This window comes from Robertmurraya beringensis (assembly GCF_042433785.1).
GTDB classification, from domain to species: domain Bacteria; phylum Bacillota; class Bacilli; order Bacillales; family Cytobacillaceae; genus Robertmurraya_A; species Robertmurraya_A beringensis.
On the sequence record NZ_JBHLUU010000005.1, the window covers coordinates 57,672 to 99,397 of the forward strand.

Below are 41,726 nucleotides of genomic sequence, written 5' to 3' on the forward strand. Positions count from 1 at the left end.
GGTCATCGGTTGGATTGGACGATTAGATAAAAGGAAGAATTGGCCGATGCTGGTGGAAATCGCTAAAAGAGTTAAACAGGAACGCGATAATATTGAATTCTGGGTCATTGGTGGAGCACAAAGTGTGCAGAGAGAAGAGTTTGCTACAGTGCAGAAAGAAGAAGGATTAACTGACATCATTAAGTGGTTTCCGGTCATTCCTTATCAGCAAATGCCACATGTGTATGCAAAGATTCGTCAATCTGGTGGCTGTACAATCGCGACTACAAAGACAGAGTCATTTGGAAATACTTTTGTGGAATCCATGATTTGTGGAGTTCCAGTGGTAGCCTCTCGAATGATGCCCGTCACAGAAATTGTGAAAGATGGAGAAACAGGGAAACTATTTCACGGAATGAATGTGAATGAGGCAATTAAGAAGCTATATTTCATTATCGACCAGCCTGAAGTACAGAAAGAGATGTCTGAGGCGGCAATCATGCACACACTTGAAAACTTCCATATTCACCGAGTGGCCGAGAAATATGTTCAATTTTTACTAGAAATCATGCAAAAAGAAACAGGTAGAGATGGTGTGGTGAAGGTGGATGATTAAGCCAGTTTCATATGTAAAGAGGTTAGAAGGAAAATCAAACACTCACTTAATCAAGTTTGACGATGGACATGAATATGCTGTGAAGTATTTCATACCTGGGTTCGAAAAATCATTGCCAAATGAATGGGTAGCATACTGCCTAGCCAGATACTTACAACTGCCCATTCCACATGCTCAAATTATAGAAATGCCATCTGAATTCTCCACTGAAATTCCTGATTTTATCGAAAGTACCAGTCGCTATCAGTTTGCTTCGCGATATATTCCTGATTGTTACAACGGACACGAAGTCTCTCAAATTAACAAAATCGTAAACGAGCAACAGCTAGCTTCAATTATTTTATTTGATTATTGGTTAACAAACCGCGATCGAACGAAGAAAAATATTTTACTAAAAGAAGTGGGCGATGAGGCGTATCACCTATGGATCATTGACCATGCAGAATGCTTTGGTTCTTATAACTGGACAGGAGAACAAGTTGAAGATCTTCCTGTGAATATATTAAGAAGTGCAACTCACCGGTTAATGGCCCAATTTGTGGGGAGAGAATCGGACTTTTATGAAGCGTTAAAAGTGATTCAAACTATCCCTAACTTTCTTATTGAGGAAATTGTCAGCATCATTCCAGATGATTGGCAAGTGAGTACGGAAGAGAAAAAAATACTCTCTCAGTATTTAATTAGGCGCCGTAAGAAGATGCTTCCTCGAAGTTTGAAGAAATTCATGGTAAGAGATTACTTCCCGTTTCTTTCAGCAGAAAGCAATAGAGGGGAGGGAGAAGGATGAAGGTACGAAAGGCAATTATCCCCGCTGCAGGATTGGGAACAAGGTTCTTGCCAGCAACAAAGGCACAGCCGAAAGAAATGCTGCCCATCGTTGATAAACCAACGATTCAATATATTGTCGAAGAGGCCGTAGCAGCTGGAATTAAGGAAATTGTGATTATTATCGGACGAGGCAAACGATCGATTGAAGATCATTTTGATAAATCCTATGAGCTCGAAGACACCTTAATACGAAAGAACCAGATAGAGGTATTAGAAGAAATTCGCAAGTTATCAAGTTTAGTAACCATCTATTATGTGCGGCAAAAGGAACCACTTGGATTAGGGCACGCGATTCTAAGTGCGAAAAGCTTTATCGGGAATGAGCCGTTTGCCGTCATGCTGGGTGACGACATTGTGGAATCAGAAGTACCCTGCTTAAAACAGCTCATGAATGTTTTCGAATACTGTAACAGCTCGGTTGTAGCTGTTCAAACGGTGAGCGACGATGAGGTGAGCAAATACGGAATTGTAAAACCAAAAGGAGCCATCGGAATTCCTAATCTATTTTCACTTGATTCATTAGTCGAAAAGCCAAGGAGAGAGGATGCTCCCTCAAACTATGCGATTATCGGAAGATACGTTTTTAGGCCAGAAATTTTTGAAAAGCTTGAGTCATTACCGGTCGTTCCTAACGCCGAACTGCAGTTAACTGATGCAATTAATGAACTGAATAAAGAGCAAGCCGTATTTGCTTATTCCTTTGAGGGTACACGTTACGATATTGGAGACAAACTCGGGTTTGTGAAAGCAACACTCGATTTTGCGCTAAGAAGGGAAGATATGAGGGAAGTGGTTTTAGAGTATATCAAAGGCATCTATGAGAATATGGATTTTCGACAACGAGAGAATGATGGAGTATGAGAATAGCTGTAATTGGAACAGGTTATGTAGGATTATCTACAGGCGTTTGTTTAGCGGAAATCGGCCACCACGTAATTTGTATTGATACAAGTGAGGAAAAAATAACCCTTCTTCGTGGAGGGAAATCTCCCATTTATGAACCAGGAATGGAGGAATTGCTTACTAAAAATATGGAGGCCAAACGGTTGCAGTTTACCACGTCGCATCGAGAAGGTTTGGAGAAGTCAGAGGTGATCATCGTTGCAGTTGGTACTCCTCAGCAAGATAGCGGGGAAGCGGACTTAACGTATCTATTTCAGGCGATCCAAGATGCTGCTCCCTACATCGAAAAAGGCTCAATTATTGTGATAAAGAGTACCGTTCCCGTTGGCACAAATGAAAAGGTGAAAAGATTACTGGAGGCCTTTGGTCAAAACAAAGTCTCACCCTTCGTTGTATCCAATCCGGAATTTTTGCGACAAGGCTCAGCTGTGCTAGATACACTAAATCCTGACCGCATTGTAATTGGGTGTGAGAACAAGGAGCCAGCTGCAGTAATCGAAAAGATGTACGCTCCTCTCAACGCAAAGGTTGTCAAGACAGATGCAAGAAGTGCAGAAATGATTAAGTATGCATCAAATGCCTTTTTAGCAACGAAAATCAGTTTTATTAATAACATAGGAAACCTGTGTGAGGCAGTAGGTGCAAACGTAGAAGATGTATCTAAGGGAATGGGGCTAGATCAACGGATAGGAGCAGCCTTTTTACAAAGTGGAATTGGTTATGGTGGGTCCTGTTTCCCTAAGGATGTTAGCGCCCTCTTAGCCGCCGCAAAAGAGTATCATGTTCCTTTTTCAATGATTGAAGAAACGATGATGATTAACAACCGACAGAAACTGCTTCTTGTAAAAAAGGCCTTGAATCGTTTTGGAGATCTAAAGCATAAGAAAATAGCTGTGCTTGGCTTTGCTTTTAAACCGGAGACAGATGATATGAGAGAAGCGCCCTCGATTACCATCATTCATTCTTTATTGAACGAAGGAGCCTCTGTAATCGGATACGACCCGGTGGCAACGCGTAATGCTAAAGGAATTTTTGGAGAAAAAATTGCGTATGCTACCTCGGTGGGAGAGGCGATAAAAGAATCTGATGCGGTCTTTATTGTTACGGAGTGGAAGGAAATCAAGCAGCTCGTATTATCTGAAGTCATTTCCCAAATGAAACAGCCAATCGTTTTTGATGGAAGAAACAGTTTTTCGGAAGAAGCTGTTCGAGACTGTGAGGAAATTGAATATTATCCGATCGGTAAGCCAGCCATCATTATTAGAAAAAGCTGAAGAAAGTCCTTCAGCTTTTTTACTGTTTCGGCTCGTAATTTAGATCTTTAAACAGTACCCTTTTTTCTTCCTTGGTTAAATCTCTCCACTGACCAACAGGGAGGTTGCCTAGATGGATGTTCATAATTCTTGTACGCTGAAGGCGAACAACTCCGTACCCTAAGCTTGAACACATACGGCGAATTTGTCGGTTTAAGCCTTGTGTTAAAATAATTTTAAACACGTACTTTGATTGTTGCTCCACTATACAAGGAAGAGTTTTTGTATCAAGAATCTCCACACCCGATGACATTTGTGCAACAAACTCTTTGGTGATAGGTCTGTCTACAGTGACAATATACTCTTTCTCATGTTTGTTTTCTGCCCGAAGGATTTCATTAACGATGTCCCCGTCATTTGTTAGCAAAATTAAACCATCAGAGTCCTTGTCAAGCCTTCCAATATGGAAAATCCGTAGTGGATGGTTCACAAGATCAATAATATTTCCTTTAATATGACGCTCCGTTGTACTTGTAATTCCAACTGGTTTATTCAGTGCAATATATACATAGTTTCTAGCTACCACGATGGATTTGCCGTTCACCCTCACATCGTCTCCCGCTTCCACCTGACTGCCAAGCTCCGCGACACGTCCGTTAATCGTCACTTTCCCTTCGCTAATGAGCTTGTCTGCTCCGCGTCTAGAAGTAAAGCCCGATTCGCTAATAAATTTATTTAATCTCATTATTTTTACATCCTTTAGGTGTTTTGTCCTTTAAAGGATACAGCAATTGTTTGCCTGTTTTCAAGCGGATGGTGGGATGTAGGGTTTCATTCACTTTAATTTCTCTCCTTTTCTAGAAGAACCGATTGAATCTATCAAATGATAGGAGTACGATAAAACAATAAGATTACTAGTTCATTAGGAGAAGTTGCCCAATGCGAAGCTACCTTATTTTAGCGATGTGTGGCCTGTATTTGATTCAATATTTTGTAGAGCTTAACTGGCTTCGGTATGTGGTGGTGGCTCTAGCTTTAATTGCGTTTGTCGGAAGTGCTCCGAAAGCAGATCCTCTACCAAGGCTTCTTGGCTTTTTTATGATGGGATTTGGAATTGCCCTTGAAATAGGGAAGGGGACAGGTGTCGAAGGAATAAGTGATGGTCTGTTTCTGATTTTACCTCTTCTTTGTTTAATTACATTAGCCCCATTATTGTCCATACCCTTACGGTTTGGAGGCTACTTTGAGGCAGTAGCTCTGCTTCTAAAAAAGCTGATGCAGCAGCCAAGGAAACTTTATGCCGGAATTACGGGTACTTTGTTTTTATTAAGCCCGGTCTTAAATCTTGGTTCGGTTCGGATTATCAATGAATTTTTAGATGAGTTAAAGCTTCCATCGATGATGTCAGCGTAAAGCTATCTCGTGGGCTTTACGACCGCTATTTTTTGGTCGCCGTATTTTGCATCGGTTTCTTTAGTGCTTCATTATTTACATGTTCCGTTCACCCAGTACATCGGATATGGAATGGTTCTGTCCTCTTTGCATTAGCAGTTATTGTGATCGTACTTGTCCTCACCTATATGGGAATTCACCAGATTGCTGTTGTGGGTGCACTGGCTATGCAGCTACAGCCGGCTGAGCTTGGAATAACGAGTATTTCTCTAGCCTTATTATTGTTACTCACATGGGCGATGTCCACGTCGCTTAGTCCGTTCTCTGGCTTAAATTTAATGGTTAGCCGATTTGCAGGGATTTCTGGTGTTCAGGTTGGGTTGCGAGCAAATGGAATGCATATGTCCATCGTAGCGATCGTAGGAGTTATGATTATTTCATTTGTTAGTTAACAAGTCATCAAATTTTACCTCCTATTAACTAAAATGTTCACCAAACCTCTTAGATTCTAAGGGGTTCTTTTTTTACAATGAAGGAGCTGTACCGTTATACTTGTATACAAAGATAAGATAAGATGAGTTGAACTCTTAAACCAATAGGCAAGGAAGGGAGTCTTAATAATGGGTTATCATGAGCAGTATTTTCTAAAAACAAACCGTCACAAAGAGCTTTATCACATGGTGAGTAAGCTAGCAGATTCCTTTCAAGAACGCTCAGAACAACACGACCGGGAAGGGAGCTTTCCCTATGAAAATATCGAGGAGCTAAAGAAAAGTGGCTACTCGAAGCTTTCTGTTCCAGAAGAATTGGGAGGTAAAGGAATTTCACTTTATGAGCTCGTTCTTCTACAGGAAAGACTAGCCCAAGGAGATGGTTCTACCGCTCTTTCTATCGGCTGGCATTTAGGAATTGTTATGGATACCGCTGAAAAGAAGGTATGGAAAAATGGTGCCTTTGAGAAGATTGCCAAAGACATCGTCCATCAGGGAGCGTTATTAAACAGTGCGGTTTCTGAGGCAGCAACAGGGAGTCCAACAAGAGGAGGAAGACCGCAAACTCTTGCCGTACAAGAAGGGGAGCAGTGGGTATTGAACGGACGCAAAACGTTTACGACCATGTCTCCTGTACTCGATTATTTTATTGTCGTTGCAGCAGTGGAGAAAAATGACGAAATTGCTCAGTTTATTGTTCCACGTGAAACAAAAGGGTTGGAAATCGTCGAAACATGGGACACCATGGCGATGCGTGGAACAGGAAGTCATGACATTCTTTTACAAAATGCGAGAGTTCCTTACGATGCACTTGTACAAGTTCTTGATCAGGAATCAAAGAAAAAGGCGAATGGATGGCTTTTGCATATACCAGCCTGTTATATGGGAATCGCCTTGGCAGCAAGAAATTATGCCGTGAATTATGCCAACAATTACAAACCTAACTCTATCAAAGGTCCTATTAGTGAGCTTCCTAATATTCGTCAGCATATCGGGGAAATGGAACTGAAGTTAATGAGTGCAAGAACCTTTCTTTATTCCGTGGCGGAAAGATGGGATCAAGATGTTGAACATCGCTATGAGCTACATGCGGAGCTTGCAGCTGTGAAACATGTGGTCACCAATACAGCCATGGAGGTTGTTGACAAAGCCATGCGCATTGTAGGAGCGCAAAGTCTTTATCATAAAAATCCCCTTCAAAGATATTACCGAGATGTACGAGCGGGCCTCCATAATCCGCCAATGGATGATGCGGTTGTGTCGATGCTCGCACAAAGAGCGAGTAAGGAGAAATAGATCTGTCAAAAAATAGCCTTTCTTTCATGTGAAAGGTTATTTTTTTTCGAACCATTTAATGCTATCCTAGTATAAAGCAAACGTTTGCACAAACCCCTTGTGCATATGAGAGGAGATATACATATGGACCAATCATGGTGGAAAGAAAGTGTTGTTTATCAAATCTATCCGCGAAGCTTTAAGGATAGCAATGGTGATGGAGTAGGTGACCTTCAAGGGATTGTTGAAAAACTTGATTATTTAAAGGAGCTCGGTGTTGATATCATTTGGTTGTCTCCTGTATATAAGTCACCAAACGATGATAATGGATATGATGTGAGCGATTATCAAGATATTATGGATGAGTTTGGAACAATGGCAGATTGGGAACATTTGATTCAGGAGATGCATGATCGGGAAATGAAGCTCATGATGGACCTAGTAGTAAACCATTCATCAGATGAGCACCACTGGTTTCTGGAAGCGAAAAAGTCAAAGGACAACCCATACCGAAATTATTATATTTGGCGTAAGGGAAAGGATGGCAAAGAGCCTACGAACTGGGAATCATTCTTTAGCGGTTCGGCATGGGAATATGATGAAACGACCGATGAATACTTTCTCCATCTTTTTAGCAAGAAACAACCTGATTTGAATTGGGAAAACGCAAAGCTCCGTAAAGAAGTATACGATATGATGAATTGGTGGATTGACAAGGGTGTGGATGGCTTCCGAATGGATGTAATCAATCTAATTTCTAAGGCAGGATACCAGGATGCGCGGAATATGGAAGGGAAAAAGTATGCGTCAGGTGCAGAGTATTTCTTTAATGGCCCTAAAATACATGAGTACTTACAAGAAATGAATAAAGAGGTGCTTTCAAGAGGGGTCGTTACGGTAGGTGAGACGCCAGGTGTAGATGTGGAGCAGGCAAAGCTTTATACCGGTTCCGATCGAAACGAGCTGAATATGGTATTCCAATTTGAGCATATGGATCTTGATTCAGGCCCCGGTGGGAAATGGGATTTGCGTCCGCTGAAGCTAAAAGACTTGAGAGACAATTTTACCAAATGGCAAAAGGGGCTTGAAGGCGAAGGTTGGAATAGCTTGTACTTAAACAATCATGACCAGCCTCGTATGGTTTCGCGATTTGGGAATGACGGGAAGTATCGTGTAGAATCAGCAAAAATGCTTGCGACTTTCCTTCACACGTTACAAGGAACGCCATATATTTATCAAGGTGAGGAAATTGGCATGACGAATGTCAAATTTGCCTCCATTGAGGAGTATAAAGATATTGAAACATTGAATATGTACAAGGAAAAGGTCAATGAAAACAACGAAGATGAAGCAAAAGTGATGGAATCAATCTATGTAAAAGGGCGGGACAATGCACGAACTCCGGTACAGTGGAACGCTAGTGAGCATGCTGGTTTTACAACTGGAACGCCATGGATTGCGGTAAACCCAAATTACAAAGAAGTGAATGTCGAACAAGCAGTGGCAGATCCAGATTCGATTTTCCATTACTATAAAAAACTAATCAAGTTAAGAAAAGAGAATGAGGTCATCGTGTATGGGGCATATGATGTCCTTCTTGATGATCATGAACAAATCTATGCCTATACGAGAACGCTTAAGAAAGAAAAGCTACTGGTTATCCTGAATTTCACTGATCATCGGCCGGAGTTTAAGCTTCCAGAAGATATGATTTGCCGTGATGTAGAAGTGTTAATTAGCAATTACGAGCAACCAGAGGAGCCGGATGTGACTTCGATCAAGCTTCGTCCGTACGAGGCAGTGGTGTATAAATATAGATAAGAAAGGCGAGGGGGGAACCCTCGCCTATTTTAGTACTTTTTCTATCACTCGTTTGGTTAGCGTAGGAACAACTTCTAAGGAGTAGGTCATCTCAAGTCTTTCTAATCGTTTATGCGCATCCATTCCGTATGGTCCAATATTGACGACAGGAACATTGATATCTCGTATATCTTGGAAATTGATAAAATGCTTCCGTCCCCAACTTGGATTGTTATTTGTGACTGCTTGAAGTCCTGCATCATCATCGCTTAATGCAACAAAGCTCATATCAGAGATATACGGGAAAAAGTTCCGCGTGACGATCGGATATGGGTAATCTGACTGTACTTCAGCAACCGCTTCATCAAGTGCAGAAATAAGGGTTGATTCATCAGGTGTTTTCCCGGTTAGTTCAATTCTTGGTGAATACAATGATGAATAAAATAAAATCATAGCAGGGCTCTTGTCCTTCATCCATTTCCATGCTTCCTCTACCACACGCGCAGCGTACATCCGGCTATCCAATGTTTTGTCTTGTTGCAGCTGACCTTTAAATTGGTTCATATGTTCTTTATACATGTCCCCGTGTTCAGCAAGCAGATTTTCTTCCATCTGTTCATAAGTAAAGACTCTTGTTTTCCAAGGAATTGGTCGGTAGGCTTCTCCACTAATTTTACAATACTTTTCATAGCGCTCTTCATAGGTTCGTAAGGCACGATCGAAAGCGATTGTCGCTTGTTCGGTAAGTTTGTCGATGACATCTTTTGGCGTCCACGAATGAATAAAGAAATTATAATACACATAAGCAGATAAGGCCGTTTGTACGTCATACGAAGGCTTCATATCCATTTGTTTTAGTGATACAGGAGGGACGGTCGTTTCCCCTAATGCCTCGTTGCAAAGTTCCGGATTATAATTAATTTGCTGTGTTAACTCAGCTGCTAAAAAATTCGGATCTAATCCTTCAAAGCAAGCTCCGACATGTGTTTCCGAACCGGTGATGAAAAAGGAAGGCAGGAGCTTGCCGACGGTTCCTTTGTATATGTATCGATTTTGATCCCCTTTGAATCGTGGAGCTACGAAATCAGCGTTGATCGCTGCAACATAGTCGAAGTGATGCTCCGTCTTCCATCTTTTTAATGTTTTTAACGATGATAGAATTCCGTTTGAACTATCCTCCTCGTCACATTCTGCCAAGAAGACAAGATTTCCATCAAGCTCTTCAGGATGTTCGGAGTAATATTTTAGTAGATAAAGGTGGCTAGCAAGTCCGCTCTTCATATCTAAGGTTCCTCTACCGAAGAGCCAGTTGCCAGATTCAAGCTGTTCCTTTACCTCTTCAGCTAGGTCTTCTTTCTTTAAAGCTTCAGCTAACTCATCAGGATAACAAGCAAGGCTTTTTAATTGATTGAAATCATCAATCCCAACGGTATCCACATGGCCCATCAGAATGACCGTGCGGTTACTTGAGCTTTTTGTTCCTTTTACAAAGGCAAGAACATTATATCTTTCGTAATCGTCATCAATGGTTGGTTCGATGACGAGGTGTGTTTGGTTTTCTTGAAAATATGGAAAAGAAGTCAGGAGTGTATGCAATGAATGAGAGATGACTTTTTCTCCATCTGTATTGACGACACTTTCAATTTGAACGAGCTGTTTGGTGAAAGCTAACACATCAGTAAGACAAGGTAATAGCATGGGTTTTCTCCTTTTCTCCTTTTTTCCTTGAAATAATCATCTACCTTCACTATACGACAATGAATTCTTATTAGAAAGTAGCAAGTGTAAGAGGATTGTAACAATATGGCTGATTCAATGAGGTGGTTACCTCCTATAATGAGAACATTGAAAAATTTAAAGATGGTTAGGTGATACGATGCATGGGAAACATGTTCCTGTTGATTACAGCCAAAATCCGTTTATTGTCATCTGGGAAGTAACGAGAGCTTGTCAGCTTAAGTGTGTGCACTGTCGAGCGGACGCACAGTTGGTGCCAGATCCAAATGAGTTAACCCATGAGGAAGGGATCGCTTTAATTGACGAAATTTATGAAATGAACAACCCGATGCTTGTTTTTAGTGGTGGGGATTGCATGATGCGTGGCGATCTACTGGAGCTAGCAGATTATGCGGTTAAAAAAGGAATGCGTGTTTCTATGACTCCTAGTGCAACGGCCAATGTAACAAAGGAGAAGATGAGACTAGCAAAGCAAGTCGGCTTATCAAGATGGGGATTTAGCTTGGATGGACCTACAGCAGATATTCATGATCAATTCCGTGGTATTCCCGGTTCGTTTGACTTAACGCTTGAGAAAGTGGCGTACTTGCGTGAGCTAAACATGCCGCTACAAATCAACACAGTGATTTCACGGTACAATTACGACCATCTCGAGCAAATGGCCAAACTAATGGAAGAACTCGATGTGGTGATGTGGTATATCTTTTTACTGGTACCTACCGGAAGAGGCCAAGTCGATGATTGTTTAACGCCCCTTGAACACGAAAAGGTATTTAGGTGGCTGTACGACTTAAGTAAAAACGTTCCTTATGATATTAAAACAACGGCAGCACAGCATTATCGGCGAGTGGTAATTCAGCAAAAAATGAAAGAGCATTTAGTAGAAACTAGTCATATTCGCTACGAAGATACGATGACGATGGATCAGGACAGAATCCGAGACGGTCTAAAGCGTGCGCCAAAGGGTGTAAATGATGGAAATGGGTTTATATTTGTTTCTCATACGGGTGATGTGTTTCCAAGTGGATTGCTCCCAATAAAAGTCGGGAATATCCGTGAGAATCGGTTAGAGCATATTTATCGAACATCTCCAGTCTTAAAGGAACTTCGTAATCCAGACCTCTACAAAGGAAAATGTGGGATGTGTGAATATCGTCATATATGTGGAGGTTCCCGTTCTCGAGCATATGCTATGACAGGGGACTACTTAGCGAGTGAACCGTTTTGCGTGTATGTTCCACAAAGCTTACGATAGCTGCTTGTACAGAGTAATAAAAAGAGGTAAGCCTGCTGATTTCATGACAGCAGGCTTTTGGAGTCAACTATTTTGAACGTTTCGAAGAATTTCATATGCTTTATCACCGGCTTCACTTGTTAGACTCTCCCAGATTTCGTCTCGAAGTAAATCTAGTTCAATAATCATCCTGGCTAAGGTAATCGCATCTTCATTTTTCATCATCATTCTTCCTTTCCTTTTCCTTTCTTGATGCTACCCATTTTCTATAGACCTCTTCCATTTCGGTAAGAGTGAAATCAGCTGAGTCTTTACGAACTGTGAGGGCACCGGCTTTTGTTAGGAGACTCTCATACTCTTTTCGCCTTTTCTCAACCATTTCTCTTAGAAGCGCCATGGGGAGTTCATCCTTTCTTTTTGGTATTAACGTAATTGTAAGTGGGTTGGGAGTAATTATCACTTCAACTGTTAGTTTAATTAACATCATTTTTAAAACTTGTCAGAATTTCTTACAAGTTAGACGTCTATTGTGTAAGGTAATGGTATAATCTAGAAGCAAACGGTGTGGGAAACGGAGGAATAAACCATGGGGGAAGATACATCATATAAAAGTAGAAAAGTCATAACGATTGGTGTAGTAAGTGAATTAACAGGCCTTTCCGAGAGGCAAATCCGTTATTACGAGGAAAGAAAGCTCATATTCCCTGAGCGGTCTGAACGAGGAAACCGAAAGTATTCATTCTCTGATGTAGAAACGCTAATAGAAATCGCAAATAAGCGCGAAGAAGGTGTTCGAACGTACGAAATTAGACAGGATATGATTAAGAAAAATAATTTAGCCAAAGATGAGAAACTCCGTAACAAAATGCTTCGTGGACAAATTAACGCTAGGTTTGGAATTCAAAAAAATCAATAGCCTTTGTATGAAGCCTGCATAAGGCTTTTTTGTTTGTGTAAAAGATGATTGAATATTTTGTACACTCTATTAATATGTTACAATTATAATATTAAGGGTGACTAAATAATTTGTAATATTTTTTCGGTAATGGAAATGGAGGGATCCACCATGAAGAAGCTTTTTAAGTACATATTTCCCTATAAATATGCCACGATAATGGCGTTATCACTTACCGGCTTTGAGTTGGTGGTTGAGCTGATACAGCCTGTCCTCATGGCTAAAATCATCGATGAGGGCATTACAAACGGAGACATGTTTCCCGTCTACCTTTGGGGCGGTATACTTTTACTTCTTTCTTTTATTGCCTTTGTTGCAGGAATAGTAAACTCCTTTTACTCCTCCCATGTAGGTCAAGCGGTCGGTTACGATCTTAGGAGAGACCTGTTTGATAAAATCCAACAATTTGCCTTTAAGGACTTTCAGGAAATTCCGACTTCGTCCTTAATTACGAGGCTGACAAACGATGTAACTCAAATACAGAACTTCCTCTTTATGAGTCTACGTATTGCGCTCCGAGCACCTTTGTTTATTCTGGGTGGAATGATTATGGCGTTCACGGTCAACGTGAAGCTTGCTACTATTCTGCTGATTTCCGTGCCTCTTTTAATGGTGATTGTTTTAACTCTAATTCGAAAGGGAGTCACTCTGTTTCAGCTTGTTCAAAAAAAGCTTGATAGAGTGAACAGTATCATTCAGGAAAATTTAGTAGGCATCCGTCTCATTAAAGCGTTTACAAGGGGACCCCATGAGCAGGGACGGTTTGAAAAAGTAAACAAGCTACTAAGAGAAGACAATAAAAAAGCCCTTCAAATTATGGAGATGACGATGCCCATTCTCATGTTTGGAATGAATGTTGCGATGGTGATCATTCTTTGGTTTGGTTCTCTTCAGCTGGATATCGGTGGGGCACAAGCAGGGGAAATCGTCGCTGTGCTTAATTATGGAACGAAAATTATGTTTGCTTTTACCGTTTTTTCATTTGTTATGATGAATTACTCTAGGGCACAAGCTTCATCGGGAAGGCTTGTTGAAATCCTTGAGCAAGAAACGGATGCTGAACAGCTGAACACTCCTTCAACAGGGGAAAAAATAGATGGACGGGTGGAGTTTCATCACGTGAGTTTTCAATATCCACAAGCGCTTAAACGAACACTTGATGATATTAGCTTTACGGCCGAGGTAGGTCAAAGAATTGGAATCTTAGGGGAAACAGGATCAGGAAAAACATCTTTGTTTCAGTTAATTCCTCGTTTGTTTGAAGTAACTGAAGGACATATTACGATTGATGATGAGGACATCACAAAGTATGAAAAGGAAGAACTGCGAAAGCAAATCGGAATGGTCCCGCAGGAAGCGCATTTATTTACGGGGACGGTAAAAGAAAATATTGGCTGGGGGAAGGAGAATGCCACTTTTGATGAGATTATAGAAGCTGCGAAAAAGGCAGAAATTCATGAGTTCATCATGACTCTTCCACACCAATATGAAACCATGGTTGGACAGCGTGGGGTGAATTTATCAGGTGGTCAAAAGCAACGGCTCTCCATTGCTCGGGCCATCGTAAGACAGCCAAGGATCTTGTTATTAGATGATAGTACGAGTGCGCTTGATTCCAAAACGGAGGCTAACATTCTAACCTCAATAAAGGACCAAGCCTGCACCACTTTTATCATAGCTCAAAAAATTAGCTCCGTAATAAAATCCGATCAAATCCTTCTCCTCGAAGAAGGTATGTTGGTCGCAAAAGGAACGCATGAACAATTGCTAAAAGAAAGCGACAGTTACCGTAGAATATACAAGTCCCAAATGCAAAAGGAGATGGAGCAGCTTGCATAAACCTGACACAAAGCCAAAAGCAAAGAATATAAAAGGAACGCTGCTTAGGGTTCTTGGCTACGCAAACAAGGAAAAGGTACTGCTCTCTTGGGTTTTATTTATGGTGATTGCAAGTTCTGTTTTTTCCCTGATTGGACCCTATTTATTAGGAGTGGCGGTTGACGATGTGATCGCAGGAACCAATAAAGAACGCTTTTTGTTATTGTTATTTGGAATCATCATCGTCTTTCTATTGCAATCAGCGGCTCTTTTTTTTCAGAACAATTGGATGATTGGTATTGCCCAAGAAATTGTCTTCCGAATGAGAAACCAGCTTTTCAAGAAGCTACATATGCTCCCCATCTCCTTTTTCCAGAAGCGTCAGCATGGTGAGCTTATGAGTCGCTTAACGAATGATATGGAAAATGTCAGTCGAACATTAAATTCAGCCATTATTCAAGTGGTGACAAGTACGTTAACGATAGTAGGAACCATTGCCATGATGTTATGGCTGAGTCCTTTGTTAACGGTATTAACATTAACGATTGTCCCTGTCATGTTTGCCGGACTGAAATGGATTACGAACCGCACAGGGAAGTTTTTTAAGGAGCAGCAAAAAACGCTCGGCGATATGAATGGTTTCATTGAAGAAACACTGTCCGGGCAAAAAATAGTAAAAATGTACTCGCAGGAACGGAAAGTCATCGATCAGTTTGCGGAGAAAAACGATGCGTTGAAAGAATCAAACTATTGGGCTCAAACATACTCAGGTTTTATTCCAAAACTGATGAATATGCTAAACAATGTAAGCTTTGCAATCATTGTTGGAATTGGTGGAATTCTTGCGATTAAGGGCTCCGTGTCAATTGGTGTCATTGTTACCTTCACTACATACTCTAGGCAGTTCACGAGACCATTAAATGATCTCGCTAACCAGTTCAACATGATTTTGTCGGCTGTAGCTGGTGCGGAGCGTGTGTTTCAAATTGTGGATGAAAAAGAGGAACAGGAGGATGAAGGGAAGGCAGTATCGATTGATCGTTTGCATGGAGAGATTGTATTCGATCAGGTGGGCTTTTCCTATGATGAGGGCCTTGCGACATTAAGGGATGTGAGCTTCCAAGCAAGAGCTGGTGAGACGGTTGCCCTAGTTGGACCAACGGGAGCGGGCAAAACGACCGTAATCTCCTTGCTTGCTCGTTTCTACGACAGTAATCAGGGGACGATTTGGATTGATGGAAGAGACAGCAAGGAAATTACACGAGATAGCTTAAGAAAGCAAATGGGTTTTGTTTTACAAGATTCCATTCTTTTTGAATCAACCGTTCGGGAAAATATTCGCTTTGGTCGTCTAGCTGCTACGGACGAAGAGGTGATCCAGGCAGCAAAGGAAGCCAATGCGCATGATTTTATCATGAAGCTTCCAAATGGATACGATACTGTGCTAAATGGGGAAGGGGCAGGAATTAGTCACGGGCAAAGGCAATTGTTATCCATTGCCCGTGCACTGCTAGCGGACCCAGCTCTGTTGATTCTAGACGAGGCGACAAGCAGTATTGATACGATTACAGAAATGAAAATTATTGAGGCGTTGGAAAGGCTGATGAAGGGTCGAACCACATTTGTGATTGCCCATCGCTTGAACACCATTCAAAATGCAGACCTAATCGTTGTGTTAAAGGACGGTCAAGTAATTGAAAAAGGCTCAAACAAAGAGCTTCTAAAACAAAATGGATTTTATGCAGACTTAGTTCGTACGCAGCAACAAAAGGCAATCATGTGAAAGCTGGCCCTTAGTGGGTCAGCTTTTTCTTCTTTTATAGCAAAAAATAGGCGGTAGTTGGGCAAGGTAAGGAGGTAGAAAGGAGCGGAAAACAGTGGTGTATGATTGCGTGATTGTCGGTGGAGGAATTGCTGGATTACAGTGTGCAGTTCAGTTAGGAAGATATATGTATAAGGTGCTTGTTATTGATTCAGGGGATGGCCGATCTACTCTGTGCCGAAGCTATCATAATGTGCTTGGCTATCCATCTGGTGTGAGCGGGGAGTATTTACGGTCCATTGGCGAGAAACAGGCGAAGCAGTATGGAGTTGAGTTTTTACTAGAAAAGGTTGAAAAGGTGGAGAAGAAAAAGGAGATTTTTCATGTAACAACTCATCATGGGGACGAGAAAAAGGCCAAGAGATTGTTGATTGCAACCGGGGTAATGGACCGGATTCCGCCAATCCCCGAGCTGTACCCATGCCTAGGGCAGAGTGTGTATATTTGTCCAGATTGTGATGGATATGAAATCAAAGACGAAAAATGTATCGTCATTGGCTCAGGTAATGTCGGAGCCAATGCGGCCTTGACTTTATTGTATTGGTCCAAAAAGCTTATTTATGTGAATCATGAGCGAAAAGAAGTGGATGAAAAACTCCTTAAACAGCTTAAAAAGGAAAATATTGAATACTATGAACAGTCGATTGAACAAGTACAGGCGAAGGACAGCCAGTTTCAAGGTGTCACTTTGACAGATGGAACACAGTTAGTTTCGAACCACGGATTTGTCGCATTTGGAAACAATGAGGTTCGTTCGGAGCTAGCGGCTCAGCTTGGAGTAGAAAGGATGGAAAATAAACATATTCTTGTTGATCCTCGTTCAAAAATGACGAATATCAAACATGTATGGGCAGCAGGTGATGTGGTAGCCCATTCTGAGCAAGTAACAGTTGCCATGGGAGATGGGCTTCAAGCAGCGATTTTTATTCATAAATCATTGATGAATGAAACTTAAATGGGAAACTGGCCGTTTATTAGGACGGCCAGATGAATAATACATGCGATGGATTAACAAAATTACAGAAAAAAGAACCCATAACATCGTACCCAAAAAGAAATCGGTATTGCGTAAAATTCTTGTAAGCGGTAAACTGTTAACAACAGTGCAACCTTTAAAAGGTTATTTTTTGCTTCATTTATGCAAACGGTTGCGCTACCTAAAAAGCCGTTTACAGCATGAAAAAATAAAATGTCAGAGGGGTTATATATGAAGAAGATATGGTGGAAGGAAGCCGTGGCCTATCAGATTTATCCAAGAAGCTTCCAGGATTCAAATGGAGATGGAATTGGCGATTTACAGGGAATCATTCAACGACTTGATTATATAAAAGATCTTGGGATTGATGTGATTTGGATTTGTCCCATGTATAAATCACCAAATGACGATAACGGATACGATATATCTGATTACGAAGACATTATGGAAGATTTCGGGACGATGACGGACTTTGATGCTCTGTTAGCAGCTGTTCATGATCGTGGAATGAAATTGATTATTGATCTGGTTCCTAATCATACAAGTGATGAGCATCAATGGTTTATCGAATCACGTCAATCTAAGGACAATCCAAAGCGCGATTGGTATATTTGGCGTGACGGGAAAGATGAAGCAGAGCCAAATAACTGGGAAAGTATTTTCGGAGGTTCTGCTTGGCAATACGATGAACAAACGAAGCAATATTATATGCATGTGTTTTCAACCAAGCAGCCTGACTTGAATTGGGAAAACCCTGAAGTTCGTGAAGCTGTCTATAGTATGATGAACTACTGGTTGGATAAAGGCATAGACGGGTTCCGAATTGATGCGATTAGTCATATTAAGAAGCGTCCAGGATTCCCAGATATGCCAAACCCAGAAAATAAGAAATACGTTTCTTCTTTTGACATGCATATGAATCAGGAGGGAATTCATGAGTTCCTTGCTGAAATGCAAGAAAAGACGTACGGCAAATATGATGTGATGACTGTGGGAGAAGCGAATGGGGTGTCGGTAGACGAAGCGCATCTTTGGGTAGGAGAAGAAGAGGGTAAGATGAACATGGTATTCCAATTTGAGCATCTGGATCTATGGGATACTGATCCTGCCAAAGGTCTTGATATTTTGGGCTTGAAACAAGTGCTCACACGCTGGCAAAAGGGATTAGAAAAGGACGGCTGGAATGCGCTGTTTATTGAAAATCATGATAAGCCGCGAATTGTCTCCACATGGGGGAACGACAAAGAATACTGGTACGAAAGTGCAACAAGCATGGCAGCGATGTATTTCCTCATGCAGGGAACACCATTTATTTATCAAGGTCAGGAAATTGGAATGACCAATGTTCAATTCCCAAGGATTGAGGATTACGATGATGTCGCTGTCAAAAATATGTATCGTTTGAAGCGTGAAGAAGGGGTTTCACATGAGGACATTATGGAAATCATTTGGGCCACTTCAAGAGACAATAGCCGTACTCCAATGCAATGGTCGGACGATCACGAAGCGGGATTCACAACAGGATCGCCTTGGATGAAGGTGAACCCAAACTATAAAGACATCAATGTGAAAAAGCAGCTAGAAGACGAGCACTCTATCCTCTCTTTTTATAAAAGAATGATTCAGCTGAAAAAGAACAATGACGTGTTTACGTACGGTAAATATGAACTTCTATTAGAAGAAGATCCGCAAATTTATGTGTACACACGAGAAAGTGAGAACGATAAGGTGGTTGTTTTATCGAATCTAACAGGGGAAGCAGCAACACTCACTATAGACGGGTTAGAATTAAAATACGATCAACTGTTATTAGCCAACTACGAGATGGATTCCCACGATAATATAAATGGTTTTACAATCAAACCGTTCGAAACAAGAGTATATCGTTTGACATAATATTGCTCGAAAAGACCATATCCCCATTGATATGGTCTTTTCAATTTCTTATGTGTTAGAGGCAGGGACCCTTGTCCGAGCGTATGACCCGGTTGCTCACAATCATGTCAAAAAGAGATATAAAAAAGCAATCCACTATTCAGAAACGATTGAGAACGCTATAGACCAAGCTGATTTAGTATGTATCGTAACGGAATGGGGAGAAATTAAAGAATTTCCACTCGAGAAGTACAAACAAATGATGCGAGAACCACTTCTTATCGACGGTCGAAATTGTTATAAGCTAGAAGAAGCGCAGCAAGCAGATATCACGTATATCTCCATCGGTCGAGAAGTAGTAGAGAGGAAAACACCTATATTTCGTTATTAAATAGATCTTCAGTGGGCAGGGAATTGTAACTCCCTGCCTTTTTTCGTATCATAAAAATTAAAAAGGGTGCGGTGTATGGCTAAGCAAGCAAAAACCAATGCGATGCGAATTCTAGATAGTAAAAAAATCGACTATGAATTAATCACCTACGATTCACAAGATGGGAAAATTGATGGAGTGTCTGTGGCAGAAAAGATAGGAAAAGACCCGAAACAGGTGTATAAAACGCTGGTTGCTCAAGGTGCGAGCAAGCAACTGTATGTTTTTATTGTTCCTGTGGAGAAGGAGCTAAACCTGAAAAAAGGGGCGCAAGCATGTGGCGAGAAGAAAATAGAGATGATTCCCGTCAAGGATATTCAAAAATGGACAGGTTATATTCGTGGCGGATGTTCTCCCGTAGGCATGAAAAAACAATACCCAACGGTCGTTGACGAAAGTGCAGAGGAATTATCTTCCATCATCGTAAGTGGTGGGAAAATCGGAGTCCAAATGGAACTGAAGCTGCAAGACTTACTTTCTGTTACAGGTGGAAAAATAGCGGGGCTCACGAATGAATAAGTAAAAATCATATTTGGTCATCCTCTATGTTAGATCATGTGCTAAGACAAGGTGAGAATCGCATATATTTTAATGCTCCACGTATGAATTTTCAGCAAAGGATGTGTGCAGATGGCTGGGAGTGTTAGAAACTACTATGCTGGCGGAAATACAGCTAAGGGTTTTCATAGCTTATTTGATGACTGTTTAAAAGATTTACAGAGGGTTTTTATATTGCAAGGGGCACCGGGAACAGGAAAATCAACACTTATGAAGAAGGTGGGAGAATACTGGACAGGAAGAAATTATCAAGTGGAATACCTGCATTGTCCGTTAGATACTTCATCTATTGATGGAGTGATCATTCCAGAGCTCAAGGTGGGAATTGTGAACGGTTCGAGCTTCTATACGATTACCCCAAGAGCACTTGGTGCAATTGAGGAATACGTAAACCTAGGAGAAGGCTGGGACTCAAGCAAACTAGTAGAACACAAGGATCAAATTCTAAGATTGTCCATGCTAGCAGGTAATGCCAAACAAAAAGCATATGAGCACTTTGCCGAAGCGTTAAGCATTCATGACAATTGGGAAAAAATCTATATTGAAGCGATGGATTTCCAGAAAGCAGATGATTTAACTAGAAAATTAGTCTCACAGTTTTATGGAAGTATGACCTTAAATAAAGAATCAGCGGTAAAGCACCGGTTTCTAGGCGCAGCTACTCCGGTTGGAGCGGTTGACCATGTTCCAAATTTAACAGAAGACGTTGCAAAAAGGTATTTTATAAAAGGAAGACCGGGCTCCGGAAAATCAACGATGTTAAGGAAAATTGCTGAAGAAGCACAAGTCCGCGGATTAGATGTAGAAGTGTATCATTGTGGATTTGATCCAAATAGTTTGGATATGGTCATTGTTAGAGAGTTAGGAATGGCCATTTTTGATAGTACGGCGCCACATGAATATTTCCCAAGCAGAGATGGAGACGAGATTGTTGATATGTACGGCTCTGTTATTGCTAGTGGAACCGATGAAATTTTTGAAGAAGAGATTTCAAACCATAAAACAGCCTATAAAAATATGATGGATCAAGCGATCGGCTTTTTAAAGGAATGCAGTGAGTACAATCAAGAACTAGAGCAAATATATACAGATGCTATGGACTTTGACAAGGTTAATGAACTAACCGAACATGTTCAAGAAATGATTCACCAGCTCGAAGAAAAATAATGGATCACTCACCCCTCATAGGCGTTTTGCATACATTACAACGAGATGTATGTAGAGAGGGGTATGAATGTGAACTATTATCATCCAAATTATTTTTTAGATGATCGACAGCAGCCAACCACTGGTGGATTCCCAGGAGGAGGCTTTCCGGGCGGCGGATTCCCAGGTGGTGGATTTCCAGGAGGGGGCTTTCCGGGCAGCGGATTCCCAGGAGGAGGTTTCCCGGGCGGTGGATTTCCAGGAGGAGGTTTTCCGGGCGGTGGATTTCCAGGAGGGGGCTTCCCGGGTGGCGGATTTCCAGGAGGGGGCTTCCCGGGTGGGGGTGACGACTTTCCAGGTGGCGGATTCCCAGGAGGAGGCGGCGGTGGAGGTGACCAATACGGTCCACCATCAAGCCCACCACCTTCTTATACACCACAACAAGGTGTTTCCCCTTTTGCGGTCGACCCTGGTGCCATTAGAAGATGCCGATTCCGCTTCACGTATATTTGGTTAGTTAATGGAAATAGCTTCTGGTTCTATCCAACGTATGTTGGAAGAGATTCTATTGCGGGATACCGATGGAGAAATAGACGTTGGGTTTATTATGGTACTGATTTAAGAAGAATCAGCAGTTTCCAATGCGGTGGAAGATAATAAACATTAGAGCTGGCATGAACTCATCTGGGTTCATGCCTTTTTCTATGGACCGTCCTCATTATGGGATGGAAGCTCAGGTTAAGCACCTGAACTGATAGACGGAGAAATTCCGCTTAATTGGTAATTGTTATTAAAAAAGCTTTAATTAGACGGAGAGATTCCGCCTATTGGCTCAAAAAACCCGAAAAGGGGAGGTTTTACCTTGCATAAGCGGAAATCCTTCCCTTATTTACCCCGAAATGAGCTCCATTCTGCATTTAACCGGAAAATCTCCGTTTAACGTACTTTTGTTGAGCATGGAGAGTTTTCCTTTTTTATATACCAATAACGATGTCCTTACGACTGTCATATCAGCACGTATTTTAAGAAAAGCACTTCAAAACGGGCCCCTACTTTCGAGGATGTCCGATTTTAATAAATTTTTACAGTTGCATTGTTGGAAAATTTACGAAAAAACTTTTACAATAAAGTTATGTCACAATAAAGGAGCACTGTATGAAAGAGATCCTCATCCTAACGAAATTATTTCGAGCGAATGGAAATCGCGAGAATGCTTATTATATGGAGAAATATATGCGAAACCAGTTTCCTTTTCTAGGAATCAAAACGCCATTAAGACGTGAGCTTATGAAGCAGTTTTTTGAGGAAACCGGTTTATTAAAACAGCCATATAATGAGGAGTTTGTCGAAGAGGTCTGGGCCCTTCCAGAAAGGGAGTTTCAAGCAGCTGCACTTGATTATATGGAAAAATCGTTAAAAAAGCTGGAAAAAAGGCATCTGCCTGGAATTGAAAAGCTCATCACCACCAAGTCATGGTGGGACACGGTTGATGTTCTCGGTCCCAAAGCAGTTGGAAAAATAGCAGCTGATCATCCAGAAGTAATTAAAGAAACGATTGATAATTGGGCGTATGGTGATGATTTATGGTTAAGGCGCGCAGCGATTCTTTTTCAGCTAAAATATAAAAAGAATACAAATGAAGAGCTTTTGTATCGTTATTGTAAAGAAAACGCCGACAGCAAGGAGTTTTTTATACAAAAGGGGATTGGCTGGGCATTGCGTGAATACTCAAAAACGAATCCGAGCAGTGTAAAGAATTTTATTGATCGCACGTCTTTATCTAAGCTCAGCATTCGTGAAGGTAGTAAATACATATAGAGGAGAAACTGATTATGATAAAATGCATCGCTAGTGATATGGATGGAACATTATTAAATTCAAAGCAGGAAGTATCCGAAAAGAACCTCGAGGCGATTCAAAAAGCATTGAATTCAGGAGTAGAAGTGGTTATTGCAACGGGTCGTTCCTATGAAGAGGCTATGTCAGTTTTACAAGAATCTGGCTTACAGCTACCGCTTATTTGTGCCAATGGGGCAGAGATTCGAACAAAAGAAGGCGAAATTGTCAAAGCTCATCCCTTAGATCACAAAATCGCGAAACAAGCAGCCGATGTGTTAAATCAAGAAGGCGTTTATTACGAAATTTATACAAGTGAAGGTACTTACACTGTCGATTATGATAAGGGCGTTGAGATCATTATTGATATCTTTACAACTGCAAATCCTGAGCTTTCGAGAGAGCTTGTGGAAGAAGAAGCGCAACATAGATATGAGAAAGGTTTGGTTCATATTGTGGATAGCTATGAGCCAATTTTAAACGGAGAAAAAACCATTTATAAGCTACTAGTTTTCCATAAGGATCATAGCTTTTTAGATGAGGTGGAGCAAAAGCTTAAGCAAATCGATCATCTAGAAGTAACCTCTTCAGCATTTGGGAACTTAGAGCTGATGAACACACAATCCCAAAAGGGTATTGCATTAGCTGAGTTCGTGGAAGAAAGGGGAATTGCCCTACAAGACACCATGGCGGTTGGCGATAATTATAATGATTTATCCATGTTTCGAGTGGTTGGCCGATCAGTAGCCATGGGCAATGCAAACGAGGATATTAAAGAACAATGCACTCACGTAACATTGAGAAATGACGAAAGCGGTGTAGGGGAAGCCATCCTAAAAGCATTAGCTGAGTAAAATAGAAAGGCTTGAGGAAAAATCCTCAAGCCTTTTCTTTCGGTGCTAATCCATGCAAAATAAATTGAATCGTTGCTTCGATTTCTTGTTCATCATCCCAATCTAGCTCGGGAAAAAGAAGATAACGACCGATTAGGAAACCAAATATACTGGAAGCGGTCATCCGAACCACTTGATAAGGAGGAAGGTCAATCAGTTGCCCGTTCTCTTGATAATGTTTGATAATAGCTTCCATTCTTTCGTAAACCTTAATCGCAATATGCTCCTTAAATTGCTTCTGTAGTTCTGGTTGAAAGGGGATTTCCTGCAGGACAATTTTGAACAAAGGAATGTTGGCATTTAGAAACTCGGCCCGATTATGAATCATAGCCCGTAAAAAATCTTCTAAGCTTTCAAAATCCTGGTTCAACACTTTATTCAAATCTTTTATCACAAAAGGTGCAATCAGCTTTGCCATCATGGGTGCAACGATGGATAATAAGAGATCCTTTTTTGTTTTATAATGGCGGAAAATGGTTCCTTCGGCTACACCCGCTTTCTTTGCGATTTCACTCGTAGAGGTAGCCGCGTAGCCTTTTTCAGCAAAGGATTCAATAGCAGCTTCGAGAATAAGCTTTTGTTTTTCGGTTAGATTTTCATTTTTATCTATAATCTCATCAATCATATGATTATCTGACATATAAACTCCTTGTTAAATAGAACGATATTTTTTAAGGGCAAGAATGTTTAGAATCATGAACAGAAGTGAAAATCCTGCTAACATAAACAAATCAAATGAAATCTCACCCCACCCATACCCTCTTATCATAACATTTCTTAAGGCATCTGCTCCATAGTACAAGGGAGTGAGTGGGCCAATCCAGCTTAAGTAATCAGAAATGGTCTCTAGATTAAATAATCCAGAGAAAAAGATCTTGTATAACTATATTTGGAGGTAATAATAAATTATTTACTATTTTGGTCGATAAACCTTTATATATCATTAATCCAAAATTATATCCATTAAATATTATATGGAGTTAATTCGAGTGGGGGGAAAAATGTTTAAGGGTCAAATGAAGTATAAATATACTGTCGTGGAATTTGCAACAATGGATTTTTTTGAAGGGGAGATTTTTAAAAAACAAGTAATTGGTATTGGGTTAAGAGATGAAAAAACTAATAAAATATATCCTTCACCCATAACAAACTACATAAAGGGTATGTATAGAAGGAAATCAGGTTCTTTAAGTAATCAAAGAAATGCAGCGTCTGAACTAACAAAGTTTCTAAACTTTATTATAAAACAAGTAGAAAAGGGACATAGAGATTTTCTTCCTTTGAATGAAAAAGGGTTGTTCGGACTAAAACTAATTCATGGTTCAAAATATATATCCCTCCTTTCTTTAAGGGCACGTGCAGGTAAGTTAGATTCTAATTACGTTTATAGAATGGAATATTATTTAATAAACTTTTTTCACTGGCTTAATACACAAGGAATAATAGACGAGCCTTTTAATATTTTAGAGGGTTCGCCATTTGATGACTTGGAACTTGGTACTATATACCCTCCCAAAGATGCGGGTATCTCAAGTAAGCTTGTAGACTTTGGGGATAATAGGTATGCATTGGCAGTAAGGTTTATAAACACTGCTGAAAAAATATCTCCTGATATTGCATTGGGTGTTGCTTTTCAATTCTTTGGGGGGTTAAGAGCTGGTGAAGTTGTGAACCTAACAAAGGATAGTTTAGAAAAACCAACTTATTGGAATGGCAACGATGATGGAATCAGGAGCTTTATTTTACGAATTAGAGATAACCAGGAACTTCTATTTGGTCACAAAAAGAATCATACACACGAGCAAGTAAAAAGACCTAGGAATCAATATTTACTAGTTAATGACGTATTGTCAAAAGTATATAGAAAACATAAGGTCCATTTGGATTCACTTACCAGAAAATGTGAAATAAAGAACGAAAAAGCTCTCTTTGTCTCATCGAGTAATGGACATCCTATATCTGGAAAGAGCTATTACGAAAAATTCAACAAAATAAAAAAAGAGTTTTTGAGGCAATTGAGTAAAGAAGAGCAAGTTGAGGATTATGAATATCTTACTAGTAAACACTGGTCAACCCATATATGTAGAGGTGTTTTTACTAATTTTTTGCTAGAAATTGGTGCAACCGTCCCAGAAGTTGCTGTTGCGAGGGGAGATAAAAATATACTTTCAGTACTTTCTTATGTTGAGGAACAGAATGCTATAAAACTTACTAATGAAGCGATTAATAAAATTCGTGAGGCGTATACAGATAAATTAGCAAAAATTGAAGAATCAAATATTGAAAAATGGAAAAAGGAAGTTAAGCATGGAGAAAATTAGCATTAAAGAAGCCATTTGTCTATTAGATAATAATGAAGAAGTTAATGGGGAAATAAACCAAATAGATAAAAAACTTTATCTCAATGGAAATGTTATTAGGAAACTTTACCCTGAATATTCAATGGATTATAAAACACTAAGAAGGTTAGCAGATGAAGGGAAAATTAAATCTAAATTTGTTAAGGAAATCCAGTTGTTTTCTGTCTACGACGTAGTCGAATATAAAGTGAATTTAAATTTATTTAGATCAGGTTTTATAACTATAAGACAATTCTTAAAGAAATTAGGAATACCAAAACCAGTAAGTAATAGCTATTATAATGAAAGATTTTTAGAATTACATAATAATGGAAATTTAAAAATGGTCTGCATTAACGAAGTAATCAAGGGTAACAACTACTATATTTTAAAATTGGACCTTGAAAAATTTTGTAATAATATGGTCTCTCTAGTTGAAGCAGCAGAAATAATGGGAAGTAACGTAAATGATTTTGCTTATATATGGCCAAAAATTGGTAAGCCAATTATAAAAATACAAAAAAACAATCAGCAATATCACTACATATATAAAAATGACTTTTATGAATATCGGGATAAAAAAATAGCCAAACATAATTCATATTCACGACAGGCTGCAAGTTTTAAGCTTAATATATCTCCGGCAAGTTTTGAGAAAGTGGTAAATGAATATAGTTTGACTCCAGTTTATGAAGAAATAGGAGAAAGAGAAAAGAAAGTATATTTTAGTCAACAAGACATCGAGTTTTTAAAAACTGAGCAAGATAAATTATGGGATTATTACTTAATTCACTATTATACGCGGGATGAAGCAAAAAAGTATTTAAATTTGACTGAAATAATTACAAGGTATGGTTTTACAACTGTTCCAATACCCCCTCTGCTAAGAACTAATAGAACAGAAAGGAAAATGAATAAGATCCACCATGTTTACCTTAAATCCGAAATAGAAGAATACAAATTTAAAAAAGTGAATTATGAGAAAAAACGTGACATTATAAACCGTATGGATGCAGATCCTTTTTTAATTTTTAAGATTGCGCTTAAAGAATTTAAATATATATTCCCCCCCTCTTCGAAAAATACTGAAAAATTCTGGCTTCAATTTGTTGGGAGGAAACTACAGAGGACAAATGCTAGTGATGATACGAAACGAGATTATATCAAAGAACTATTACGTGTGACAGAATTAATAATAAGTAATTCAATAGATAGAGATATACTGACACAATCCCATAAAGAGCTAAATTTAAGAATATTTAGGAATAAGGATATACCAGCCAATATTAAAAATCATTTTATTTCATTTATTCGTGCAATAAACAAAAATTTATCGAAAAAAGGCTTAAAGGGCTATGACTTAAATAAGTTAGATTTTAAACCTATTCCAAACGAAAATGGAAATGAAAAAAGTATATATCAAATTAGTGAATATATGGGTTTGTTGGATTACGTTGGGGATATATCTCTTCATAAGAACAAAGCAATAAGAGATGCAAAAAATGCGGGAAGTAGTAATTATGTTAATTACGCTTCATCTTGGCTTTATGTTCTATTACATATGAACAATGCATGGCGCCATAGAGATATAACTTTATTTCCACGAATTGATATAAGTAAAACTAGAGTTGATAGCTTAGAATGGTTTGAGGGAAATGAATTGACACTTGAAGAAGCTAAATCAATTATCAATCAAGTGAAATCTATTAACTTTATTCATTCAAAAACTCAAAAAAGAAGGTACTTTTTCTGCTCGGAAGAGTTGACCCTTGCGTTTGCATATGCTGCGATAATATGTGAACTACGATGTAAGAAAGCTAGTAGTAAGACCTTAATTGATTTTAACAGCGTAAAAAGAAAATTCACTAACACTCATAGAAAAGCATTTTTTAGTAGTTTTATTTCAACGTTTAGTTTTGGTTCCAGAAAAATGAATAGAACACTAATTAGTTATATATACAACGTTATCAAGAAAGTAACAAAAAGAAACCCTCTAGAAATCACAAAATTCATTCGAAGTCACTCAGATGAAGAAATAACCAATATTTATATCGACATACCACGAGAACATATTGATTTTCTTACAAATCAATTATTTGAAGTTGGTCATTTCGGATACTCTTATGAAATTTTAGGTGATTTATTATTGGGACAGCCTTCAACAGATAGAGTTGCCAGAACGAATCGATCTCTATTAATCAAAAATACATTTGGAGACTATGTCCAAATTGAGACGATTGCTGCTTTTTTTAATGCTCTACTACGGGAAAGGGATCTAGTTAAAAAGGTACTAAATAACCATCCGGATTTAACTGACCTCTTAAATTGTATTAATCTTGGGCAACAACCTGCTAAGCAATATGGTTATCAATGTGTATTTCAGAGGTGCCAATTTCCAGAAAAAGAATGTGGTGACTGCCCTTTCGTAATCCCCCATATTTATGCTTTATCAGATATTGGACAAACAATTGTTGATAGACTAAATGATTTCTCTGCAAAATTTTATTTAACAGATAAAGTCGGCGAAAAAACAAGACTAACTAATAGACTTTATCCACAGTTATTTTTATTAAAACAAGCAGTTGAAAAATTCGGTGAGGATACTGTTACACAATTTATCCCAGGAGGGTTACCGGCCTTAAAAGAGGAGTTAAAAAAGTTGCCTAGCGCATTAGAATATTTAACTATAAGATCAGGAGAAAAAAATGAGTAAGCATGGTAGTTTTACGTCAGCAGAAGATGCATTAATTATTGAAGAATTTAATGATTATAAATTTGATTTAGAATCAAGTATGGAGTTAGCTAAAGAAATATTACTGAAAGAACATCAACTTGGTACCCTTCTTGAAGGGGAATTTGAGAAAGACATATGGGTATTCGCGAATAACATTTCAGACACGACGGTCACATTTGACTTCAATAAAATCTATTTTTCTTCTCTTAGGGAGAAAATTAGTAAATTTGAATTGATCAACATTATAAAGTGTTGGATTACCTCTTTACTGTCGAGAATTGGTCCACAGTCAGTTCAAAATTACTACCACTCATTTCTTAAGTTTTGTAACTTAACAGACTGGTTTAACTCATCCTTATTGAAGGAGACCAAAAGGTATTTTGAATATAAAATATCGAATCGACAATGTTGGGATATTACTATAGCTGTTCTAAACTTTCTTGATTACTTTGAAGATTTAGAGTCTGGAGACTTTCTTAAGTTACTATTAAAAGCGAAATCTAATTTAAAGACAGAAACTTTCAGTAATACAAGATCATTACCTCCATCCAAAGAGGTTATATTATTTTCATGGATTCTAGAGGATTTTTTCAATAAAACCTCTTTCCAAAGTGATGAATACTATAGATATTTCCCCATTTTCCTTTGGTGGAACTTGACAAATTTAATCCCAATAAGACCTTCAGAGTTCTGTAAGATGGACCGGAATTGTTTGTTTTCACAGGAGGATAAATACTATGTTAAATTACCTAGAATTAAGCAAAAAAATAACGTTGGAAGAATTCAAATTATTGATACTATTTTAATACCAAAGGAATTATTTGAAATAATGAACGAGTACAAAAATAGTACTAGTGAATTTGGGTTTTCCGAAACATTTATTTCATATATGTCAACTACACCTAAACAGTTCAAAAAGGTGAATGCTGAAAAGTTTAATTTAGGTGTTTTTGAGTACATATTATTAGATTTTTATACCTATATAGTAGCCGAGAGATACGGTTATTCTGTAAAGTTCCCCACTTCTTGGGATAAGGCTAGAATTCAACATATGGAGGAAAAACCCGTTAATTATGATGTAACCCAACCCTTGAAACCAGGAGATACTAGACACTTTGCTTTTTTAAACTTAATGAGACAGGGTTATCACCCTGTCGAAATTGCAAGATTAGGGGGACATACAAAATTACAATCACAATATCATTATCATCAACATCAAGAATACTGGGTAGATACGGAAATTTTGCAGCTGATGCAAAAGTTTAAGATAAATATTAAGAATGATTCACATGGAAAAGTTAATGCATATTCATTACACCTTGAATTTGGCGATTACATTAAGGAGCATCATATTTTTCGTCCTCCTAGTACAACTTTTAAACGAGATTTAGAGATTGGTTACTGTACTGACCCTGAGCAATATTGTCAAACAGACTGTTTTTCTTGTGACTACTGGAGAATAACAGATGAAGAATATTTTGATAAGGCCTCCATAATAAATGAGGAATTAGCCAAAAGGGACAATGAGGTTAAGAAACTTTCTAATGTATTATCTAATCTACATAAATTAGTAATTAAAAATGCTCATAGGGATGAAGAGTATGCAGAGTTCAATCCCCATATTAATAAAGATTTATTGCTTACAAAATATCAGCTTGACTCAGCCCTTTATAGGTCTATTAAGTTTAGGGGAAAAATAAGAAAAAGGTAAGATGGTGAAAACATTGGGAAAAACAAGTAGAAGTGCCGGTAGGCCTAAGGCATTGTATCCGCAGGAACAGTTGAATTTGGTACTACATCTCTATGACAAGAATAGGACATCCAAATCGATTATAAAATATATGGACGTATACCACTTTTCTAGAAATCTTTTTGAAACTGGTGATATAAGTTATGAGTTTACAGAGTATTTTTGGCGTAAAGGTGATGGAAGAGTAGCTATTGATAAGATGAATGCAGTTTACATGGAAACTGTATTCATTGGGTCTCAAGAAGACAATAAAATCCATGTAGTTAATACTAAAGATGCTGTAGAGCGATATTTTAAAGGAAAAGACAAAGATAAAGAGAAAATAATAGGATTGCTATCAATAAATGAAAATAGATTACAAAGATACATCAAAAATTATGAAAGTTTGAAGGAAAAAAACAGGAAGAATGAAATGCTCTTACAAGAGGAAAGAGAGAAAAATAATTTACTCAAACAAAAGGTAAATGACTATGAAAATATTTTATTTATGTGGTTAGAAGCGAGTATAAATGATGATGTACCTCTTGAGAATCTTATAACCACAGGGAAGAGCAGAAATCCTATTGTATCTTACTTGTTTGAGACAGCGTTTTCTCCTAATCCAATGGAGGGATATAGCAAATTCGAGGAGTTTAGGAGGACAAAAAAGGGGCGAAATAAAGATAATATAGTACCATTTACTGATAAAATACAAAAAAGTATTCTTGATGATATGGATTTCTAATATATGGTAGCACTGTGAAGGCTTGTGTTATATGTTATATAAATCATCCACGTCTAATAAGAAAGGCCAATTTTCTTCTATTAGCCGTAGGATGATTTATAAAATATTTAAGATTAGATGGCTCTACGTAAGTTTTTGCTGATTAAATATCCTCTGATGTTTAAACATTAATTTGATTCCCTTTTTAACTTCATTATCGTATAAGGAGTAAAGTTTAGCGTTTTTTTCAATTCTTGCCCTTACTAAGCCAAGATTTTCGAGAAATCGTAATTGGTATGAAGCTGCCGAAGAAGTCAGTCCTATTTTCACAGCGATATCTCCCACTGACAACTCATCCGAAATAGATAGGAAATATATAATATTAATTCTAGTGGGATCTGACAAAGCTTTAAACACCTGAGTAAGCGCTAAAATTGTGGGTTTTGATATATTATTATTTAAACTACCTTGGGATTCAATGTCACCAAAAGGTTTTTCGTCTTTGATCATGTGAAGTCCTCTTTTTATGTATTCTGATAAAGCGGGGTCTTTTGAGCTATTTTAATATATATTAGCTAATTAAACAAATGCCCCCTTTTCTTTAAGTGTAATAATTCACAAAGATAATACTTTGATAAATGTTTTCAATAACATCAACCCAAAAACGGCTATCGTTAATGACAGCCGTTAGATAAGAGTAAACAAATCCCCTCTTAAGTCTTATAAAGATATTAGATTTTTAAAGCTATATTTTTCCGACGATACACGCTTAAAACTATCCCAATTAGTAGAGAATTTAAAACAGTTGGTGTTAGACCGTAGCTAATAAACGGTAATGACATCGATATAATTGGCAATAAGCCAAGGATCATTCCCACATTATAAACAAATTGGATAGAAAGTAGTGAACATACTCCAAGGATTAGTTGTTTTCCGAATCGGTCCTTTATTTGTATAGAAAGGACGATCATTCTAAATAGAAGCAATGAAAGTAGGACGAGTAGAAACGCAGCTACTAGCCACCCATAAAAATAGGTGATATTTGCAAAGACCATATCAGTTGTTAAGTCGGGAATAGGATTCACAGCTTCCTGGTTTCCAAACCAGCCACCACTCTTTATAAAATCTTTTAACATTAAGTACATATAACCTGCGTCTTGTGCGTAATCCTCTGGATTTAGGAATGCTAGTAATCTAACCCATTGGTATTCTTCCGTAGTAAACCAAAGAAGAACTACAAAGGTAAGAAAAAGACCAAAAGAAACGCCAATAGTTGTAAATTTGGCTTTTTTACTGATTGAACAAGAAAGAAATAAAGTTAACACCATTATGGAATAAATAAAAACATCAGTAAGGCTTGGTAATCGCATAAATAAGAACACGGAAAGCAAAAACACAATAAACACTACAAGCAGTTTTGGTTTTTCCTTCGACATATAGCAAGCCCAGAACACTAGAAGTAATGGCAATACTACCCTCACACTAATGATAAATCCAGCTATTTCAAGATAACCAACTCCGTTTATCCTAAAACTTGGGAAATAGTTAAAAGCAAGCAGTAACCCAAATGCTACTATAAGAGATAGCCAACCCAATTTCTTTATTTTTCTATAATCTATTAACATCACAGTTACTGTAACTATAATCCCCATAGCAATAAACATCAGCTGTCTAATCATAAGATTTTGAGAATATACATCTTGTACATTTATTATAGGCAGTATACCCATTGATATAATGATGAGAAAAAGCCCAAATAGTTTCCAGTCAAAAACAGGACGATACAGTTTATTAAAGTGAGTACCAAGTTCTGCTGGGCTCCCCATTTGCTTTATAGCTTTTTCTTCAGCTTCGTTTTCGTTTGCACCCTTAGATACTAGTTCTGACTTAGACATTTTCAAATGATAACTTAACTCTTTGTAGACAACTTCCTTCGCTTCTTTTGATTTTATATATTGCATAACTTCGGTTAAGAAATGTTCCTTATGATTAGTCATATTAATTACCTCTCCAATATTTCTTTTAGAAAGTAAGCTTTACTATAACCTTCGTATTCAAGATATTTTAAGAACTTTAACCCTTTGGTACTAAGCTGATAGTACTTAACATCAGGTTCATCCCAGTATGTGTGAAGGTAACCTTTATGTTCGAATTTATGTAAGGACATATAGAGGAAGCCCTCTTCGTTCTCAAACTTTTCAATTCCTCTTGCACGTAGCAATCTACTTAATTCAAAGCCCGTACGTTTCTCCTTAAGTAACTGAAAAATGGCTAATAATACATCGTCTTCTGAAGGGGTAGATAACTGGCTAATTTTTCGTTTAATTTTATTTTTGTGTTCCTCCGTAAAAGCAAGTTCTTGTAAAACCGTTGTTTTCATAGCCTTTTTAAAGTTCTTTAAACGATCTTCCATATTTATACCTCCAAGCTTTCTTTTAAGATTTCTTTTGCTCGTTTTAGCCTGGTCTTAATCGTATTCTGATTCACACTTGTTAGGTGAGAGATTGCCTTAATCGGTAATTCCTCAAAATAGTATAAATATACAACTTCCCTGTATGTATCTGGCAAACTCATTACGGTTCTAACTAATTCTGCGTCTTCATATCTCTGGATAACTTGGTTTTCCACTTCTTTCTCCTGGCTAGGGATATCCCTTACTTGTTCCTCAGAAACGATGATATGTTTATGATGCCAGCTCCTTAGATAGTCCTTACAATGATTAATTGCAATTCTCCAAATCCAAGCTTTTATTGAAGATTTTTTTTGATATTGTTCTAATTTTTGATAGCATTTAACAAATATCTCTTGAGTAAGGTCTTCAGCTAACTCCCTCTTACCTACGTATGAATAAGTAAGGTACAATAGCGATTGACCATACTGGTCCATTAGCTGTTCAATTAGTTTCTCCCTGTCATTTACTATAAGCTCTTTAATGATACTATCTTCCAAGGCACTCTGCTCCCTTCCACCAATTAGACGATTCTAAAACAGAGAAAGTTTTTGTGATATGATAAAAATTGTTTTTTCATTAAAAAAAGAGCCAGGATATTCCTAAGCTCTTAACCCCCGAATTGTTATTCAATAATACTGCAACTATTGTTAAATAATGTTGCTCTAAATTTATGTAAAAAAGGACCTTGATCTTAGTGGATCAAAGCCCGTTATTCCTAAAATTTATATTCTTTCCTTTTAATATAACTGAGAAGATCATTAATAAAATAAAGCCAACCAACGACATTATATTAGTAACTATGACTAAAAGCCCTCCAAATATATTTCCACATAACCATTTTCAAATATTCCAAGCTTGAAAGAAGGCTTCATTAAAGAGATGATGATAAGTCTGTAGCAAAGAAGTGATGAAGCGAAAAGTGAGGCAGGATAGCTAAGTATCAAAAACGAGAAAGAAAGAGCTTTTGAAGGCTCTTATCCAGAATTAGGGGGCCAAATCACTATAGATTTCCTTAGGTTTTGCAAACATATACATCCCTTTACTCTTTTAGGTGGTTTGTTACTAATATTTCCCTTTTAGAATGGTAACTATTTCACTGAATGAAACATTAATATCTTTTACGTCTTCTAAGAATACATCTAAATATTTCCTAATTAAATCTATACGTATTTTTTTAATTACCAATAAATCGTCCTGTATAGTGCTATTTCTATTTGGGTGATTAACAATTATACTTTCTCTTTCCAACTCAGTAAAAGCTCTTTGTACCGTGTTAATATTTACCCCTAGTAGAGTAGCAATTTCCCTTCTTGAGGGCAAAATTTGCCCTGGAAGTAGTGTTCCATTTATTATTTGGATCTTGAAATACAGAACAATTTGTAAATATATAGGATTGTTTCCGTTAAATTTAATCTTCAAGTTCTTTTACACCACTAGTATCTGCCTAATAAAAGTTAACTGTCATTATAGCAAGGGTCGGGTCCATATACGATCATCTACTATTGTATGAATATGATCGAACATTTTAAGCAAAAACAATACAGAGAACCTATAGATAAAAATGAATTAAGGTAAATAAAGAGGTCTAAATCCGGGACTTACCGGATTTAGACCTTACATACTGCCTAAAGAAATAACTGTTTAATCTTAAGGGATATTAAAAAAGAGAATTCGTTGATTTTATTTTCCTCTACACTGATTACTTAGTTTAAGTTAACCTTTTTAACATTACTTGAAATCATATCATCAATTTTTTGAAATCCTAAATATTTTGAAATAAGAAAACCTAAAATAGCACCACTAGTATTTAGAATGATATCGTCGATATCTGTTATACGATAATTAAAGTCAATAAACATAGATATTATGAGTTGAAAAATTTCTATTGCTAAGGATAAGATAAAACCAAATATAAGGACATTTTTAAATTTATTTTTAAATAATAGGGGCACGTATATCCCAATTGGAATAAACAACAAAACATTCCCCCCTAATTGACGTACTATCTGATAGGTGTTTGAGGATATTTCTTGAGTTACTATGGTGTCTAAAATAGAAGTAAATGGTAATATGTTGAATGTAATACTACTATCACTTTGGGTGCCTCTTAATACTGTTAAGTGTTCTGCTCCAATAGGCAATGGAAATAAGGTTAATCCAATGATTGCAAATATATACACAATAAATGACCCCAAAATCAGATCGATCAGGATGTTTACTTCTCTTTTTAAGATAAACTTTGCTATTAATTTGTAAGTAATATAAGTAATCCCAATTAATATTCCTATTGCATATGGTATTGAGGAAGATAAAAGCATAATTATTTCTCCTTTATTACTGTGCTAGTTTTATATCCTCCTAGATAAAGATAGTGTCTAATCTAGGAGGATATAAAATTATTAGTAGTTAAACATTCCAACTGTTCCTTTTACATAAACTTTATCATCATTTTTCCAAAACGTAAAATAATAATTTCCTTTTCCGACACTAGACCATTTAGATGTTGAATCAGCAGTTCTAGAGTGGGTTACAGTTCCAATATGGTCATCAGCCCATGTGTTATCTCTATATAAAGCTATATAAAAAATACTGCTTGTTCCATATGCAGATTGTCCGTCAGCAGTTTTACCATATGTAGTGATACCAAGGTTTGAACCATCATAAGAACGAGTGGCACCTTTAAAACCACTTGATGTTAGAATAGAGAAAGTGGAAACATATGAAGAAGCCATTGCTAAACTCGGTAATAGTAATACAAAACAAAAAGCAGAAATGGATAATATTCTATTAATCTTTTTTTTCATTGTACACCTCATTAGAAAGTTTTTAAATAGAGTTGATAATAATAGTTTAATATTTAATTACAGTTAATCTATTTTTTACCAAGGTAAAATTATACATTAGCGCTAATGAAACTAACTATATCAATTAATAACTCTATTTGTAAATACCATATGTTCAAAAATATGTCGAAAATGTATAAAATATGTAATTTTATATATATATTCCTATCAATGGATATAATTGTTTACCTTTCCAAATTTGTTTATTAATATTGGAATGATAATATATAACAGGAGGATCTAACTGTGGAGAAGAAAAAACGGTATTGGTTTCGAGTTTTTATCCTTGCTTTATTGTTTCTTTCAGTTGTGTTTGTGCTCTATATGAATATCACAAAAGAAGATATGGTAAAAGTAAAAATTAATGAAAGTGCTCCTAATTTTTCTCTTAAAAATTTATCAGGGTCAGAACATAACTTAGAAGAATTAAAAGGAAAGGTAGTATTGTTGAATTTTTGGGGTTCATGGTGTAAGCCCTGTAAAAACGAAATGCCTGCAATACAAAATGTATATGATAAATATAAGAATAATGGCTTTGAAGTATTAGCAATTAACATAGAAGAGTCCGAATTTGTAGTAAGAAATTATTTTGAACAAAATAATCTACATTTACCAGTACTGTTGGATAAACAAAGTGAAGTCACAAATTTATTTAATGTTGATTTGCTCCCAGCAAGCTTTATTATTAATAGGGAAGGAAAAGTTGTACAAATACATGAAGGAGAAATACAGGAGGGACAGTTAGAATCCTGGGTTAAATCGAATTTATAGAATTTTTGTATAATGTAGTAATATTGATAAAGTTAATCAAGGGCCGCTGTTAGCCAGATTTTTTAAGTGTACCCGTTGTAAAGGTCATTCCACATGGAGAAGATGATTTCTGTATTCAACAGGGGTCATCTTCTTTAAATTCCATTGATATCTAGATTGTTATAGTAGGTCATATAACTTCTAATTTCCTTTTTAAGTTCTTCTATTGAATTAAACGGTTTTATAAATGCTTAAAGTAATGTAAGAGAATATTATTAGTAAGCGATACCTACACGTGATTTTATATAATTGTTACTTATAATCTGCTTATATGTAAAATCTGCTGTATCCGATACGTATATTCTATCTCCACCCACCGGCAAAAAATCTTTAAAGAAGTTGCTCAACAAACTGGACCGTTTGTTGAATTCTAGTTAACAGCACTCTTAAACTCCCTCAGTTTGATACGAATATCTCTCGAATGCTCACTTATTCGCAGGAATGGTGCCAAAAAACATTGTTGAAAATAACATAGCCATTAATTTTAAAGAAATAAGTTGTTTTTTACCGTAAACGAGTGACATTTTTACAGATTTAGTCTAAAATTTAAGTAAGGAGGTGGTTATATGCCAACAGCTAAAGATGTTGCAAATTATTTTATTAGTTTAAGTGTTCCAAGCACACCTTTGGCGATTACTCCATTAAAGTTGCAGAAGCTAGTATATTATGCTCAGGGTTGGTATATGGCTTTTAAGGGAGAACCTCTATTTCATGAAGATATTAAAGCTTGGGATCATGGTCCTGTAGTACCGGAACTTTACTTTGATTATAGACATTTAGGTTATCTTACAATCCATCATAAACCGTTTGAAAATAAGGTGAATGGAAAACGCATCTTTACTAAACCGCAGTTGGATATCCTTGATGCAGTATGGGAAGCATACGGAGAATATGATGGGAAATACCTTGAGGAGTTAACACATCAAGAGGATCCATGGCTATATACCGATAAAAATGATACTATTATTAAAAATAAAATTAGGAAATATTTTCAAACCCAAATTAATTAAATGGTGTAGATAAATTTAAAGAGACGAACACTAGTCGTCTCTTTTTGTATGTGATAAGGAGATTTTCTATGGACAAAAAAATTATCTACGAAGATTTTAAAAAATATATAAATCGTCTCTATAAAAGTTTCTTAGCAAAATGGAGATTTACGTTAACTATGGGAATATGGCTAGTGGACAGAATAGTTTCTTTCTTCGCCTTATTTCCAATGCTAGGTTTTTTATTTTTAGTTATTGCTTTTTTAATTTTTTATTTTGTTCTAGCTCCCCCTGTGGATAAACCAGTTTCTCCGGAATTAAGAAATGCTATTTATTATTTTTTTGATAGTATTGGTTTTAATCATTTTGGAGATATAACAGTTAGGGATATTATCTCTAGGACTACAAGCTCCTTGGGATTTTGTTTATCAATAATTTCTGCAATTTATGTGTTCACCCATAGGGAACAAAAGAGTGTAGCTCCTTCTGCTTCCATTAATTCTAGAAAGAACCGTTTTGTAGTTGTTGTTCTAAGTATCTTTTTATTTACTATGTTTACAGGATATACCCTTGTAGAAAATTATAATGCTTCGATATTACAACCTGATTCTTTGCATATTTCAAAAATCCTTTTTTCAAAAATATTGTTATGGGCCATCGGTATTGGTTGGTCTATAGGTAATTTTATCGATTTAATTAAGTCGTTATTTGAATCAATGAGTATAGACAAAATGCTTAGGAATTCCATAAGAGATACTAATAGTGAAATAAGATTAATCACACGTACCTATAGGCATAAGTACTTTAATAAATTTATAGATAATCGATATAGAAAACTCCATTATAATATAGAAAGTGTATTCCAGAATTTGAAATATGCCGCTGATAATAATATGAATAAAGAATTTGAAGAAAGTGTTTATAGACTTGCTAATGTAATTAATCGCTTAAAAAGTGAAAATAAAAAATATAATATTGATAATTTAGCTACTTATTTACTTGAACAAGATAAGAAAAGTTTTATAGATTTATATAATTCTTTGTTAAGAAACACTTTATCGCTCATTAATCACCTTTATAAAAATCAACACTACAGAAAAGGGAGAAGCCTGGTTTCTCTTTATTTTTCTATCTATGTAAATGGAGAGGGTAGACTTAAGCAAAATTTCTCCTTAAGTTTAAAAGAATTTTTAGACTCCCTTGACATTAATAATGAGAGACAGTTAAGAGCTTTCTTAGATGAGTTAGGAATTCTATCGGAAGAGCAAACCTTTATTACTTATAAAAGTCTTATCATGAAGTTAATTATCCAAAATAATGTAAAAATGTTAACAAATATAGTTTATGATTTTAAAGAAAATATTATACAAAAGCAGCAAGAAACTAAAGACATAAAAATAAAGGCATTGGCTCAAAGGAAGGCAGTTGAGTTGGAAGGTTCACTAATTGTTATCCTAATGCAGTGTTTAGTTAAGGGTATTGAAATATCTCATTATTCAGCCACTGGATTCTTAATAAAATATTTAGTTACAAATTTTAAAGGTACACAACTAAAAAAAGGTTTTTCAGTGTTGCAAAGAAATCGGGATTTATTTACGAAAGTTCTAGAGCAAGATAAAAGTTTGGATAATATGAGTGAAGGGCATAAAGATTTTGAGTTAATTACCATTAATAAAGAAACTTTTGATTACTGCTGTAAGAAACTATGTATTTTGTTATATGGTCAGCAAATATATGCAGATAATAATAATTTGTGGTTCGTTAGTGACAATGTACACCATCAAGATAAAATTGACTTAGCAAAAGAGTTTTATGACTGTACTTTTTCTGCTTATATGATTAAAAAAATTGAATCTTCATCTTACGGTTTGCTATTCCTTAAGGACAAGGAAGTAATGCAGGACATTTATTATAATTTAGGTGTTCCATGGAATGATAAGGTTTTAAGTTAAACCATGATACAAGCACGCTTAGGTAGAAACTAGGCGTGATTCTATTTTATACGTCTTTGAATTCCACATCTTATGGATTTTATTTATAATAATCCAAACCATACCTCACGCTACCATACCTTACTCTGCCTTGCCGGAACGTATCGTACCAGACTCTACCGGAGAAAATAAAACCATACTGTACCTCACCAAGCTACTTTGACCTATCTCTTCAGCAATAGGCTGGTCATTTCCTATTGAACAGGTTCCTGTTTCGATTAAATTATTTCCATAGATGATTTCTCCAGTTAACGGGAATTACCCCATCTTTTAAAGCTTTATAGATCATACCTCTGTGTCTGTAGTCCACTCTTAAGACATGACAACGCCTACATAGTGTTCTTAGGTTTTTAAACTTATTGGAACCTCGTAAACCACTTACTATATGATCAATATGGCAATCTTTGATTCCAACCGGTATCCTACATTTTTTACAACACATATCGTCTCTTTTCCAAACAATATATCTTAATTTAGACCAAGTAGAACTTGGGGTTCTTTTTTTAGGCATGTTCGATTCTTGGATCCTGGTAATCCAGCACACTAAAGCTCATTACCTCAAATCGTCCAAAACCAATTTTTCTACCATCTCCTAATCCAGCAAAATTACCAGCCTCGATACAAACTGAATGTATTAAATCTGGATTTATTAGGCTGCCATCCCAAGAAACTAAGAATTCTGTTTCCCATCCTTTATTAGTTGCTAACCTATAACGAATGTTTTTAACTCCTCTTCTTGTTACAGGTCGAACATCGATGTATGTTTCTGCATCACCGTCAGTAGATATATCTTCTATGTTACTGGGAATATATCGGTTTAGTAATATTTTTTCAGATAGTACTTGTAAAGTAGCGGCAACATCACTTTCTATAGTTCCCCTAGATTTAGGGATGAATTTACCACCAGCTCGAAGACATGAAAAAATATAACTAGGGTCCAAGTAAAGTTGGCCCTCATCAGTAATGCTAAAGGAATTTTTCCATTCCTCGGGATTATTACCAGGTACCCCACTTCTTGAAGTTCTTTTTAGTGGGATACTATCAACCGTAAACTTATTAAATAATAATGGTCTCACTCCTCTAATAGTCACTTTCGCAGTTAAGATTGTCACTAAAACCACCTCCAATAATACTTATAAGTATTATTATCCGTATTTTATATAATGCATACCACTAGTGTTGCATAAATACTGACTGAATTTTCAGTTTTAAAGTTCTTCCCGTTTAGAGCCAAAAAAGTAAGTACCTAAGCAAAGGTGGCTCCATCCATTTGGAAAAATATTTACAATTAGACAGTT

General features: G+C 37.1%; 41 protein-coding genes and 2 pseudogenes (1 of these 43 only partly in view). 27 read left to right on the top strand and 16 right to left on the bottom strand.

Features of this window, described 5'->3' with window-relative positions; genetic code table 11:
* The 4 genes in view from ACFFHF_RS00710 to ACFFHF_RS00725 are tightly spaced (each overlapping or abutting the next) and all read left to right on the top strand, a layout consistent with a single transcriptional unit that may run on beyond the window.
* Positions 1–595: the 3' portion of a glycosyltransferase family 4 protein gene (locus ACFFHF_RS00710; RefSeq protein ID WP_160545933.1), read on the top strand. 524 nt of this gene lie to the left of the window's left edge; the window shows 595 of its 1,119 coding nt (coding positions 525–1,119); its start codon lies off the left edge, out of view; it ends in the stop codon at positions 593–595.
* Positions 588–1,382, top strand: a complete 795-nt coding sequence (locus tag ACFFHF_RS00715) for a HipA family kinase (protein WP_160545932.1) — start codon at positions 588–590, stop codon at positions 1,380–1,382. The genes ACFFHF_RS00710 and ACFFHF_RS00715 overlap by 8 nt, the downstream gene beginning before the upstream one ends.
* Positions 1,379–2,284, top strand: coding sequence for a UTP--glucose-1-phosphate uridylyltransferase GalU (galU, locus tag ACFFHF_RS00720; RefSeq protein ID WP_160545931.1), 906 nt, complete (start codon positions 1,379–1,381; stop codon positions 2,282–2,284). Before ACFFHF_RS00715 ends, galU begins: the two co-directional genes overlap by 4 nt.
* Positions 2,281–3,600: a UDP-glucose dehydrogenase family protein gene (locus tag ACFFHF_RS00725; protein ID WP_377057406.1), complete on the top strand. Its 1,320-nt coding sequence runs from the start codon at positions 2,281–2,283 to the stop codon at positions 3,598–3,600. The genes galU and ACFFHF_RS00725 overlap by 4 nt, the downstream gene beginning before the upstream one ends.
* A gap of 19 nt (positions 3,601–3,619) precedes the next feature.
* On the opposite strand, the gene rluF is transcribed toward ACFFHF_RS00725, so the two are convergent.
* On the bottom strand, positions 3,620–4,324 hold the full coding sequence (gene rluF, locus ACFFHF_RS00730; RefSeq protein WP_377057407.1) for a 23S rRNA pseudouridine(2604) synthase RluF: 705 nt from the start codon (positions 4,322–4,324) through the stop codon (positions 3,620–3,622).
* A gap of 194 nt (positions 4,325–4,518) precedes the next feature.
* Here rluF and ACFFHF_RS00735 point away from each other — a divergent pair, with 194 nt between their 5' ends.
* The 4 genes from ACFFHF_RS00735 to ACFFHF_RS00750 all read left to right on the top strand — a co-directional run bounded on the left by ACFFHF_RS00735 (position 4,519) and on the right by ACFFHF_RS00750 (position 8,558).
* On the top strand, positions 4,519–4,992 hold the full coding sequence (locus ACFFHF_RS00735) for a hypothetical protein (protein ID WP_377057409.1): 474 nt from the start codon (positions 4,519–4,521) through the stop codon (positions 4,990–4,992).
* A 32-nt stretch (positions 4,993–5,024) separates the two neighbouring features.
* On the top strand, positions 5,025–5,423 hold the full coding sequence (locus tag ACFFHF_RS00740; RefSeq protein WP_377057411.1) for a hypothetical protein: 399 nt from the start codon (positions 5,025–5,027) through the stop codon (positions 5,421–5,423).
* 168 nt (positions 5,424–5,591) lie between these two features.
* Entirely contained in the window at positions 5,592–6,758 is a 1,167-nt protein-coding gene (locus ACFFHF_RS00745; protein WP_377057412.1) for an acyl-CoA dehydrogenase family protein, read from the top strand.
* 123 nt (positions 6,759–6,881) lie between these two features.
* Positions 6,882–8,558, top strand: coding sequence for a glycoside hydrolase family 13 protein (locus tag ACFFHF_RS00750; RefSeq protein ID WP_377057413.1), 1,677 nt, complete (start codon positions 6,882–6,884; stop codon positions 8,556–8,558).
* Between the two features lie 24 nt (positions 8,559–8,582).
* Here ACFFHF_RS00750 and ACFFHF_RS00755 read toward each other — a convergent pair whose 3' ends face one another.
* Positions 8,583–10,235, bottom strand: a complete 1,653-nt coding sequence (locus ACFFHF_RS00755) for a M20/M25/M40 family metallo-hydrolase (protein ID WP_377057414.1) — start codon at positions 10,233–10,235, stop codon at positions 8,583–8,585.
* A gap of 178 nt (positions 10,236–10,413) precedes the next feature.
* On the opposite strand from ACFFHF_RS00755, the gene ACFFHF_RS00760 reads away from it, so the two are divergent.
* On the top strand, positions 10,414–11,529 hold the full coding sequence (locus ACFFHF_RS00760; RefSeq protein WP_377057415.1) for a TIGR04053 family radical SAM/SPASM domain-containing protein: 1,116 nt from the start codon (positions 10,414–10,416) through the stop codon (positions 11,527–11,529).
* Between the two features lie 63 nt (positions 11,530–11,592).
* On the opposite strand, the gene ykzB is transcribed toward ACFFHF_RS00760, so the two are convergent.
* A complete protein-coding gene (gene ykzB, locus ACFFHF_RS00765; RefSeq protein WP_377057430.1) occupies positions 11,593–11,736 on the bottom strand; it encodes a protein YkzB in 144 nt (47 codons plus the stop codon).
* Positions 11,720–11,905, bottom strand: coding sequence for a hypothetical protein (locus ACFFHF_RS00770; RefSeq protein ID WP_119710325.1), 186 nt, complete (start codon positions 11,903–11,905; stop codon positions 11,720–11,722). The genes ykzB and ACFFHF_RS00770 overlap by 17 nt, the downstream gene beginning before the upstream one ends.
* Positions 11,906–12,094: 189 nt before the next feature.
* Between ACFFHF_RS00770 and ACFFHF_RS00775 the strand changes: the two genes are divergently transcribed.
* From ACFFHF_RS00775 to ACFFHF_RS00825, 11 genes are all read left to right on the top strand, one after another.
* A complete protein-coding gene (locus tag ACFFHF_RS00775) occupies positions 12,095–12,424 on the top strand; it encodes a MerR family transcriptional regulator (protein ID WP_066057067.1) in 330 nt (109 codons plus the stop codon).
* A gap of 150 nt (positions 12,425–12,574) precedes the next feature.
* Positions 12,575–14,302: an ABC transporter ATP-binding protein gene (locus tag ACFFHF_RS00780; protein WP_340906022.1), complete on the top strand. Its 1,728-nt coding sequence runs from the start codon at positions 12,575–12,577 to the stop codon at positions 14,300–14,302.
* On the top strand, positions 14,295–16,064 hold the full coding sequence (locus ACFFHF_RS00785; RefSeq protein WP_340906021.1) for an ABC transporter ATP-binding protein: 1,770 nt from the start codon (positions 14,295–14,297) through the stop codon (positions 16,062–16,064). The genes ACFFHF_RS00780 and ACFFHF_RS00785 overlap by 8 nt, the downstream gene beginning before the upstream one ends.
* A gap of 94 nt (positions 16,065–16,158) precedes the next feature.
* Positions 16,159–17,058 (top strand): NAD(P)/FAD-dependent oxidoreductase, encoded by a 900-nt coding sequence (locus ACFFHF_RS00790; RefSeq protein ID WP_377057417.1) that lies wholly within the window; start codon positions 16,159–16,161, stop codon positions 17,056–17,058.
* Positions 17,059–17,310: 252 nt separating this feature from the next.
* Positions 17,311–18,975 carry an alpha-glucosidase gene (locus ACFFHF_RS00795; protein ID WP_377057419.1) on the top strand — a complete coding sequence of 555 codons (1,665 nt, stop codon included), beginning with the start codon at positions 17,311–17,313 and terminating at the stop codon, positions 18,973–18,975.
* Positions 18,976–19,006: 31 nt separating this feature from the next.
* The gene (locus ACFFHF_RS00800) at positions 19,007–19,345 is read left to right on the top strand and encodes a UDP binding domain-containing protein (protein ID WP_377057420.1); all 339 of its coding nucleotides are present in this window, start codon (positions 19,007–19,009) and stop codon (positions 19,343–19,345) included.
* A gap of 75 nt (positions 19,346–19,420) precedes the next feature.
* Positions 19,421–19,903 (top strand): Cys-tRNA(Pro) deacylase, encoded by a 483-nt coding sequence (gene ybaK, locus ACFFHF_RS00805; protein ID WP_160545918.1) that lies wholly within the window; start codon positions 19,421–19,423, stop codon positions 19,901–19,903.
* 111 nt (positions 19,904–20,014) lie between these two features.
* Entirely contained in the window at positions 20,015–21,109 is a 1,095-nt protein-coding gene (locus tag ACFFHF_RS00810; protein WP_377057421.1) for a PRK06851 family protein, read from the top strand.
* 69 nt (positions 21,110–21,178) lie between these two features.
* Entirely contained in the window at positions 21,179–21,745 is a 567-nt protein-coding gene (locus ACFFHF_RS00815) for a hypothetical protein (protein ID WP_446694992.1), read from the top strand.
* Between the two features lie 498 nt (positions 21,746–22,243).
* The gene (locus tag ACFFHF_RS00820) at positions 22,244–22,906 is read left to right on the top strand and encodes a DNA alkylation repair protein (protein WP_377057423.1); all 663 of its coding nucleotides are present in this window, start codon (positions 22,244–22,246) and stop codon (positions 22,904–22,906) included.
* A gap of 14 nt (positions 22,907–22,920) precedes the next feature.
* Positions 22,921–23,778 (top strand): Cof-type HAD-IIB family hydrolase, encoded by an 858-nt coding sequence (locus tag ACFFHF_RS00825; RefSeq protein ID WP_340906013.1) that lies wholly within the window; start codon positions 22,921–22,923, stop codon positions 23,776–23,778.
* A gap of 25 nt (positions 23,779–23,803) precedes the next feature.
* On the opposite strand, the gene ACFFHF_RS00830 is transcribed toward ACFFHF_RS00825, so the two are convergent.
* Positions 23,804–24,457 (bottom strand): TetR/AcrR family transcriptional regulator, encoded by a 654-nt coding sequence (locus tag ACFFHF_RS00830; RefSeq protein WP_377057424.1) that lies wholly within the window; start codon positions 24,455–24,457, stop codon positions 23,804–23,806.
* 12 nt (positions 24,458–24,469) lie between these two features.
* Positions 24,470–24,694, bottom strand: a pseudogene (locus ACFFHF_RS00835) (ABC transporter permease); the annotation flags it as partial.
* Positions 24,695–24,806: 112 nt separating this feature from the next.
* Between ACFFHF_RS00835 and ACFFHF_RS00840 the strand changes: the two are divergent.
* Genes ACFFHF_RS00840 through ACFFHF_RS00855 form a run of 4 tightly spaced genes read left to right on the top strand, consistent with a single transcriptional unit; the run spans position 24,807 to position 31,364 of the window.
* Positions 24,807–26,138 (top strand): site-specific integrase, encoded by a 1,332-nt coding sequence (locus ACFFHF_RS00840; protein ID WP_340906612.1) that lies wholly within the window; start codon positions 24,807–24,809, stop codon positions 26,136–26,138.
* On the top strand, positions 26,125–28,869 hold the full coding sequence (locus tag ACFFHF_RS00845) for a hypothetical protein (RefSeq protein ID WP_340906611.1): 2,745 nt from the start codon (positions 26,125–26,127) through the stop codon (positions 28,867–28,869). The genes ACFFHF_RS00840 and ACFFHF_RS00845 overlap by 14 nt, the downstream gene beginning before the upstream one ends.
* Complete coding sequence (locus ACFFHF_RS00850; protein WP_340906610.1) at positions 28,862–30,601, top strand: site-specific integrase; 1,740 nt, start codon at positions 28,862–28,864, stop codon at positions 30,599–30,601. The genes ACFFHF_RS00845 and ACFFHF_RS00850 overlap by 8 nt, the downstream gene beginning before the upstream one ends.
* A gap of 13 nt (positions 30,602–30,614) precedes the next feature.
* On the top strand, positions 30,615–31,364 hold the full coding sequence (locus ACFFHF_RS00855) for a hypothetical protein (protein WP_340906609.1): 750 nt from the start codon (positions 30,615–30,617) through the stop codon (positions 31,362–31,364).
* 123 nt (positions 31,365–31,487) lie between these two features.
* Here ACFFHF_RS00855 and ACFFHF_RS00860 read toward each other — a convergent pair whose 3' ends face one another.
* From ACFFHF_RS00860 to ACFFHF_RS00890, 7 genes are all read right to left on the bottom strand, one after another.
* Positions 31,488–31,853 (bottom strand): ArsR/SmtB family transcription factor, encoded by a 366-nt coding sequence (locus ACFFHF_RS00860; protein WP_340906608.1) that lies wholly within the window; start codon positions 31,851–31,853, stop codon positions 31,488–31,490.
* Positions 31,854–32,074: 221 nt separating this feature from the next.
* Positions 32,075–33,340, bottom strand: coding sequence for an FtsW/RodA/SpoVE family cell cycle protein (locus ACFFHF_RS00865; RefSeq protein WP_377057425.1), 1,266 nt, complete (start codon positions 33,338–33,340; stop codon positions 32,075–32,077).
* 5 nt (positions 33,341–33,345) lie between these two features.
* A complete protein-coding gene (locus ACFFHF_RS00870) occupies positions 33,346–33,756 on the bottom strand; it encodes a PadR family transcriptional regulator (protein WP_340906606.1) in 411 nt (136 codons plus the stop codon).
* Positions 33,757–33,758: 2 nt separating this feature from the next.
* Complete coding sequence (locus tag ACFFHF_RS00875) at positions 33,759–34,229, bottom strand: sigma-70 family RNA polymerase sigma factor (RefSeq protein ID WP_340906946.1); 471 nt, start codon at positions 34,227–34,229, stop codon at positions 33,759–33,761.
* Between the two features lie 628 nt (positions 34,230–34,857).
* On the bottom strand, positions 34,858–35,214 hold the full coding sequence (locus ACFFHF_RS00880) for a GntR family transcriptional regulator (protein ID WP_340906605.1): 357 nt from the start codon (positions 35,212–35,214) through the stop codon (positions 34,858–34,860).
* A gap of 284 nt (positions 35,215–35,498) precedes the next feature.
* Positions 35,499–36,113 (bottom strand): VanZ family protein, encoded by a 615-nt coding sequence (locus tag ACFFHF_RS00885; protein ID WP_340906604.1) that lies wholly within the window; start codon positions 36,111–36,113, stop codon positions 35,499–35,501.
* Positions 36,114–36,194: 81 nt separating this feature from the next.
* A complete protein-coding gene (locus tag ACFFHF_RS00890) occupies positions 36,195–36,599 on the bottom strand; it encodes a hypothetical protein (protein ID WP_340906603.1) in 405 nt (134 codons plus the stop codon).
* 285 nt (positions 36,600–36,884) lie between these two features.
* Here ACFFHF_RS00890 and resA point away from each other — a divergent pair, with 285 nt between their 5' ends.
* Entirely contained in the window at positions 36,885–37,409 is a 525-nt protein-coding gene (gene resA / locus ACFFHF_RS00895) for a thiol-disulfide oxidoreductase ResA (RefSeq protein WP_340906602.1), read from the top strand.
* Positions 37,410–37,493: 84 nt separating this feature from the next.
* Here resA and ACFFHF_RS00900 read toward each other — a convergent pair.
* Positions 37,494–37,615: pseudogene (locus ACFFHF_RS00900) on the bottom strand (IS3 family transposase); the annotation flags it as partial.
* Between the two features lie 399 nt (positions 37,616–38,014).
* Here ACFFHF_RS00900 and ACFFHF_RS00905 point away from each other — a divergent pair.
* The gene (locus ACFFHF_RS00905) at positions 38,015–38,458 is read left to right on the top strand and encodes a Panacea domain-containing protein (RefSeq protein WP_340906601.1); all 444 of its coding nucleotides are present in this window, start codon (positions 38,015–38,017) and stop codon (positions 38,456–38,458) included.
* A gap of 68 nt (positions 38,459–38,526) precedes the next feature.
* Positions 38,527–40,389, top strand: coding sequence for a hypothetical protein (locus ACFFHF_RS00910; protein ID WP_340906600.1), 1,863 nt, complete (start codon positions 38,527–38,529; stop codon positions 40,387–40,389).
* Positions 40,390–40,651: 262 nt separating this feature from the next.
* Here the strand turns inward: ACFFHF_RS00910 and ACFFHF_RS00915 are convergent, their stop codons facing one another.
* Together ACFFHF_RS00915 and ACFFHF_RS00920 are read right to left on the bottom strand one after the other, a co-directional pair.
* Complete coding sequence (locus ACFFHF_RS00915; protein ID WP_377057426.1) at positions 40,652–40,939, bottom strand: HNH endonuclease; 288 nt, start codon at positions 40,937–40,939, stop codon at positions 40,652–40,654.
* Entirely contained in the window at positions 40,932–41,540 is a 609-nt protein-coding gene (locus ACFFHF_RS00920) for a hypothetical protein (protein WP_340906599.1), read from the bottom strand. Before ACFFHF_RS00920 ends, ACFFHF_RS00915 begins: the two co-directional genes overlap by 8 nt.
* Positions 41,541–41,726 lie beyond the last annotated feature (186 nt).

What these genes read in the sequence shown, in the direction of transcription:
- ACFFHF_RS00715 (WP_160545932.1), top strand. Translation starts at nt 588, where the DNA reads ATGATTAAGCCAGTTTCATATGTAAAGAGGTTAGAAGGAAAATCAAAC.
- galU (WP_160545931.1), top strand. Translation starts at nt 1,379, where the DNA reads ATGAAGGTACGAAAGGCAATTATCCCCGCTGCAGGATTGGGAACAAGG.
- ACFFHF_RS00725 (WP_377057406.1), top strand. Translation starts at nt 2,281, where the DNA reads ATGAGAATAGCTGTAATTGGAACAGGTTATGTAGGATTATCTACAGGC.
- rluF (WP_377057407.1), bottom strand. Translation starts at nt 4,324, where the DNA reads ATGAGATTAAATAAATTTATTAGCGAATCGGGCTTTACTTCTAGACGC.
- ACFFHF_RS00735 (WP_377057409.1), top strand. Translation starts at nt 4,519, where the DNA reads ATGCGAAGCTACCTTATTTTAGCGATGTGTGGCCTGTATTTGATTCAA.
- ACFFHF_RS00745 (WP_377057412.1), top strand. Translation starts at nt 5,592, where the DNA reads ATGGGTTATCATGAGCAGTATTTTCTAAAAACAAACCGTCACAAAGAG.
- ACFFHF_RS00750 (WP_377057413.1), top strand. Translation starts at nt 6,882, where the DNA reads ATGGACCAATCATGGTGGAAAGAAAGTGTTGTTTATCAAATCTATCCG.
- ACFFHF_RS00755 (WP_377057414.1), bottom strand. Translation starts at nt 10,235, where the DNA reads ATGCTATTACCTTGTCTTACTGATGTGTTAGCTTTCACCAAACAGCTC.
- ACFFHF_RS00760 (WP_377057415.1), top strand. Translation starts at nt 10,414, where the DNA reads ATGCATGGGAAACATGTTCCTGTTGATTACAGCCAAAATCCGTTTATT.
- ykzB (WP_377057430.1), bottom strand. Translation starts at nt 11,736, where the DNA reads ATGATGATGAAAAATGAAGATGCGATTACCTTAGCCAGGATGATTATT.
- ACFFHF_RS00770 (WP_119710325.1), bottom strand. Translation starts at nt 11,905, where the DNA reads ATGGCGCTTCTAAGAGAAATGGTTGAGAAAAGGCGAAAAGAGTATGAG.
- ACFFHF_RS00775 (WP_066057067.1), top strand. Translation starts at nt 12,095, where the DNA reads ATGGGGGAAGATACATCATATAAAAGTAGAAAAGTCATAACGATTGGT.
- ACFFHF_RS00780 (WP_340906022.1), top strand. Translation starts at nt 12,575, where the DNA reads ATGAAGAAGCTTTTTAAGTACATATTTCCCTATAAATATGCCACGATA.
- ACFFHF_RS00795 (WP_377057419.1), top strand. Translation starts at nt 17,311, where the DNA reads ATGAAGAAGATATGGTGGAAGGAAGCCGTGGCCTATCAGATTTATCCA.
- ACFFHF_RS00800 (WP_377057420.1), top strand. Translation starts at nt 19,007, where the DNA reads ATGGTCTTTTCAATTTCTTATGTGTTAGAGGCAGGGACCCTTGTCCGA.
- ybaK (WP_160545918.1), top strand. Translation starts at nt 19,421, where the DNA reads ATGGCTAAGCAAGCAAAAACCAATGCGATGCGAATTCTAGATAGTAAA.
- ACFFHF_RS00810 (WP_377057421.1), top strand. Translation starts at nt 20,015, where the DNA reads ATGGCTGGGAGTGTTAGAAACTACTATGCTGGCGGAAATACAGCTAAG.
- ACFFHF_RS00820 (WP_377057423.1), top strand. Translation starts at nt 22,244, where the DNA reads ATGAAAGAGATCCTCATCCTAACGAAATTATTTCGAGCGAATGGAAAT.
- ACFFHF_RS00825 (WP_340906013.1), top strand. Translation starts at nt 22,921, where the DNA reads ATGATAAAATGCATCGCTAGTGATATGGATGGAACATTATTAAATTCA.
- ACFFHF_RS00830 (WP_377057424.1), bottom strand. Translation starts at nt 24,457, where the DNA reads ATGTCAGATAATCATATGATTGATGAGATTATAGATAAAAATGAAAAT.
- ACFFHF_RS00845 (WP_340906611.1), top strand. Translation starts at nt 26,125, where the DNA reads ATGGAGAAAATTAGCATTAAAGAAGCCATTTGTCTATTAGATAATAAT.
- ACFFHF_RS00850 (WP_340906610.1), top strand. Translation starts at nt 28,862, where the DNA reads ATGAGTAAGCATGGTAGTTTTACGTCAGCAGAAGATGCATTAATTATT.
- ACFFHF_RS00860 (WP_340906608.1), bottom strand. Translation starts at nt 31,853, where the DNA reads ATGATCAAAGACGAAAAACCTTTTGGTGACATTGAATCCCAAGGTAGT.
- ACFFHF_RS00865 (WP_377057425.1), bottom strand. Translation starts at nt 33,340, where the DNA reads ATGACTAATCATAAGGAACATTTCTTAACCGAAGTTATGCAATATATA.
- ACFFHF_RS00870 (WP_340906606.1), bottom strand. Translation starts at nt 33,756, where the DNA reads ATGGAAGATCGTTTAAAGAACTTTAAAAAGGCTATGAAAACAACGGTT.
- ACFFHF_RS00875 (WP_340906946.1), bottom strand. Translation starts at nt 34,229, where the DNA reads ATGGACCAGTATGGTCAATCGCTATTGTACCTTACTTATTCATACGTA.
- ACFFHF_RS00885 (WP_340906604.1), bottom strand. Translation starts at nt 36,113, where the DNA reads ATGCTTTTATCTTCCTCAATACCATATGCAATAGGAATATTAATTGGG.
- ACFFHF_RS00890 (WP_340906603.1), bottom strand. Translation starts at nt 36,599, where the DNA reads ATGAAAAAAAAGATTAATAGAATATTATCCATTTCTGCTTTTTGTTTT.
- ACFFHF_RS00905 (WP_340906601.1), top strand. Translation starts at nt 38,015, where the DNA reads ATGCCAACAGCTAAAGATGTTGCAAATTATTTTATTAGTTTAAGTGTT.
- ACFFHF_RS00910 (WP_340906600.1), top strand. Translation starts at nt 38,527, where the DNA reads ATGGACAAAAAAATTATCTACGAAGATTTTAAAAAATATATAAATCGT.
- ACFFHF_RS00915 (WP_377057426.1), bottom strand. Translation starts at nt 40,939, where the DNA reads ATGCCTAAAAAAAGAACCCCAAGTTCTACTTGGTCTAAATTAAGATAT.